We start from the raw sequence: 48022 nt of genomic DNA on the forward strand, positions 1-48022 counted from the left end.
CCGTTTGTGGGCGGTGTGGGCGGTGTTGATGCTGGGGGGGCTGGGGCTGGCTGTGAATTTGTTTTATTTGCAGGTGACGCGAGCTCCGGCGCTGCGTAAACAGGCCGAGCAGCAGCAAACTCTCAAAACGAAGCCCTTTGTACCGAGACGCCCGATAATTGACCGCGCAGGAAATGTTTTGGCGATCGACAGACAGGTGTACACGCTCTACGCTCACCCGAAGTTGTTTAACCACTCGAAGGAGGAAATTGCTGCTAAATTGGCTCCGATGCTGGCGATCGAACTGACTCCGGGCACTACGTCGGAAACTGAACTGATACGCAGGTTTAATCTTGCTGAAAGCGGTATTACAATTGCGGAGTCTCTACCTCAAGAGGTTGCCGATCGCGTCGCTGGGATGCAAATTAAAGAGAGTCTGGTCGATGGCTTGGAGTTGCTGCGGCAGCAGCAGCGTTTTTACCCCCAGCAGGAGTTGGCGGCGGATATCCTCGGTTATGTGGACGGGGAACGGAAGGGACAAGCCGGGGTGGAATACAGCCAGCAGAATTTGTTGGAACGATCGATGCCGTCGATTCAGTTTAGCAGGTCGAGCAATGGGAATTGGGTTCCCGATCGACTGACGGCGGGATTTGTGCAGCTTGATGACTTGAAATTGCAATTGACGATCGACAGTCGCTTGCAGCGGGCTGCCCGAAGTGCCCTCAAGGAAAAAATGAAGCAACACGATGCGAAGCGGGGCACAGTGATTGTGATGGATGCCCGTAACGGGGAATTGCTGTCAGTTGTGGCGGAACCTTCTTATGACCCGAATCAATATTTTAATTTCGATTTGTCGCGCTATAAAAATTGGGCTGTCACTGATGTTTATGAGCCTGGTTCGACTTTTAAAGCGATTAATGTGGCGATCGCTCTGGAAGCGGGTGCGGTGAAACCTAATACTGTGTTTAACGATGAAGGTCGGATTTATATGAATCCTTGGACTATCCAAAATTCCGATTACCAAAGAGCAGGCGCGCGCGGGCCTTCGACTGTTACTGAGATTTTGAAACATTCTAGTAATGTGGGGATGGTGCACATCATGAGAACCATGAAACCTTCTCTTTACTATCAAGCTTTAGAAAAACTCGGACTCGGACAAACTGCGGGAACTGATTTGCCTTTTGAAGTAAGCAGTCAACTTAAAAATCGAGAGCAATTTATTAACTCTCCGGTGGAAGTTGCTACTACGGCCTTTGGGCAAGGTTTTTCGATTACTCCGATGCAGTTGGTGCAGCTTAACGGCGCTTTGGCTAATGGTGGCAAGTTAGTGACTCCTCACGTTGTGCGGGGACTTTTTGATAGGGAAGGTGAAGCTTATTGGAAGCTTCCGAGGGCGGTTCCAAAGCAGGTTTTTTCGCCAGAAACTACTAAGCAAGTGTTAGAAATGATGGAAACTGTGGTTGATGGTGGTACGGGGAAAGCTGCACAAATTCCTGGGTATCGGATTGCTGGAAAAACAGGCACGGCTCAAAAAGCTAATGCTGGTGGGGGTTATTCTAAGAACGCGATTATTACTAGCTTTGTGGGGATAATGCCTGTGGAGGCTCCTCGGTATGTGGTGCTGGCGGTGATTGATGAGCCTAATCAGGGTTCTTCGGGGGGTACGGTGGCGGCGCCGATTGTGGAGTCGGTGATGGAGGCGCTGATTTCTATTGAGAAGATTGCGCCGAGTAAGAAGTAGTTGATTATATCTGAGATGTGGCGTCAGAAATTGACATCGAATATAGCTATCGACAACAAGGCGATGGAGGAGACGGCAATGCCGTTTCCCTACCCCCAACATAATTCATCGGGTGATCGGATGTAAGCATCGCCCAATTTGTAGGAAAACGGCACTGCCATGTCCAGATTTCGGGTAATATCGTTTTCCCTGACGCACCCTACATCAGTGACTCAGTAACAATATCTTTTGTTTTCGTTGGGTTTTGATTGTCGTTTGGAGGTGCGTTTATGTCCTAAAAGAGTGGAGATGATGATGCAGCGTTGGCTGTTTCTTAAGTTGGGATGATATAGCGTTAGGGTTCCTTTGGCTCTTATACTCGTTAGCGTGCAATCGTGGTCGCTTCGAGATACGGGGCAACCTCTGTGGTTGAACATGACGCGCCGGATTGTGCCGTTTGTTTTTTGCTCGTTGCTTTCATTTACTTGGAGCACTGTTGTTTCATCTGGATCTATATGAATTTGCGGTTCTAGGTTTTTCCATTGACTGTCTGGTATTTGGGCTGGGGGAATGTCGGCTGGGTGAACGGCTATTTGTACCTTTTCTCCTACTTGTTTGAAGCTGGCTTGCCATGACATTTTGGATCGTTTGGCGTTGCTGTGGGCAAGTTCCATTGCCCAATAAGCTCTATCGAGCGATAGCTTTAAACGGTGGTTGTTGATAAACATTAGCCAAGAGGGGGCGACGATCGCACAAAATATTCCTATGATTAAAAGAATTATCAATAGCTCAATCATTGTAAAACCTGCAGCAGGTGTAGTGGCTCTGCCTTTAAACGTTTTATTTATTGACACGTAGATGAACTCCCTGATATTTAGCTTGCCAAAAAAACAGCTAGGAAGAGCTATTTTTTTTATTGGCTATATTTTAACTTTGGGTTTGGGAAGTGTGTAGATCGGTATTTACTGAAAATTTATGCGACTTAAAAAAAACTGGGGGTAAGGAAACGGCAGTCAGGAAACGGTAGTGCGGTTTCCCTACAGCAATTTTGTCGATCGCCCGATCGCATCAGAACCCGAAGGTATGTAGGGAGAATCTCAATTTCTAGCTTGCCTACTTTCATTGAGATGCTCCCGACGTGCCGGGAGTCAAGGTGGAAATTTGTACTTAACTTGAGAGACAAATTTACTTTCGACGCTCGTATTTTAGCGTCAAGAATAGTTTGTCCTCACTGTGAGAATTATACAGAAGAATTCCATCAGAATCTTGCGGAGTCCAGGGCGATCGCGCGATCGGATATAACGATTCCCCGGTTAATGGTAGGAAAACGGCAGTGCGGTGTCCTAATTTCGGGTAAGGGGTAAAATCAACCGGATCGGATGTAACGATCGCCCAATTTGTAGGGAAACGGCACTGCCCTACCGCGATTTCGGGTAATATCGTTTTCCCTGACGCACCCTAGATCAGTGACTATTTGGTTTTTGATGGGGGCGATCGATCCTCCTGCACTAAATACTCCTATACCTAACGGTAAATTGTTATTAGCAAGGGGGCCTTTTTCTTTGGAAGACGAGCGTCAATTATTATTAGAATATCGGATTGATACAATTGTTAGTAAAAACAGCGGCGGCGGTGCTACTTATGCGAAAATTGTGGCGGCTAGGGAACTGGGAATTCCGGTGGTGATGGTGCAGCGGCCGCCGATTGCGGATGTTGAGCAGGCTGCTGATGTTGAAGGGGCGATTTATTGGCTCATTCAGCAGTTGAGTTCCCTAAAATGAGTGTCACTCAAACAAGCGACTGGTCGAAAATTTTCAAAATAGTTAAAGTAGATATAACTGATTAAGGGAGAGCGATCGCGCTCTGAGATTTTTCAATCCCACTTCGAGGGAAATTTCCCTCGCACGATTTACGCTGGCGACTAGCAATTTAAGGAACTACAACAATGCTTATCACTGGAACTGAAGCAGCAGACAGCTTGAAAGGCACCTCAGAATATGATGTCATATATGGCTTAGCAGGGGATGATTCTCTAGTAGGCTTGGGCGGAAACGACTTTCTGTACGGTGGCGAAGATGACGATACACTCTATGGCGGTTTTGGCAACGACCAACTATTTGGTGAAAATGGCGATGACTTCCTCGACGGTGGCTATGGATACGACCAATTAAATGGGGGTAGCGGTAATGACGAACTGCGGGGCGGGTATGCGGATGACATCCTAATTGGAGGTAGCGGAAACGATAAATTAGACGGCGAGTTTGGAGATGATTTTCTCATCGGTGGCACGGAAAATGATTCTCTTTACGGCGGCGATGGAAACGACATCCTAACTGATAGTGGCGTAGGCCGCGATGGCAGCGACTATTTAGATGGCGGTAGCGGAAATGACCGAATAATTGCTTACGGTTACGGGGCGGAAATTGATGCAGATACGCTGATTGGCGGGACAGGATTGGATACCTTCGTTCTCGGTGCGCCCGGTCAGGCTTTCTACAATGTTGGCGGCGATGCTGACTACGCATTAATTACTGATTATCTGCCCTTTGCAGACACAATTCAACTGCAAGGAAGTGCGTCTGACTACCTCTTAGATGGCTCTCCAATTCAGGGAATTTCTGGCACTGCTATTTACCGCGAAGAAAATTCAAATTACGAACTAATTGCTGTTTTGCAGGACAGGTTTTTAACTCAGAGCGCTCTAGGTTTATTCACTTACGTGTAGGCGACACTTCTCAAAAACAAGTGGTAGCTGATAGGTGGAAGAGACTAAGCATCCAACTAAAACCTAAAACCTAGATAGAGTGCTATCCCGTCCCCCCTGCTTAAGGGAGGGATTTCTTGTTATTTTGAGGTTTATTTAAAGAGTTAAGATGATTGTTCATATCCTGCAAATATTTTGATAAAATTGGATATTGCGAAGTTGCTAAGAGTGGATCTTTTTTACCGGTGACAGTTTTTGCTAGGGGCAAAACGCGGTAGTTGAATTTGTTGTTCAAGCTGTAGCGGTGCACCCAAGTAGGATGTGTTTTTACCTCTGTAATTTCTGTGGTTTTTTCGGGAAATTTTTTGCGAATATTTACTTGCAAAATTACCCCTAAGTCTGTATATTTTCTATTCTGACCGGAAATGAAGTTTCCCATTGAATAAATTGCTACAGCTTTGCGGGTTTTGCCATTTTTTCCGGGAAATTTAAAAATTTTGTAAGGTTGAACGACGTGGGGATGGCTGCCGAGAATGATGTCTGCACCAGCTTTTAATAGGTTTTCAACTAATTGTTTTTGTTGGGGGTTTGGCTGTCGCTGATATTCGTCGCCAAAATGCAGGGAAATTGCGATAATATCTGCTCCTTGTTTGCGGGCTTTGGCAATGTCTTTGACTATCTTTTTTTCGTCGATTAGGGAAACTAAGTAATCTTTGCCTTTGGGTATGGGAATGCCGTTTGTGCCGTAGGTGTAAGCTAGCTTGGCTAGTGAAATGTTGTTTTTGGTGCTGATTAAAGTGCGTGAAGCCTCGGCGGTAGATGTGGCTGTTCCTGTGGAAGCAATTTTGCGATCGCTCAGATTGGCGATCGTCCTAATTACCCCTTTTTCTCCACGGTCTAAAGCATGATTATTCGCGGTTGTCAAGATATTAAATCCGGCTTTTTTAGCCGCATCCGCTAATTGAGCCGGTGCGTTAAATAGCGGATATCCCGTATATCCGCCCGCATCTTCCCCCGCTAAAGGTGTTTCGAGATTTCCGATAACCCAATCGCCTGTTGATAAGATACTTTTAACGGGTGCGAAGAAAGTGTCAAAATTGTATGTTTTATTTTTTGCGTCGTAGCCCGATCGCGTTTGGGTACTGTGCATCATGATGTCGCCGACAGCAATTAGTTTTGCTTCTTTGATCTCAGACTTTGGTTGGGCGGGAACAGGGGCTGCAATTGGCGATGGCGTCCCGCCCCGCAAGCTACGACTTTCTGTAGGCTGTGTGTTGGTTTGTGGCGTTTGAATATTGCAGCCTGCGATCGAAAGCATAGCCATTAGCGAGAGCAACCGACGAAAATCCATAATTTTCAAGAGTGATTTGTCGGCTTACATGGTATCATAACTAATTTAGTTACGGCTAAATAGATGAAAAAAAACTATCTAATTATTGCCTTTATTGTTTTTGTATTAATTACGAGTTTTGGTGTTTTAACTTACGCTCAAACTTCCAGCAATAGACCTTTTGAATTTGCCTTGATTGGCGATTTGCCCTACAGTGCCGAACAGGAAGCACAATTTCCGAATTTGATTGCAGATATCAATCGATCGCCCGCAGCGTTTGTAGTCCACGACGGCGACATTAAAAACGGTTCTAGTGTCTGCGATGATGCAACTTTTGTCAGCCGCAAGCAGTTATTTGACAATTTTGAGATTCCGTTTATTCTTGCCTATGGCGATAATGAATGGACGGATTGCCACCGATCAAAAAACGGCAGTTACGATCCCGTAGAAAGACTCGCTAAACTGCGGGAAATTTTCAACCAGGGTAATCAAAGTTTGGGAAAGCGCACCTTAACTCTCACCCGTCAAAGCGAAAACCCGCAGTTTGCTAAATTCCGCGAAAATGTTCGCTGGATTTATCATGGAGTTGTGTTTTTGGCGATTAATATGCCGGGAAGCAACAACAATTTTGGCCGTACTCCCGAAGCAGATGCAGAATATGCCGATCGCAATTGGGCTAACTTAGCCTGGATCAAAGAATGTTTTGCTTTAGCCAAACGCAGCAACAGCAAAGGAATTGTGTTAGTTGCACAGGCAAATCCGGGATTTGAATTCGATCCGACGGACAAAAGAAGAAGCGGTTACAACGATTTTATCGCAACTCTGGAAACAGAAACAGGCAATTTCCCAGGGCAGGTTGTATTCGTCCACGGCGATACTCACTATTTCCGCATCGATAAACCTTTACCCCATTTTACCGATGAGACTCAACTACCGAGAATGAAAAATTTTACTAGAGTTGAAACTTTTGGTTCTCCCAACGTGCATTGGTTGCGGGCTTTTTATGACCCGGAAAATCCTAATTTGTTTGAGTTTAAGCAGCAGATTGTTCCGAAAAATTAGGCGAGGTAACACCATTGTTATGCAAAATAAATAATTTTTGAATTACACTGAAGATAGGTAGAATTGAGGAATTTATTTATGACGATCGCAACTAAGCGCCTTACTCTTGAACAATTTCTGAAACTGCCAGAAACTAAACCGGCTAGCGAATACATTGAGGGGGAAATTCTCCAAAAACCTATGCCGAAAATTAAACATTCTCGTTTCCAGGGGCAATTCCTGCGTGTCATTAATGAAGTGGTAGAGGAACTCAAGATAGCTTATGCTTTTCCAGAGTTGCGGTGTACCTTTGGCGGTCAATCGATTGTTCCAGATATTGCGGTACTATTATGGGAACAGATTCAATTTGATGACAGCGGCGAACCAGTAGATGATGTGCGAATTGCACCGTATTGGGTGATCGAAATTCTCTCGCCACAGCAAAGCTCAAATCGCGTAACTAGAAAAATTATTCACTGTCTGCAACATAATTGTCAGTTGGGGTGGCTAGTTGATCCAGACGATCGATCGATTTTAGCGTTTTTGCCCAACCAACAACCGCAATTCTGCGAAGGTAGCGATGTCCTTCCTGTATCCGAAATGATTCCCCTGAATATCACCGCCGAACAGGTGTTTAACAGGTTGAGAATGCAACAATGAATCAGGGCGATCGTCTTTTTTGTACCAATTAAAAAAATCTCCAGGTTGGGTTGCTAATGAGGACTTTCCTCTTTATTTAAACTCAGGAATGTAAGTCCTCACTACAAACCAAATTCCCTATTGTCGCCACCTGTCAAATTGGTCTTCGGAACAGCCATTAATAAATTGATTGTTCACCCAACCGTCGAGGATGGTCAAAGTTTCATTAGGAGGATTACCCGAAAATCTGGCCGCAATTTTCACCCAATTACCTTGTCTGCTGACAGCCCTAACTCCGTCTCCCCTTTTCAATTTAGCTACAACCGCGTACTTATTTCCTGGACCTTTGCGAATGTTAACAGCGCCACCTTCACCTGTAATAAACGAGCATTGAGTTTGCTTTTTTAAAGCTTCTGCTTTTGCGGGAGCCAGGCTTTGCTGCTTGCCGAAAACAGGAAAGCTGTAAAGCGAGAAGCTAAAACTTGCAACGACGGCTGCAATAAAAAAGGCTTTGGATTGAGTAAAAATTAGCATTATTTCATTTCCTTGGATTGGCAGAACTGAAGTCCCGATTATAATTTTTTGAGAATGACTTCAGTTCTTACTACTAACTATTATTTGACCGAGGCAAACCATTCGGTAACACCTTGGGCGATCGCCTCAGCTAATTTCTTTTGTTCTGTCGGATTCACAATCCATTCAAACTCTTCGGGATTGATCAGAAATCCCAATTCCATTAAAACAGATGGAGTAACGGCAGGACGAGTCATGGCTAAGTTATTCCAGAATACACCATAGCTCGGACGGTTCAACTTGGCAACTAAATAATTGTGCAAAAACATTGCCAAACTGTGCGCTTGCGGGTGAAACCAGAAAGCGCCGACGCCTTTAGTCTTAATGGCATCCCCGTTATCCGGCAAAGCATTGTAGTGAATTGAAATTGCGATCGCAGGTTCTTCTTTTTGAATCATTTCCACCCTCGGTGGCAAATCCAAATCGACATCTTCTACCCGCGTCATTACCACATTCGCGCCCCGATTTACCAATTCCTGTTGCACCAATTTCGACACTGTTAAAGCTACTGTTTTTTCCCTAATTCCCACTGGACTCACAGCACCTCCATCCTCCGGCCCGCCGTGTCCCGCATCGATGAGAATCTTAATTCCAGACAGCGGCTTTGCTTGCGACACAGGTATCATGCTTGTATTCGCCGGCGGGTTTTTTAAAGACAGCACTAAAGTTGTACCCTCGTATCTCAACTTGTAACCCCACTGCTGGGCAGATTTGAGATTAAAAGTATATTGTACTTGCAGTGGCGCGATTTGTTGCCATTCTAAACGTGAAATTACTGGGTCATCCGAGAGGCGAATAATGTCAGTTTGAGCGGTAGTATTGTACAGGGTTAAAGTGAAAGTGCGTTCTCCTTCCTGCACGGTGACTGGGACGGGTGTTTCTAAGGGAAATAACACCTCTGTCCAGCCGGAAACTTGACGCGAGCTGGCGCTGCGAATAATCGATCGCGGAGGCACTGTATCCTTGACAATTCGCACTTCCGATGCTTTTATCCAAGCACCGTAATCGAGTCTGATCCATTCTCCCTCGCGCCCAATAATTGTTGCTCGCGTTCCCTTCGGCAGCGGTGTCATCCGAGAAAAATCTGTACTCGCTCCGGTTCTAGCAACACCAGGATCTGCTGTTACTTCGGCTATTTCTAAGTCAACCGGAGAAAGAATAGAAATCTTGCCAGTACCCTGTTGGCTGATAGTTTTATCGTTCATTGTTAGTTCAAACGATGGCACGCCTAAATCAACTGTTTCTCCCTTAGATGAGAGGGCGTTGTCAGGGGTTTTACCGCAGCCTTGATACTGTTGGCTGCCGCCTTTATTGATCGGGGAATTTGCGTCTAAAAGTACAGATGCGTTGTCGGGTAGTTCCACTTGCGATCGCGCTTTTAAAGGAATAGTAACTCCCGCCAATTTTACCGAAACTTGAGCATTCGCAGGTGCGATCGCCCCAAAGCAAATATATTCCCCCGGCAAACTCGCGACATCGACTTTCGGCGTCAGGGAATCTTTAGCAAAAGCCAATCCTACAGGAGCTACTGGCTGATTCGACTCGCGCGTCACCTTAATTTTGACTTCCTGATTGTCGTAACGCAATGTAAAGACATTTTCGCCGAGTTGCAGCGGAAAAGTCGGGGCGAAATGCCCGGATGCGGTGCGCGAAATTTGGTTGCCATTTACTAACACTTGTCCCGGTGCGGGCGCTGTGCCGATTAAAAAGATGCGATCGGCTGTAGTTTTGTGGTTAACGGGAGGATAAGCGACGAACAAAGGTTGAGCGGCGACAGCTACAGAGGCGATCGCAATTATCAGACCAAACACACATAATGCTAAAAATTTTCTCATTCTATATCGCAACTAATTGAGAGTTTGTTGATTATTTATACTAGAACTTGCCCTAAGAAACCGGATTTCAGAGGATTAGTCGTAAGTCTTATTTACTAGACAGAGACCATTTTATCAGGTTTGTAGTTGCAATTGAGCGATCGGCAATATAAATTCCCGCGTCAAACCATTAAGTTTTAATTAGTTCAGAGGTCGTTCTCCACAGTTGCTCCAACCGATTCGCAGGCATCGTCAAATACAAAACATCCCCCGCACTCAGACAACAATTCAGCAAATCCCAGCCGTGAATAGTTTGACCCTTAGTTTCGGCATACAGAGGCACAAAATCCGCAGACTTAGCAGCATCTTGAATACGGTGGCCACAGAAAGGATGGTTTGGCGTAATCAATGTGGCCAAGCAAACCCATAGACTATCAGCAGTCATTCCGTTGCCCAAAATTCTGCCTCCAATCGCCGCCGCCGCGAAAGCAGGAGCCGCCAATTCCGTCGGGTTCAAAACTCCTTCAAACTCAAAAACTTGCTGCACCATTAAAGCAAAATGTGGATCTTGGTTGCGGACAATAACTGATAGTTTTGGTGCCAATCCTTTAGCGCTCAAGGCAATTTCGACATTAGACATATCGCTGCTAGTTACCGCTAAAAGTGCTGCCGCTTGCTTAACATTAGCAGCTTCCAAAGTTGCGGGCAAACTAGCACTTCCCTGAATGACCGGAATTTTCATTGAGCGAGCCGTGTTCAGAAACCGGCAGTTTGGATCTTGCTCGATCGCCACAATATCGTAACCGTTAGTGTGCAGTTCTTTAGCAATTTGGATGCCAATTCCTCCGAGTCCGCAGATAATGTAATGATGGCGCTGCGGAACTCGCGCCACATCCCAATATTCGGTAAAGCGAGTTCCCAATACATAATCGTTGAGCAGTGCGTAGCAGAGGCCGATGATGCCGGCTCCAACTAACATCATGACAATTGTAAATAGTTTAATGCTTTCGGGAGCTTGTTCGGCTACTTTTTCATGGCCTCCTGCTCCGGTAATCATCCCTACTGAAAAATAGAGAGAATCGACAATTGAGATATGCTCGTCAACACAAATATAGGTGGCAGTAGCAACGGCAATCATGGCCAGCAGTGCCAGTACCACAATTACCGCTGCTTGGCTGTGCTGCTGAAATCTGTGCAGCTTAGTTAATGTTTTGAGCAGTTTTTGAGCTAAAGTTTTTTGGGTGCTGCGGATAGTCGGCTGAGTGGCAACAATTAGCCGATCGCCCTGCTGACACTGCCGATCGGCAAGCACCGCCGATACTAAATCAGTTTTGTTAGCAGCCGGCAGATAATAAATCAACATTCGCGATCGATCGTCCCACAAATCGCTCAGTTTGCGATTTTTCCAAGGATGTGTTTCATCGATATATTCTTCGTGAATCGCCCAAGTGCGATCGAACAAACGCAACTGCCCGATCGCCTGATTTCCGAGAGCCGCAAAGGCAAAAACCGGAGCCGCCAACGATGAAACGCTCATGGAAGTGTGATCGGGCAAAGTGTGGTCAATTCTGTCGCCCAAGCTAGTATTGAACAATCTGTTGATGATGCGAATCTGAGGATTGAGAATCCTCGCTTGCATCAAAATTGCCAAATTTACAGCATCATCGTCTCCTGCAATTACTAAAGTGTGAGCGTTTTGAATGCCTGCAGCCAACAAGGTAGAAGCTGCTTGCAAATTGCCGACAACCACATCAGAAGTTTCGCCGCGAATTGGGCGATCGCTAATACCAACCACAATCGCTCCTTGCTGTCTCAACAAACAAAAAATCTTGTGTCCCGTGTGCCCCAACCCGCAAACAATGATTCGAGGTTTCATAAAAAGTTATTTGCCAGCCAATTTCGGAGCTGTCCTTGTAGTTTTACTTACCATTGTTGACTGTCCTGGCTTTACAGAATGTAGCTAAAAACACTATCTATGATACTTGTGCCACAGTCTCGAAGTGTTGGAAACAAAGCAAAAGCTGTGCCGTGTTCCTAAAGCCACCTTCCCAAGCGTTGAAATAAAGACACCACACTGCCATGTACCTACAGACATGAGATGCAACTAACCTGATTTAATATTTGAAAAATATCCGGGTGCGACAGCCAACCAGCAGAATTTGAATAGGTAGGGACAGCACACTGGCTATTAGTCACAACTTAACGTCAAACCGACCGTCTCTCTTGTTTGTATCGGAGTCTAGATCCCCCCTAACCCCCCTTAATAAGGGGGGGACAGGAGGCTTCTCAAAGTCCCCCTTATTAAGGGGGATTTAGGGGGATCGAGACTCGTCGGGTATAAACAAGAGATACATAAGGTTTTCAGTCTTAAATTGACACCAATAGATACTGCCCTGTTCCTACAACTATGACTTCCTACATAAATTTAACTGCCTTAGCGGCAGGAGTTATTATGAAATTGACTGCACCCTTATTAGCATCCGCTTTAGTGTTCGCCGGTACTGTCGCCTTTGCCAGCCAAGTACAAGCTGCTCCAACGAGCAACTGGAATAACACTAGAACAACATTTCAGTGCGTTACTTCCGGTCGTAATTTTGTCACAATTGCGCGGCGGGGAAATGTCACAACAGATCCAATGATTCTGTGGAAATCTACCGAGTTCGGCCGCGAATATACACCTTGGCAGCGCTGTCAAATTGTTTCCAATAGATTGACCAAAGCTGTTGCCCAGAGTGGCGGAAGATTGAGCAACTTGCAGTTAACGACAGGAATTGTTAATAACTTGCCCGTAGTTTGTTACGTGAACGGACAGGGGCGCTGCAACTCTCAAAATCTGCTGTTCACCCTAGACAAGCGAAATGCTAAAAATCCCGGTGATGCTTTAACGAGATTGATTAATTTTGCCCAAGACGGCAGCGGGCCCGTGACAACTTTCAGAACAGGAACTCAATCGTCTGCACCGCAGTTTGTTCCCTTTGGAGATATGGTCGATCGAGCTTTTAATTCTCCAAACAACAAACCGTCAGTTCCTGTAGCAAAACCGCAGGGCGATCGAGGTATTTAATAGTCGCGCCCCTAACTTGCACCTAAAAATTTTTGAAACTATTGTGGGGTGGGCTTCTAGCCCGCCCCTAACTATTTATATTAAAAACACTACACTGTCACCCCTTCAATTTTCTCATCTGTTAACTCGTACAACTCGCGCAACTGCTGCAACTTATCCGCATCCGGCAGCCAAAAACCTCGCCCGTTAGCCTCCAACATTCTGCCGACAATATTGCGAAAAGCTTCAGGATTTGCCTCCCGCAACTTCTTCGCCATCTCTTCATCCAAAGCATAAGTATCAGCCGCCTGATCGTAAACCCAACTATCAGTAAAATCAGCCGTTCCGCCCCAACCAATTAACGCCGTCATCCGCTGCGAAATTTCATAAGCGCCGCCCGAACCTTGATTAACCATCGCGTTAGCCCACTTAGGATTTAGCAACTTAGTTCGATATTCCAAGCGCAGCAAATCTTCTAAATTGCGCGGAGTTGTATCCTGAGAAAAACTTTCTACAAAACTCGTGTTAACCTTTTTACCGCGCTGCTTTTCTGCGGCTTTCTTCAAACCGCCAGTATTCGCATAATACTCTTGAATATCAGTCAAACCGTATTCAACAGAATCAATTTCTTGAATTATGCGATCGCACCCTTGCAACAACTGAGTCAAAACCTCCGGCCTCGCTTCCCCCTTATCCTTCCTCCCGTAACTAAAAACATTGCGACTTTCCCAAGTTTTCCCCAACTCATCCCCCGATTCCCAACTACCATCAACAACCCTATCGTTAACCAAAGAACCAAAATCCCCAGCCGGATTAGAAAACAACCTTGCCGAATAATTCTGCACACCTTTTGCCTGCAAAATTAAAGCGTGTTTGCGAATAAAATTCTCCGATTCCGGTTCATCAGCATCCGCCGCCCGCACGAACAAATCATCCAACAATTCAATAATATTCACAAAGCTATCTCGGAAAATCCCCGAAAGATTTCCCAACACATCAATCCGGGGATGACCGACATCAGCTAACGGTTTTAATTCATAGCGAACAATGCGGCCAGTACCTTCTTTAAGAGGTTCAGCCCCCACCAATTCTAGCAGAATTCCAATAGATTCGCCCCGCGTTTTAATCGCATCCAAACCCCACAACATTACCGCCACAGTCTCAGGATAATTCCCCTGTTCCTCAACGTGCTTCTCAATAATTTTCCGAGCAATTTCGCGCCCCCTTTCATAAGCCGCCGGAGAAGGCATCCGATAAGGATCTAAAGCGTGAATATTCCTGCCAGTTGGCAACACCCCAGCCCCATCCCGCAACAAATCCCCGCCCGGTGCAGGCAGAATATATTCCCCATTCAAACCCCGCAAAAGATTAGTCAACTCATCCGTCGTTTGCAACAACAAATCTCTAACTAACAAACCCTCCTCAAAAACCCCATCCCACCCCTCTTTCTCTTCCTCTCTGCGCCCTCTGCGCCTCTGCGGTTCATTTTCTTCAAAAACCAGTTCTTGCACCTGTTCCTGTGATAACCTATCCCCAAAATAAGCCTCAAGATAAGAGGTCATTTCCTCAGAATTAGGCGGTTCTCCGAGAACGTGCAAACCCGATGAAAATAAGCGAGATTCCACCACCTGTAAATACTCATAAAGCTTCACCAAATAGCGGTTAAAAGCATCAGGGCTGAACATTCCCACATTCTCAAAACTAAAAGCAATCCCTAACTTTCGAGCCTCATCAAACGGACAATCAGCCTCCAAACCGCTATCTAAAATTTTCTTACAAATAGCCTCTTTCAGCACATAATTCTTAGCCGTATCTTCCCGATATTCCGCAATCAAATCCCGCAAAGCTATCAATTCCTTGTACAATCCCGCGCGACCGTAGGGCGGCACGTTGTGAGAAATCAAAACACCGTAACCGCGCCGCTTTGCTAACATCGATTCCGAGGGATTGTTGGCGGCATAGATATAAAGATTCGGCAAACTTCCCAACAAAATATCCGACCAAGAATAGCCAGTATTTCCCAGAGGAGAACCGGGCAACCATTCAACAGTGCCGTGCATTCCGAAGTGAACCACAGCATCAGCTTGCAAATCATTTTGCAGCCACTTGTAAAAAGCAGCATATTGAGGGTGAGGCGTCAAATCGCGATCGAACATTAAGCGCATCGGATCGCCCGAAATTCCCAGCGGCGGCTGCAAACCTATCCAAACATTCCCCAGTTGAATGCCACCGATTTGGAACTCATCGCCGTCAGTCTTAATCCCAGTACCAGTCAAAGATTTCCACTGTTTTTCAATACGACTTATTGACAAATACCCCAGCCACTTCTCCAGAGTTTTAACATTAACAGTATGGCCAAACCCTCCCCTCCCATCTGCGTTCATCCCCGTTAATCCGCCTGTATCTGCGGTTGCAGCATCATCCGCCTCTTTCACCCTGCGAATTAACTCCTCCCCGTCAGCCGGAATTTCTCCAACTTTATAACCTGCTGCTTGAAGTTTGTGCAGGAAATTTAACAGGGATTTCGGTACATTTAATAAAGCAGCCGTACCCGCCGCACCGTAACCGGGAGGAAACCCGTAGAGAATAATCGCAATTTTCCTTTCCGAGGGCGGAGTTTGGCGTAGTTTCACCCAATTGTTAATTCTACTTGTCAGGCGTTTTGCGCGATCGGGCACCAGATAAATATCCTCACCCACCAAACCGCCCAGGGGAACAGGATCGATCGCGCCATCCAACTCAGGCAAAGCATACAATACCACACTTTGCAAACCTCCAATCCCCTGACGAGTCCAAGAATGGATATCCTGAATCAGCAGAGGTGCGGACACAAAATAAGGTACATTTTTAGCAGTTAAAATGCGCTTAGCAACTTCCACCTGCCTTCCACCCTCCATCGAACCAGCAGGCCCGCCAACCAAAGGAAAGCCAATAGTAGAAACAATCGCATCAACTTCCACAGCATCTTTGGCCAGCGAAAGAGTTTCTATATTGCCTTGTTTTCGGCGCGCAGTTTCATCAGCAGTCGTCATCCAATCCCGCACCGCCACATGGCCTTCAACGCCATTGATAAAAATCGGCAAAGGCACAATTCCTGCATCTTCAAAATAGCGAATTAATTGAGGAATATAAGGCTGCTTGGTGATAACGTGCTTGCGGTAAAGCAAGATGCCCACAACTGGGGATTTTACTTGATATGAATTTTGAGACCAATTGGTCTCAAATTTTGTGGAACGGGCATCTTGCCCGTTAAAAACCAGGTCTAAATTTTCAGACAAATTAGTCTCAAATTTTGTGGAACGGGCATCTTGCCCGTTATAAGCCTTTCTATCAAGATGTCTAGCCTCTTTTGTGGAACGGGCATCTTGCCCGCCCCTAGCACTTTGATTCCCGAGATACCAATCCAAATATTGCCGAGGCGATTCAAAATAACCATTATAATCAGGATGCAATAAACCCATATTGGGAGTTTCCACAGGCGGCGGAATTTCTGCAAGCTTCAGCCCCAAATACTTTTCGGAAATAATCCAAAACATCGAGACAACATTATCCGCACCACCCGCATTCCAGTAACCATAAATAATCAGCCAGTTTCGCAAATCCTGCACTTTTTGCACCGGCACATACTTTAATAACTTCGGCCCAACCTTCAAAAAGCTGATATAACCAGCCAGCTTATCTTCTTCTCGCCCATTGCTGAACTTATCTAGAATAAACTTAACAGGCTTCGGCATTCCCTTCGGTTTGTCGCCAATTTTAAAAGCACCAATTTGAGTAAGACTCATCAATTCCAAAGCCGACTCAAAAACCAGGCGAATCGGAATATTTTGCACCCTTTCTCGCAGCCACATTACCGCATCGTAATCAAACAGCAAACTCCCAAAAAACACATCAGCATTCGAGAGGGCGGCGGCTACAGCGTCGGGTTCGTCTGCGAGGGCGCGATCGCTAAAAACCCGTACTTCCAATCCCTGACACCCAGAAACAGCCAACTCCGCAGCTTTCCGGTACAAATCAGCATTAAAAGATTCAAACCCTGCAATTAAGACAATGCGTTTCACAGCCCAACCTCGAAATATTTGCTTCTTTTAATGATAAACTAATCCCAGAGATTCACAGACAAAATGCCTGTGCCACTAATAAAACAGAAAAACTTCTTGCTTCACTTCTTACTCTTCCTTCGCGCCCTTCGCGCCTTCGCGGTTCGTCAAATATTTATTCTGGAAGTAACAAAAAATTAAAATAATCAAACCACTCCAAACACACACATAATTAAAACCGTGAATCGAATACCTCCCGCAATAATTATCTTAGGTCAAAACAGCCAGCAGATCGCCAAAAAAATCTCCGCCCATTTCCCCGGTTCCCAGATTTACGGTTTAATCGATCGCACGAACGACACAGACATCAACTTTAGCAACTTCGGCGAAACATTGCGGGAATTGTTTGCAACAGAAACCCCAATTATCGCTATCTGCGCCGCTGGAATTATCATCCGCACTCTCGCCCCGCTGCTGTCAGACAAACGCGCCGAACCGCCAGTTTTAGCCGTCGCAGAAGACGGAAGCGCCGTCGTACCCCTGCTGGGCGGTTTGCACGGCGTTAATGATTTGGCCAGAGAGATTGCAGCAGCCCTCGGCGTACAACCTGCAATTACCACAACCGGAGATATCCGGTTTCGCACCGCGCTGCTGAGTCCTCCCCAAGGCTATTATTTGGCGAATCCAGAGGACGCGAAGACTTTTATTTCAAATTTGCTCGCCGGTGCAAAAGTACGCCTAGAAGGGGCTGCAGGCTGGCTTTCCGAGAGCAATTTGCCGATCACCCCCGATGCAAAATTGACCATCCGCGTCACCGAAAAAGCAATTGTGCCAACGCCCGATTGTTTAGTTTACCATCCGCAAATTGTGGCAGTTGCACTGACAAAGCTATCGAATATTGAGCCGGAAATAGCGGTTTCATTAGTGCAGCAAGTCTTGGAAAAATCAGGTTTAGCGCCAGCTTCCGTTGCGGGATTTTTTGCATTAAAAGAGGAGATGGGAAATCCGGCACTTGAAGCAGTTTCACAATATTTTAAAGTCCCCGTCCGCTTTTTTAATCTCTCCGAACTTGTCGAATTAGACTCAATTGAATTAATCGCAAATAAGGCCGTACAAATTGCCCTGACAGCAGCCGGTGCCAACAGTCACTTAATCGAGTCCGATCGCCCAAACGCAGTCAATTGCGCGATCGCCCTGGCCGCCGAACCCATAAATGCTAGCGCGATCGGAATTAGTCGCGGCAAACTGGCGATCGTCGGTACCGGCCCCGGAGGCGCGCCCTGGATGTCCCCGGAAGTTAAGGAAATCCTGCGCGAAGCCACGGATTGGGTGGGTTACAAATTTTATCTCGACTTAGCCGGAACCCTGCGAGAAGGACAAAAGCGGCACGATTCCGACAACCGCGAAGAGATCGATCGCGCGCGTTTTGCCCTAGATTTAGCAGCATCCGGCAAATCTGTCGCCGTGGTTTCGTCGGGAGATCCGGGTATTTTTGCGATGGCTGCAGCGGTGTTTGAGGCGATCGACTTTGATGCCAAACCCGAATGGCAGGGCATCGATATTCGGGTAGCACCGGGCATTTCAGCCATGCAGGCGGCCGCTGCTGCGATCGGAGCACCTCTGGGACACGATTTTTGCGTGATTTCGCTTTCGGATATTCTCAAGCCTTGGGAGGTCATAGAACAGCGGATTGCTGCTGCTGCTGCTGCCGATTTAGTTATGGCATTTTACAATCCCATCTCGAAACAGCGGATTTGGCAACTCGGAAGGGCGATCGAGATTTTGTTGCAAAGTCGCGATGCTAATACCCCCGTCATATTGGGGCGAAACCTCGGCCGGCCCGGTGAATCTGTGCGCGTTTGCACCCTCGGCGAATTCCAGCCGCAAGACGCTGACATGAGAACTTTAGTGATTGTCGGTTCGAGTCAAACTCGGATTATTCCCCGCAAATATGGAGATGTTTGGGTTTACACACCGCGCAAGTACGAAAAATAAGTAAAGCAGCAAAAACTTCGGAAATCAGCAATTGACTGAAAGCTAATTGACTTTGACAAGGAGATTTTTTGATCTCGCTGGGGGAAGTCTAGGTTAACAAATGGCGGCGAATCACTCGATCGCGATCGACCTCTTATTTCCTCTCAGGGTTTTCACTCTCGATTAATGAGTGATGGCCTTTGATTACAGGCATCCTCGGTACTGAGGGATCTCGGCTTCCTGAAGCCGAGTTTCTCTGGCAGATCTCGATCGAATTTAGATATCGACTCAACCGTAGTAAGGATTTCAGCTTCTTTTTTGGAGATATCTAATTTACATCTCAGGAAACAAAAAAAAATTATATAGCCACCATAAAATTAAGGGCGATCGAGGTCTGCTAAATTCCTTAATCCTAAGATAATCCTACGGTTACAACAAAAATAAGGCCTTCACCCAGATGAGTCTTCTGTGTCTTTGGGTAGACCGATTTTTTTTTGTCTGTTGATAAGATTCTCTTAAACAAAGCTTAAGAGAACGGTTAAAAGAACATGAAATTCCAAATCCCTTTAGCTCCTAGGGCTGTAACCCAATTTTTGCTTCGAGTGGTGACCTGTCTAGTTGTACTATCTTGTTTAAGTCACATCAATCTGCACTTCTTCCCGGATTCCCCGTTTGCAGCCTACTTTTCAAAGGCATTCAACGTTGATTATGAGCGGAACCTTCCAAGCTTCTACTCTGTTTTGGCATTGCTGTTTAGTTCTCTCTTGCTGGGTGTGATTGCCTATGCGAAAAATTTGGATAGCTGTCGTTACAAGTATCACTGGAAAATTTTATCATTCATATTTTTATATATATCTATAGACGAAGCTGCTCAATTTCACGAAAAATTGATTGACCCGATGCGAAGCCTGCTAAATGCCACAGGAATTCTTTACTTTACTTGGGTTGTGCCGTTCGGTTGTCTGGTAGCGATATTTCTATTATCCTATAGTAAGTTTGTGTTCCACCTTCCTGTTGCCACAAGAAAATTGTTTGTTGCAGCATCCGCTATTTATATTGGAGGAGCAATGGGGGTGGAACTGCTAGGGGGATACCTAGCTTCTACAACGGGGATGCAGGATTTATCCTACGCCATAGTAGTGACCCTTGAAGAGTCATTAGAAATGGTGGGAATCGTTGTATTTATCCACGCCTTGATTTCATATATCAAGACCTATCTAGGTGGAGTAAGTTGGAATATTTACATACCAGGAAAAAACGCACAAGTTACCGATGAGCAAAATCTCGGCATACCTGTCCTTAGCGAACCCGCAAACAGAAACCTATCAAGGTAAATTACTTGGAACCCGGTTTGATGGACGACAAAAATGCTGCATTATGGCCTTTGATCAGGATAAGAAACCCGCTTTCTTTGGTACTGAGGTGTCCTGGACTGGAGATTCTGTGATCGGCGGCGCACCAAACGACTAATATATAGGTTGCTTGCTGCACTAAACGACTAATTAGGGGTGAAATAGGTTAGTTCACAGATGACATCCTCACCTTTATCAGAAAATCGCTAAGAGCAACCTTTGCATGAGGATTTGATGGCAAATGACTTGTAAAACTTGCATCTTCTAATATATTAATTAGCCGATCGCGCTCTTGCTGATAAAATTCAATATCTGTATCTTCCAGCACAGATTTTTCCTCCCCAGCCAGCTTGCGATCGATCAAATCAGGAATATACGACAATTTGAATTTATCGTTAAGTTTCACCAAATTCGCCTCGACTTCCCCCGTTTGCATCAAGTGAATCCCAGCCAGCAACACCCGGTAAACGTACAGCAGCGGCTTAACCCGACGCGGGCGTTCTTTCTCAAACAATTTCCATTGAGTTTGAGCAAAACCGAGATAATGGTGGCTGTGGTGCTTGGTAATGCAGTTCGAGGCGATATCCTTTAATTCCTCGTGTTCCTTTGTACTGTAAACTATTAGCGGCGAATACAGTTGTTCCAACACGTAGCCGTTGCGCTTCAACAGCAACTCAAAAAATTTCTTAATGTCGTGAGTTACTAAATCGAGTTGCATTCCCTCCCGAACTTCAGAAACTTCGATTGTTTCTTCTCCAGAAATCAGTCCAATTACTTTCGGTAGCGGCAAAATGTGTACTCCCCGCAAGTCGAAGTCAGAATCTGCGGAAGGAAAGCCGTATAAGTGCGAACCGCTGACAGTCGCAAACAGCAGCGGGTAAGGTTGAACGGAGATAATTTGGGCGAGATTCGAGATGTATTCTGTCATATATTCCAGTCCATGCAGGCGGGCTTTGTTTCACAAGAAGCGATTTCAAGATCCGATTTCGATCGCACCTTTACGAGATTTAATCAAAAACAGGTTCGCTTTCTCGTAATTAGGACGTTCTGGTAAGGAAGTTGCAGCAAAAGCGCGATCGAACTCACCGTGCAAACTCAACCGCCAGCGATTCACCTCCTCCCAGGATATTTCTTGGTTGCGGATAGATAAAAGTTGCGATCGATAATCCTGCACGCGAACTGGTACAAACCCCTCCTTGAGCACCGTAATTCCTGACAGCAACAAGCGAATTAAGTGCATCGCGTGCTTCCAACGAATTTCCCCGGTATTGCGGAGGTCTTGCTCCATTTTTTTAAATTGAGACAAAACGTAGCTATTGTAAGTTTGATAAACCAATTGAGAAAGAAAGATTTCCCTAATTTCGAGCAATTCTTGTGCTACAGGAGAAACCGTTTCTACTAAAGGCGTGTACAAACATTCTAGCACATTTGGATTAGCTTTTAGTGCCAAAACTAAAAACTTTTGCAGTTCCCAATAGCATTCCTGATTTTCCTTATTTTCCAATTGTTCTGGAATGCCGTAAAGCGACCAATGAAGGATTGCAGGCGGCAGGTAAATCCCGCGTCTGTCTGTATCGGATTGCTCGTTATCAAGACCATAAGCTCTGGAACCAACAATGCAGCGGTAAATTACAGAATCATAGAGGTTGTATTCTGCAAGAAAATCTCCTCCTGACTGCAATCCTTCGCTCTGAAACTGCTTGCGGATACTGAGTTCGTGCCGCCGCAGACTAACTTGTGTTCCGTCTGGGAGTTTGACTAAATATGCGTGGGAATTGTCCGTAGGCGATTGAACGATGACGCCTACTAATCCGGGTTTCCAAGGTTGGTCGCTGGCGGGGTTCTTGACCTCGATTTTGGTGACAACTTGGGTTCCTGCGGGGATGATTAAGTTGAAATTTTGAGGAAGATTGGCATTTGCCATGAGGGAACCTCCTGCGGGGCACGAGTTACGATATTAGTGTAGCATAGATGTAGTATACAATGGGGTTTTGGGCGATCGCTGTTTTGGCTTTGTTGAACAATGTCTAATTCATGATCGATTCTGCAAAAAGAGAAACAGAAATAATTAACGTATTCTCTAAACTCTGAACTTCAGTAAAATCGCGATCGCCTGTAATTAAAAAATCAGCATGAGCAGAGAGTGCACAAGCAATAAACTTAGCATCTTTTTGATCTCTAGGAAAATCAATTTCTATAGATACATCAATGAGTTTGGTTGAACCTTGAATCAAATTCAACCATCTTTCTTTCTGAACATCTGTTAATTTTAGTTTTCGTCTACTTAATACCTCCTGATACTCTGCTAAAATTTCTTCGGAAACTACCCATTCATAATCAGGTTGATTGATAACCCAGCTAATAACAGAAGCTGGTTTTCTTCCAGCGATTGCCGCAGATACTAAAATATTAGTATCTATAACAACTCTCATTCTCCACTCCGATAAGCTGCAATTTCTTGGGCAATTTCTTCATCAGTTAAAGGATGATCGGCGTGTAAAACCTGGGTTTCTTCACATAATTTGCTAAAGTCTTCAGCTAAAGCTTGTCGGTGCGGATCGGGCTGATAACTCTTCTTAAGTTTCCGGCTAATTTTAATTTTTTCTGCGAGTAACTCTTGTGCAGGTTTTCCTGAAAGAATCGTTACTACTTGCCGAGGTTGATTAAGATGCTGTTTTTCTGACAAAGCTTTTAAAGCATCAGTAATTACCTGATCCGGGGTTGTATATTTCCCTGTTTCTAACTGTTGTTGCAATAACTTTTCTTGTTCTGAGTTCAGAATTATTTGGATCATACAGTTACCTCTCTAAATAATCTCACGCCGTTTGAGATCTGTAGGGGTGAAGCATTTGGACGACAATTTATGTTGAAAACCTGTAATTTTATCCCCGAATACTTTACGCTCCAACATGGATCGCGCGATCGCACTCCGACAGGATATTTTATTTTTTGGAGATTTCTAATGAGTCCCCATCAATTTTGAATGGGCAATACAGGATTTGAACCTGTGACCCCTTCCGTGTGAAGGAAGTGCGCTACCACTGTGCTAATTGCCCGCAGATAATTACCATACCATACCAAGTCCAAATTCGCAACTAAAATTTTCCTAAAAAATCAGCCGCTTGTTTCCGAGTTGAACTCGACACAATGCCAAGAATACAGGCATTTGTCGAGTCTGGCATCAGTTAACCTGCCACCAACCCGCCGAGGGGCCGACAAACCGCACTACAATCCACCAAGCCACCAAAAGACTAATCCCCATCCAGCTACCGCGACTTGTCCACTTCACAAAATCTTCGCTTTGGGTTTTCGTGATTGGCAGCCAGGGAACGATGCGCTCTTCTTTACCGTATTCGTCGCCGATCGACTCTTTGCGACGCTTAGCTTCACCCATAATCTTTGTCTACTAAATTATATTTCAACTAGATACCTAACCAAATTATAGGCCAACAGGTCATCTCAAGCCTGCGTCAGCCAAGTCGTATCCAAATAATCAATCCTCGCAAAAGGACTCAAAGCCGCTAAAACCTGCTGTCCATAACTGCGGTGAATCACCCTGCTGTCGAAAATCGCCACTACCCCTTGACGTTCTCGCACCGGCGCGATCGCCCGTTGCAACTCATTCAGCGCCGCCGGCAGCAAATACAACCGAAACCAATCCTTGCGCCGTTCCTTATAATAAGCCACACGCGCCGTCACCAAAGGATTCTCCAAAGAAGGTAGCGGCAAAGTTGCGATCGCCAGCAAGTGAGGCGCCCTCAATTCCCCCTGATGTTCTCGCCAAAACTCCCACCCCGTCACCAAAATCGCATTCTCCCCCACATCTGTTTTTTCAACCTGCACCCTAGAACCGAACTCAGAAGCCAAAATCGCCGCCAGCCTAGCCTTCAGCGGTACATCACCCACAATCAGCACCGTTAAACCCGCCACCGACGCGCTCATCAACAGCAAAGTCCGAATTTCTTCAATTAAAACACCCTGAAATTCCGGCGTATTTGGCAGCGGCAGCCAGTTGGGAATGTACAGTTGAATTAATTCACTTTGTCGATCGGGCGAAAACTTAACGCTCGTCAATTCTGGCAGTCCCAGCATTTGCCGGAAGATCGGAGCCTTCGGTTCCACATCCACCGCCCCCCCAATCAACACCACAGGCTGACAATCCCAAATTTTGCTCAAAACCTCAGCCACCTGCACCGGCGCGCAGTACAGAGAAAATGACCCAGCCTCCCGATGAATTTCCGCCCACCGCAGTTTTCCATTGGTTTCCCACCGCTGCCAAAAATTGCTCCAAGCAGCCGGAATTAGGGGGTTTGGCTCGATCGTTTCAAACAGCCCCTGCAAAATATTTTGCTCTGCCGTTTCCAGCAAATAGCACTCCTCTGGTTTCGCCGGATGCTTAAAGAAAGCCCGCGTTAGCATTACCCGCCCTTGGAGGATTGCATCGGCTTCCAAAGGCTGAGATTGCATTAAATCATTCCAATCAGCCGGTTGCAAACCCGCCGTCAATTGCTGGCGCGTCCAAACTTCCAAGTCATCCACACCGTCGATAATTGTCGGGATATTCCTGTGAAGTTCCGAATTCCCCGCCAAGCGAGCCGCCAGCCAAGACTCTGGATCTGCTAGCATCAATCCTCGCCCAGTGGCACGATCCGAATAAGTCTCGATCGACCCCTCTGTTTGCAGCCACTCTTGCAAACGTGGAATTTCCACTCCTCTCAAATGCTCGATCACCCGTGTCGGCGCTACTAAAATCACAGGTTCCGGCCACATCAAAATCGGCATCAAATAGCTGACTCGATACCGCTGTCGGTAAGCTCCAGCCGGAAGCCCCGTTTGGATCAGAGCGCTGCGCCCCAAGCGCAAAGCCCGCGCCACGAGCCGCGCCATCGTTAAATGGTGGGGCCAGTGCGGCTCGGAGTGCGATCGCAGGAAGCGGAGCAATGAGTTGTGGACTTCTACCTCAATCAATCGGTTTTAAAATTGACATTTCTCACTCAACATAATCAAAACTGGCCAGAAAATCAACTACTTTTTGACCGAGAGGCAAACTGAATTTACTCGGCTGATGATTTGCACCTCCCTTCCCAAAATTCCCGTGAGAATTCACCATCAAACTCTCCTGTCCCGAACTAATTAAAATAGTTTGGGTAGGCGACTCAAAAAACTTTGTGGGCTGACTCAATCGTGATATATTAGAGACCAAATTTATCAACTCATTTAATTTATTTGTAGCTGCACTCAATGCTTTACGCAATTGCAATATTCGTTCCTCCTCCAACTTTTGACTTTCAATATTTTTGCCGATAACCATAATATTTCTCTGAGTTTGTACGGCATCCTTAAAAGGAAGAATCGCTAAAAAAGCTGCTGGCAATAAATGCTCATCGCTCTCAAATCTAAAAGTTAGAGTTGTGCGGCGGTAGCCGACTTCAATATTAGGAGGAAAATTCATTGCCCGGTAATGCCGAGCTATTTCGCTGTAAGCTGTTGCTAAAGTGCTGTTTGCTGAGTAGTCTAAAAGTGAGTCAACCACAATTTGCACTAACCCAGGCGTGTGATTTAAAAATTTTCTCGATTCTGACGGCGAATTAAATTGTTGAATCTGAGTGTGATCGCCTGCGGGGCTGAGGTCAACCCACTGGCAAGTAATATCATCTGCAATGATGCCACACCGAGCAACCAAATACAGTTTTGCTCCTGTTAAAGTTGCTCCCCTCAAATCAGCGCCCACCCAATCTGCATTAATCAAATTTGTTTCTGTCAAATCAGCGTGAACGAAACTAGCACTTCCTAAATTAGTATTTCTTAAATCGGCTCCGTTAAGGTTAGCTCCGCTCAATTTAGCAAAGCTCAGATCCGCGCCGCTGAGGTTAGCTCCCGTCAAATCAGCCCATTTAAGGTTAGCTCCGCTCAAATTGGCACTGCTAAGATTCACCTGTTGCAATGAAGCTTGTCTCATATCGGCATTGCTCAAATTGGCGCCGCTAAGTTCTGCTTTCGTCAAATCTGCGCCGTGTAAGTTAGCTTCTTGAAAGTTAGCTGAAACAGCCGAAGCACCTCTGAGATTTGCACCGGACAGGTTAGCACCTGACAGGTTAGCTTCCGTCAGTTTTACCTCTCTTAAATCTGCTTCAGTCAGGTTAGCGCCGCTGAAGTTAGTTTTGCTGAGTTCGCAGCGGACTAATTCGCTTCTAATCAGGGATGCTCGGATTAATTGAGCTGCACTTAAATCGGCTCTCACTAAGTTTGCTACGTTGAGAGTAGCCCCGTTTAAGATTGCCCGCGAGAGGTTGGTACTGCTGAGTCTAGCCACATTCAGGTTCGCTTCGCTCAAGTTAACTTCGCTCAAGTTAGCACCGCTGAGGTTGGTAACAAATAAGCTAGCCCCCTTTAAAATTGATTGGCTGAGATTGATGCGGCTGAGATTAGCTTCATTCAGGTTGATTCCTGTGAAATCTCTGTCGCCTTCAGTATATCTTTTGACGATTGCAAATCGTTTGAGCAGTTCTTCAGCTTCCATTTGTTTACCTGAATAAAATGGCGATCGGCTAACTTTTATATGGCATAAATATAAATAATATCAAATTCATTTATAGTATTTACTCACCGAGCTGATAAAAGCTTTTGACAAACTCAATGACCGTATTTAGAGGGGGGGTGGTAAATCTTTGCGCTTTAATTGCAGGACTGATAGAGGTTTTGTTGACTCCCGGTAAATTTGTCAAGTTTCTGCCAAAATCTGGGTGATAGTGAATCATCAAAGTTTCGGCGCTGGAGTTAGCGAGTACAGTTTGGGTAGGTGATTGGAAAAAAGTTGACATCGGTTCGCGATCGAGGCGAATCGGCTGAATTTTCATTTCCCCTATTTTTCTCATTGTTTTGGTCAGGGCTACGTTTAATTGCACTACCATATTTGAAACTCGGACGCCCAGGTTATTACCACTTTGGGGTTGAATCATCTTGATCAAAGTAATCAAATTTTTCTGAGTAAATGCTGCATCACTAAAGGGAACAATCGCAACGAAAGCTGTGGGAAATAGTTGCTCGTCCTGCTCTATTTTAAATGATATGATTGTGCGTCTGGAATTAACTTCGATACTGGGAGGATGATTCAAAGCAGGGTATTGACGGGCTATTTGGCGGTAGGTAGCTGCCAGGACAAAGTTAGCATCGGGGTCGAGGGGTCGATCGACAATAATTTGAACTGTCGGCGGTGTAGCATTGAAAAACCTTTGAGATTCTTCTGGGGTAAAGCGCTGAATGTGGCTGCGATCGCCGTTAGGACTGAGGTCAACCCAATCGCAGGTAATGTCATCTGCTTTCACATCAAACCTAGACACAGCGTAAATTTTTGCCCCCGTCAGGGCCGCCCCCGTCAAATCTGCACCCACCCAATCAGCGTGAATCAAATTCGCTTGAGTCAAATCCGCGTGTACCAGAGTAGCGTTCAACAGATTGACATTGCTCAAATTTGCCCCGTACAAGTTGGCCCCGCTCAATCTCGCTTCATCCAAGTCAGCACCGGTCAGGTTCGCCCCGCTGAGGTCAGCCCACCGGAGATTAGCGCCTCGCAAGTCAGCGCCGCTAAGGTTTGCCTGAGACAGATTAGCTTGTCTGAGTTCGGCATTGCAGAGGTTTACTCCTCGCAAGTCTGCCCTGCTGAGGTCGGCTCTGTGCAAGTTGGCCCGTTCCAAGTTGGCCGCTGTTAGAAAAGCGCCTCTCAGGTGAGCCCCGCTGAGGTCGGCTTGCTCTAGATTGGCTTCTCTGAGGGTTGCTTCTCTCAAATCTGCTTCGCTGAGATTTGCACCGGTCAAGTTAGCACTGCTGAGGTTTGCTCGAATCAGTTCGGATCTGATCAGTGTAGCTTCAACGAGTTGGGCTTCGCTGAGGTCGGCTCTAATCAAGTTGGCTACGTTGAGGATAGCGCCGCTGAGGTTGGCTTTGTGGAGATTAGCACCGCTGAGTCTGGCAACATTAAGTTTGGCTTTTCTCATGTTGGCGTTTGACAAATTGGTGCCGCTCATGTTGGTGAGGCTCAAGATTGCCTCACTGAAATTAGCCCCGCTGAGATCGATCCTGCTGAGATTTGCCTCGCAAAGGAGGATGGCAGTAAAATCTCTTTCTCCTGCTGCATATTTGGTGATGAGTTCTTCGGCATCCATGCTTTTCAATTTCCCTGATGTCTTAGCTAGAACAAAGCTTTATTGTCCCAACCTTTAAACTAGAATAAGCATTTTTTGTAACTTGATGCAATATGCCTAGACATCTATATTGTGGAAGCCTTTTATAAAATCCAAAATGCTAGTGATATTAGCTTGAGCCAATTTTGTGCTTTCGGCTAACTTACCCGATGGTGAGTTACTTTGCTCGTATTTTTTAATCAGGCGTTTGCCGAAGGCAGGGTGGTGATATACGCTGAGTCTTTGATCGCGGGAATTAATTAAGCTCATCTGTGTTGGAATTTGAAAGAAATTGATGCTTTCACCGATTTTTGGAAAAGAACTGGAAATTTTGATTTGGTCTACTTTGCTGATAGCTTGGTTGAGAGCTTTGCTGCATAACTGGACGTGTTTAGATTCTTTGACGTTAAGTTTGCCTGCATCGTGGGATTGAATCATTTTCATCAAAGCTATTAGGTTTTTTTGAGTTATGGCAGCGTCGTTAAAAGGAATAATGGCAACGTAAGCGGTGGCAAATAATTTATCGTCGCTGTCCATTTTAAACGCGAGTACGGTGCGCCTGGAGCTGACTTCGATCGTGGGAGGCTGACTTAAACTTGGGTATTGTTGGGCAATTTGGTAATAAGTTGCAGCTAGTGCAAAATGAGCGCCTTGGTCTAAGGGCGAGTCAATCACAATCCGAACTGTGGGCAAGGTTTCATGAAAAAATTCCTGGGTTCCTCCCGAGTTCAACCAGTAAATTTGGCTGTGGTCGCCGTTGGGGCTAAGATCCACCCACTTGCAGGTCATGCCTTCGGTTTTGATGCCCAGCCGCGAAACTGCGTGAAGTTTTGCTCCGGTTAAGGTGGCTCCGGTTAAGTCGGCTCCAATCCAGTCGGCGCGGATCAGATAGGCATTTGTCAGGTCGGCGTGAACTAAGCTGGCATTCAGCAAGTTGGCGTGGCAGAGGTCGGCTCGGCTGAGGTCGGCACCGCTCAATTTGGCTTCGCTGAGGTCGGCCCAGCGGAGATTGCAGCCGCTGAGAATAGCCCAGCGCAAATTGACGCCGCTGAGGTCGGCGCCGCTGAGTACGGCTTGAGTGAGGTTGGCTTGTCTCAGTTCTGTGCCTCGCAAGTCGGCGCCGCTGAGGTCGGCTCGGCTAAGGTCGGCGCCTTGCAGGTTGGCTTGTTCGAGGTTGGCTTCTGTCAAGCACGCGCCGCTGAGGTGAGCGCCTCGAAGGTTGGCTTGAGCGAGGTTGGCTCCTCGAAGGGTGGCTTCGGTGAGGGTGGCGCCGCTGAGGTTTGCGCCGCTGAGGTTTGCGCCGCTGAGTTCGGCTCGAATGAGCTCGGCTCTGATCAGTTTGGCTCCTATGAGTATGGCTTTTTTGAGGTCAACTCGCACTAGATAAGCGACGTTGAGGTCGGCGTCGGTGAGGTCGGCGCCGCCTAGATGGGCGCCACTGAGTCTGGCGATGTTGAGTTTTGCACCTGTGAGGTTGGTTTTGCTGAGGTTTGCTCCGCTTAGGTTTGCTACACTCAGATTCGCACCCTTGAGGTTGGCTCCGCTCAAGTTGACGCCGCTGAGGTTGGCCTCAGTCAGGTTGATTCCGGCAAAATTTCTTTCTCCGGCGGCATATTTTTTCAGGAGTTCCTCGACTGTCATGGGGGCGGCACCGTATCAAATATCCCCATTTTATTGCTATGAATATCGGTATTGTAGGACTAGGTTTAATTGGCGGCTCGATCGGGCTGGATTTGCGATCGCGCGGGTTTAATGTTTTTGGGGTTTCGAGTCGGCAGCAGACTTGCGACCGGGCGCAAGCTCGCGGTGTTGTCAATGAAGCCAGCATAAACCTGTCTCTGATGGCAGCAGCGGATGTGGTTTTTATTTGCACGCCACTGGGGTCGATCGAGTCGATCGTCAGAGAGTTGGTGCCCTATCTTCCCCCTGATACTATTGTAACCGATGTCGGTTCCGTAAAAACACCCATAGTGCAGGCTGTGTCTCCTCTGTGGCCGAATTTTGTAGGGGGACACCCGATGGCGGGGACTGCTGAAAGCGGGATTGAGGCGGCGATACCGGATTTGTTTGTGGGCCGGCCTTACGTGGTGACGCCGACTGCCCAGACGCCGACGCTTGCGGTGGATAAGGTTGAGGAAATTGCGCGGTTGCTGGGTGCTAAAGTTTACCGATGTGAGCCGGAAGATCACGATCGAGCTGTGGCTTGGATTTCTCATTTGCCACTCATGGCGAGCGCGACGCTGGTTGCTGCCTGCGATCGAGAGGGCGATCGGGATATTGTTAATTTAGCCCAACATTTGGCGAGTTCTGGTTTTCGGGACACGAGCCGCGTTGGGGGCGGCAATCCCGAGCTGGGAGTCATGGTGGCAAAGTACAATCGAGAGGAATTATTGCGATCGCTCTCTATTTACCGCGACAGTCTTGACGAGTTCATCAGCGATATTGCAGCCGAAAATTGGCAAGCTCTCGAACAAAAGCTGAAGCTGACTCAACAAGCGAGAGAGAATTACCACTTGTGAGCCAAATATTACTTAAAACAGTCCTCGTCTAGATTATGATTTGTGGATGCCTATATATTGAGTTTCAATGTACAGTTATTCTCGACTCAAGCGATTTTTACTAGGTGAATCTCTCCCCACTAGCGCATTTATTCATGAACGGTTGAGCAACGCTACAGGACTAGCGGTTCTGGCTTCCGATGCACTTTCGTCTGTTGCCTACGCTACTCAAGAAACTCTGCTCGTGCTGTTACTAGCGGGGAGTAGCAGTTTGAGTTTATCGCTGCCTATTTCTGGAATTATTATTTTACTGTTGGCGATCGTGGCGCTGTCTTACCGACAGACAATTAAAGCGTACCCCAACGGCGGTGGCGCTTACATTGTGGCGCGAGAAAATTTAGGTATTTATCCTGGTTTGATCGCCGCAGCTTCGCTGATGATTGATTACATTTTAACTGTAACTGTCAGTATTTCGGCTGGGGTGGCGGCCTTGACTTCAGCAGTTCCCTCGCTGCACCCCTACACAGTTGAACTGTGCTTAGTTTTTATTGTCCTAATCATGTTTGCCAATCTCAGGGGATTGCGGGAATCGGGAAATATATTTATGGTTCCCACCTATGCGTTTCTCGTTGGCATTTTTGTTTTGATTGGCTGCGGTTTATTCCAACAGGCAACAGGTAATGTTATGCCGACATTACAAAATATTCCAGCTAAGGAACCTTTGGGATTATTTCTGCTGGCGCGGGCTTTTGCGGCGGGCTGTACAGCCCTGACTGGAGTTGAAGCCATATCAGACGGGGTGTTGGCTTTTAAGCCTCCTGAATGGAAGAATGCGCGCCTGACTTTGAGCTATATGGGGGGAATTCTGGGAGCGATGTTTTTGGGAATTAGTTACTTGGCTCATATTTATCAGGTGATTCCTAGCGAACATGAAACGCTCCTTTCTGTATTGGGAAAACAGATTTTTGGTGTGGGTATATTTTATTACTATTTGCAGGCAGCTACTCTGTTAATTTTGCTGTTGGCGGCGAATACGAGTTATGCTGATTTTCCACGACTTTGTTATTTTTTGGCGCGGGACGGGTTTTTGCCGAGGCAATTGTCGCTGTTGGGCGATCGCCTGGTTTATTCTAATGGCATTAATCTGCTCAGCTTCTGCGCTGCTCTTTTAATTATCATCTTTCGAGGCAATACGAGCTCGGTGCTTCCCCTGTATGCGGTTGGAGTTTTCACTTCTTTTACTCTCTCCCAATCGGGAATGGTAATTCACTGGTTTAAGGAGCGAGGTAAAGGTTGGCAAGTTAGTGCTGTGATGAACGGTATTGGTGCAGTGGCAACAACGGGAGTTTTAGCTGTAATTCTCGCTACAAAATTCCTTTTGGGAGCTTGGGTGGTCGTAGTAACTATTCCGATCGTAGTCAGTCTATTTTTAGCTATTCACCGACACTATCGGTATGTCGCGGCTCGCTTGAGCATCCAGGGAATAGAACCGAGGTCTTATCTTCGCAGACCTAGAGTTAAGACGGTGACACATCCGGCAGTGGTGTTAGTCGGGCAGTTGCACCGGGGAACTTTCGAGGCCCTCGATTACGCTCGTTTAATCGCTGATGAAGTTGTGGCAGTTCACGTAGATATTGGTTTGACCGATCGAGCAAAATTACAAGCGGCTTGGCAAGATTTGCAATCTGATATTCCTTTGGAAATTCTGGACTCGCCTTACCGTTCTGTTGGTTCGGCTTTGACACACTTTTTGACTTTGTTTGAAGAGCAGCGGCCTGGAGTGTTCTTGACTCTGATTATTCCGGCTTTTGTGACGCGGAATTGGTGGGAGGGACTGCTGCACAATCAAACTGCTTTCTTTTTGAAAGCTGCTTTGCGGGCGAAAAGAAGTCGGGTTGTAACAACGGTTAGATATTATCTTTAAGCAATCTCTAGTTAAAAGTTTGCCATTTTTCGCCTGTCAAACAAACTTATTGAGGACTTGTGCAGCAACCCGGTTTGTTTCTGGAGGTTTTGTTGGTCAACCTAAGATTTATCGTAGAAACCGGGTTCTTTGACCCCACAATTCTCGGTGTAGCAAGAGGGATATTGGTTAAAAAACGCGTTTTTTTAAGTTTCGGTGCGTAAGTGAGGTATTAACTCTACAAGTCCACAGACTAACTCATCGGCGCTGAAGAAATCGGGTTTTTTGGCCTCAGTCCTAGGTTAAAAAACCCCGTTTATCAGAGCCGGAGTGCATCGAGGGCTTTTGCTGTTACAAATATAATCAAACACACACTAAAGATATCAGTACTTTTACGGTAATGATGTTATTTGAAATTGACAACCATCTAAAATTTTAGTAACTTATAAGGGACAAGCAATTTTTTTTGAAAAAATAAATTATGAGCGATCAATTAAGCAAACTCAGTGAAGTGTCGATGGTCTCAGCCAATTTTGGCAATGGGTTAGCCTATAGAGAGATTCTCCTGGATTGGTTTAAGTTTTTAGGTGGCAAACCAGGGGAAGTTATTGTGGTTGACGGTGGCAGCGATAGCGACACTCAAAAAGTTTATTGGGAGCTGTATCAGGAGGGTTTAATTGATAAGCTGCAAATCATTGCATCGAACCATCCAGACAATGACAAAGAGAGATGTTTTATTCAGGAGTATACATCGGGAGCAATCGCTAGCAAGCCGTATGTATTGTGGTTCAAAATTGACACGTTACCTTACAGAGAAGGCCACGACGGTTGGTTAGAGGAAGCGATCGATTATCTCGACCGAGATGAAATTTTTGCAGTCGGCGGAGCTTTTAACAGAACGTTCCCACATCTCGACGCTTGGGCTGGGTGGTACTTCATTCGAGCCTGCACGATCAATTTTTCTTTGATGAAGCACAGTACCTTTGTTGCAGTCATGCAAGAATATGTGGGTGAATATATTGCTTCAAGATTTGAAGGAACACACCAGTTTGGCAGGTTTTTGCTGGAAGAAGCATTTAGCGCATATATGGAGGCTCACAACCAATATACTTTGTGTAAGGTTGAAGACCATAGCTGGACGGTATTTCACACGAATGCTCAAGACGAATATTTGCAGGAGGTTCGGGAGAAATATTTGGCTCGCGAAGATGTTCAAACTTTCATGAATGCAGGCCTTGCTAAAGACATCAATCAATTTCTTTACTACGGAAAGCCACCTGTAAGAAGCAGCATGATTCAGAAAATGCGCATGGCTTTGGGAGAAACAAAAGTGGGGGGTTATTGGCGGAAATTGAAAAAAAGTCTGGTTTTTGGGAAAACTGCGTCCAACCCTTAGTCAGCTCATTTATATTTAACAATAAAAGGGAGAAAACTAGCTTTGATGGGCGCTGACAGCGCAGAAAAACAGCATAACAGGGAAGAGATTCACAAATCTTGGCTCCCTCGCTATCGCAGATAGTATGGGTAAATTGACCCGGAAAAAATGAGGTGTCATACTTGTAGTGAGTCGAGAAGTTGCCTTCAACTTCTCTGTATAAAGATTGCGGCTGCTGAACCAAATTATTTTACTAAGTACAACATCTCTTCCATTTGTGGCGGTTGTACTGCAACCCGCAATAGACTATTTATGCAGCAGCCAAAAAACTTGAACAGGCTTTTGCGAGCTTTATCTCGGCAAGGTCTTGATGTTAGTTACGACAATAAAGTCTACTCGATTTGTCTCAATAGTTCTCTGAAAGAACAGTGGCAAGATGCCAGTGCCACAACAGCAGAAGTTTTGCTCCCAGAGGATTTTCCTGTGGAAGCAAAGGCGCTCAAACAGTTAGCAAATTTGGCAAATGTTCGACACCCTCAAGGCGGCTGCGTTTGCCACGCTTGCGCTACTCCAGCAGATTTCCATCCGGGGGATGCGGGGGTGGCGATCGGCTCTATTGTAGAAACAGCAGGAATGGTGATTCCGGCTGCTGTCGGTTCCGATATTAACTGCGGGATGCGGTTACACGTTGCGGATTTGTCGATCGAACAATTCCTCAGTCAGCGCGATCGATTTGTAGAATTGCTCAAAGGCGATTATTTCTTCGGTACTCGCGATGTCAGCATGACTGCAAAAACTGCTCGCGCGATGTTCCAACACGGGATTCCCGGATGGCTGGATGGTATGGCAGACGAGGCAACCGGCAGCGCGGCTAATTCGGATTTCCAGCAGTTGGCCGCAGAGTGCAATCGCACTTTCCTTGGCGGTTCCATGAATGGCGATGTCAGATGGGCTCCCGAAGAATTAGTCCCAAATGACGGCTTAGTCAGGGATGGCGGGTTAGCGACTATCGGCGGCGGCAATCACTTTGTCGAAATTCAAGTGGTTGAGGAAGTTGTGGACAAGGCTACGGCTTATACTTGGGGAGTTCGATCGGGACAAATCGCTTTCATGATTCATTCGGGTTCGCGGAATGTTGGCAAATATATCGGCGGAATGTGGCGCGATCGAGCTTGCGACGCCTGGCCGAAAACTCTGAAACATCCTGAATCCCGGCTTTTCCCGGTGTCTGTGGCAGCAAATCCCGAACTTGTGAACAGCTACCTGCAAGCGGAAGCAACCGCCGCTAACTACGGTTTTATCAACCGTTTGCTGCTAGCAGAACTTCTGCGCTGGCGTTTGCGGCAAGTTTTTGGCGATGTCGAAGCTCCCTTAGTATACGATGTGCCTCACAATATCACCTTAGCTGAAGGTGGCGGCTGGGTGACTCGCAAAGGTGCTTGTCCCGCACATTCCGGCCAGCCTGTAATTGTACCGGGTTCGATGGGCGCGCCGTCTTTTTTGCTGGTTGGGAAGGGGAACGATCGATTTTTGCGATCGGCCTCTCACGGTGCAGGAAGGGCGCGATCGCGGTTCGATATGAGTCGCAAAGGTGTTGACAAAACTGACTCCGCTTTGGGATTAATCGGCGTAGATTGCATTACCTTGCGCGAAGAACGCAGAATCGAAGAAGCACCGGCCGCTTACAAGCCAATTCAACCAGTAATTGACGTTCAGGTTGAGGCACAAATAGTTGGTGTAGTCGCTAAAATGAAGCCAGTGTTAACGTTTAAAGCCTAGGAACGGGGCATTTGAGAATTAAAAATTAAACCAGGGTAAGGTGCGCGCCGAGCACTCTACTAATTTTTAATTCTCGGCCCTATTTCCGATCCCCCATGCCCTATGAATGATTCTCAAGCATCACCAAATCCATCAAAACCTGTCCATCCCCTAAAGCGGCTGATGAAGTACGGGCGCCGCTACCGCCTGAAAGCTTGGCTGGCCAGTATCTGTTCGCTGCTGAATAAATTCTTTGATTTAGCGCCGCCAGCATTAATCGGTATTGCCGTTGATGTGGTGGTGAAACAGCAAGATTCTATCCTCGCTCAGTGGGGCATAAAAGATGTCTTTTGGCAACTGGCAATTATTACTTTTGTGAGTTTGATTGTTTGGACGTTGGAATCTGTTTTTGAATATGCCTATGATTATTTGTGGCGCAATTTGGCTCAGGATATTGAACACGATTTGCGTCTGGAAGCTTACGGGCATTTGCAAGAATTAGAGTTAGCTTATTTTGAAGAGCGCAGCACTGGCGGTTTGATTTCTATTCTCAATGATGATATCAATCAACTCGAACGTTTTTTGGACGACGGTGCTAATGAGGTGATTCAGGTAATTACCACTGTTGTTGTGATTGGCGCGGCTTTTTTTGCTGCCTCTCCTGGTGTTGCTGGGCTGTCAATGCTGCCGATACCTTTTATTATTTGGGGTTCGATCGCCTTTCAAAATCGCCTTGCTCCTTTCTATGCTGACGTGCGGGAAAAGGTGAGTTTTCTGAACGGACAACTGTCGAATAATTTGATGGGAATTACTACTATTAAAAGTTTTACTTCCGAAGATTATGAAATTCAGCGCATCGAAGCACAAAGCCAAGCTTACCGCCAAAGCAACCGACGGGCGATCGTACTTTCGGCTGCTTTTATTCCCCTGATTCGGGTTGTGATTTTCTTGGGGTTTATTGCAACACTATTTCTGGGCGGTTTGGAGGTGGTGGCGGGCCGGTTGTCTGTGGGAACTTACAGCGTTTTGGTATTTTTGACCCAGCGGTTGCTGTGGCCGCTGACTCGCCTGGGAAATACTCTGGATCAATACCAGCGCGCCATGGCTTCGACTAATCGGGTGATGAATTTGTTGGATACTCCGATCGCAATTCACACAGGTGATATTCGGCGGCCGGTTAGTTCGATCAAGGGTGAGTTGGAATTTAAAAATGTTACTTTTTCTTACAATCAAAGAAAGCCAATTTTGCAGTATTTTTCCTTGACTCTGCCTGCAGGCAAAACTACTGCTATTGTTGGCGCTACTGGTTCGGGAAAAAGTACCCTGGTGAAACTCATATTGAGGCTGTACGAGGTACAGTACGGCAATATTTATCTCGACGGTATAGAATTAAATAACCTGAATTTAAAAGATTTGCGAAGAGCGATCGGATTGGTGAGTCAAGATGTGTTTTTGTTTCACGGTACGGTGGCCGAAAATATTGCTTACGGCAGTTTTGAGGCTAACAATCGAGAGATAGTAAATGCTGCGAAAATTGCCGAGGCTCACGAGTTTATCGTACAATTGCCGGACGGTTACAACACTATTGTAGGGGAACGCGGTCAAAAATTGTCGGGGGGTCAGCGGCAGCGAATTGCAATTGCGAGGGCAGTTTTGAAGAATCCGCCGATTTTGATTCTTGACGAAGCTACTTCAGCGGTGGATAACGAGACTGAGGCGGCAATTCAGCGATCGCTCGAACGAATTACCAAGAATCGCACTACAATTGCGATCGCCCACCGTCTTTCTACTGTCCGCAATGCTGATTGCATTTGTGTCATGGAAGAGGGGCTGGTGGTAGAATCGGGGCAGCACGAACAACTGATCGAACAGGACGGAATTTATGCGGCGCTCTGGCGCGTGCAATCTGGTATAAGATAGAAACGCAGCGCTTTTGGGTAATTGGTAATTGCTAATTTGTAATTGGGGATGGGCCATTGGGCATGGGTAACTAATGACAACAGTCAACAGCCAACTGCCAACCGCCAACTGCCAACTGCTAACTGACTGTAAAATATTAGTTTATACAAACAAGAAGAGAAAATGTTTCTATTTGATAGCCCTGAGTCCAAACCCAACGAAAATAGCTGGAGTCGCAAGTTAGATAAATTTGTGAAAGCTAATCAAAATGAATTGGCTGCTTTGGCTTGGGGGCTATTTCTGGAAAGGGGAGAAGAAAGCGAGGAGATTTTAGCAATTGATATTGCAGAAACTGCGCGTTTTGTGTATTGTAAGAAAGAGGCGGTTGAGGAGTTGAACCGTCAAGTTAAAAGTCATATTCAGGAAGTTGTAGGTGTGTTGAACGCTCACAAACCTGAGAAAGAAGTGGCGATTTTGGCGATCGGGGAAGGTCAAATTAAGTTGATTCTTTTTGAACCTAAGCCTGAACCTCCTGTTTGTTTTGAGGAAGCTGCGACCGATGTGGATACATTGTTGGCTAAGCTAGAACAGCAGATGGTTGAATGTATGAAATAGGAGTTATATCAAATCCGGTGGTATCGGAATTGATACTCCCTATAGTCAGGAGACGAGGCGGTGAGGTTTCCCGAAAATTAATCGGGCGATGGTTATATCTCTTATCGAGGAAGATTGATTATCTTGAGGTAGGGAAATGGCAATGCCGTGTCCTGCGTTGCCCTATTGTCGATGGTTATATCCGATCGCACTCTGAGAGCAATTTTATCCCGCAGTCTCTTTCAATCCCTGGGTGATCTCAACATTGTATCAGTAACAGGCAAGATGCCTGTTCCACAAAGAGTAAACCCGGACTTATTATAAATATCAGAATAACCAGCAATCAAAATAACCAGCGGGCGGCGAATCGTCATGAAAAATTTGAGCTTTGTCTATATTAGGTATAGCTTCCGCCAATTCTCTACCTAATTTTACTTCCTGTGATCTGTCAGTTAATGGAAATGAAAATTGATAGCTATCTTGTAAATATTTTGCCTTAGCAACAATCTCATCTTTCTCCCAAATCTGGCTGTTGCTACCAATCAAAATGCTATTACTTTCCTGGCAAACACATAGGCATACCTGAGAAAACACACTTTGAAAAGTCGTAACTTTTTCGGCATAAAACTGATCTCTATGCAGCAGATTGGCTAGCACAACTCCCTCGGTTGACAAGTGTTTTTCGCAGATTTGATAAAACTCATTGGTGGATAGGCGGTGCGGAAAGTAGCCGTTGCCAAAAGCTACATCGATCATGATGATATCGTACTGAGTATCTGATTTTTGCTGCTCTAAATACTCTCTGCCGTCTTGAATTGTTACAGTTAGCAGATCGTCGAATTTTACCCCAAAACACTGTGTAGCTGCTTCGATCGCGATCGGATCGACATCCGTACATTCTATAACCGTTTCCGGCAAATAGTGGTGCAAAACTAAGGGAATTCTGCCGCCGCCAAATCCCGCTATGTAGATTCTTTGAGGTTGGCTTTGCCACACTAAACCCAACATCATCGCCTGAGTATATTCAGACACTAGATGTAAAGGATTGTTGAGATCGAAAATAGATTGCAGTAAATCTGTTTGCCGATTTACTTTTTCTACTAAAGATAGCTTAATGTGCGATCGCTCTTTTGTGACTGCAACATAGTGAACACCAGACTCTTTGCAAAAAATAACTTTGTCGGGCTGTTGCTGCAGCCAAGCCAGTCGCTGTCGAATAGCGGATAAATTAATAGATTGCCAAGTTTTGTGTTCCTCAATCATCTGATTTTAAATTTTATTTAAATTCCATATTCTCTAAGAATATAGCCTCATCAACCCGGTTTCTACAAAAATGGCTGAGTCGCCAGGTATCTGCGAAGAAACCGGGTTTCTACTCAAGGCTGGGGCAAGTCAGTCGATTTTAGATTTTAGATTTTAGATTTTAGATTTACCCCACAGATAAATCTGGGAGTTTGAACTTTGGTCTAAAATTTTTATCTTTCCACGACTTAAGTCGGGGGCTTGTATCCGTTTTTGGGCTGGGTCATGTCTCATTTTCCAGCATGGCGAAGAACGAGAAGACAACAGAAATTCACCCGATTACAGCCGCTTGTACGCCACCAATTCCAAACCTGAAACCGAAAGTTCCACTTTTTCCCAATCTTGCTTGTCACCTTCCAACTTTTCAAAGGCTGCTGAGGTGAGCAAAATCTCTCCCCGTTCCGCCAAATCCTCTCCCAGCTTGGATGCCAGATTAAATTCCGATCCGTACATATCTTCTCCTTCCAGCATCAAAACATCGCCACAGCCAATACCAATGCAGAGGTAAATATCCATCTCCGGCGGCAGTGTCGTGTTGACAGCCGCCGTTTGTTTCAAAGAGTCGATCGCAGCTTCCACAGCCGATTTTACATCGGGAAAAACTGCAAAAATATTGTCGGCTTCCTCCTTAACTACAGTGCCGCTGTATTCTGAAATTATCGGTTTGACAATTCCGTGCATCCGGTGAATCATTGCCAAAAAATGAATAATTCCGTAGCGGACTGTCGTGCGCGAAAATCCCGACATATCCATTACTAAAATTGCGTAATTTTGGCGAAAAGTTTCATTAATTTTCGCATCAATTTCAGCCATTCTTTCGGGATGTTCGTTTCTTTCTTGCAGCAGCTTTTCTAAGGTAGCGCGGTTATTTGTTTTCATCTTTGTTTAATTAAATTCCCAATCGCGACACAGTTCTTGAGGCCGGCCAGCAGGATGCACCGCACAATTGATGCCATCCTTACCGTAATAATAATCGCACACTTTGCAGGGTTTAGTGTGCTCTAATTTTTTCATCAAAATTGCCCGGATTGTCTGGACTCGGTTGCGATACTTGTTTGCATTGGAGTGACTCGGTTCAATTGCCAAAGCTTGCTCAAAAGCTGCTAAGCTGGAATCGTACAATTTAATAATTTGGGAACTGTATTTTGTCCAAGCATCGGCATGGCTTTGATACAGTTCGACTGTACTTAAGTTTAAAATTCCGTATTCTGTCCAAGCGTCCGCTGAAGCTCGATCGAACTTAATATTGGCATTGAGCAAAACTTTTTTGATCGTTGCCAAAAGTTCCCTCGGCTGCCAAGGTTTGCTAACATAAGCCTCGGCGCGATCGCCCTGGAACCTCGCAAATAAAGCTAACCGCTGTCCCTTGCCTGTTAAAAATACCACTGGTATGTTCCGAGTTTCGGGATTAGCTTTAATTAAACGACAAACCCCGTAGCCGTCTAGACGGGGCATTATGACATCTAATAATACTAAATCGGGGCAATTTTTCTCAATTTTATCCAGCGCTTCCACACCGTCCGATGCCTGAATTACATTCAATCCGCTGCATCTCAACTGATGTGAAATGCACTCCCGCTGGCTGCGGGAATCTTCCACCACTAAAACTGTACTCATCACTCCCCACCTGGTTTCTGAGGTAAACTTGTTCGCTGCTTCGAGTAACCCTTACTGAAATCAGTTTACCCACATTGGAAGAGTTTGTTATCACTGGCAAGCTAAACTTACTAAAATTGCAACAAATCTTAAACTGGGAAGCAAAGGTGATACTTATCAGAAAATGCTTGTTGCTAATACCCGAAAAATTATTAGATATTTGGGCGACAAATATTCGACTTTTAAGCCTTCATAACGCCAAATCTTACTGATGTCGGACGAAAACCTTGTTGAATTGCAACAGATAATCGGTTACTGTATACATTAAAGTTCTTAAAGACGACAAATGAATAGATTACTCCTCACTTTATTGGTAAGCCCCACGCTGTTTGGATCTGTGATGTCTTTGAGCGCGATCGCAAATCCCGCTCAAATTGGCGAAACACCAAGCCAATCGGCTGATTCGCCCCGCTGCGTGCGATCGCCCCACACTCAGCGTCTGACTTGCGTGCGCCTCCCCGCCAAAGCTGCTGCTAATTCTAAAGTAAAAATCAGTTGGCAGCAGCCTGATGATCAGCAGGTGGCGATGCTGGATTTTTCGGAAGAAGAAAGCGATGCGGCTGTGGCCCTGTTTGGCTGCGACTGTCAGATGTGTATCAACTCGCTGCGACAGTTGCGCGGTTTGCCACCTCTGGATTTAGCTTCTTGAGGGCGATCCGACACCATTGGGAGTCAGTCTCAAAAATCTGGTTTCCGATCGCTGCGGGCTTTGGAATGCCTTTAGCTTTCTCACTTTTAGAGAAACCAAAGCCAGCAAATTTATCGATCGCCCCAAAAAACATCCTAACAGCAAAGCAGCCAAAATATAAGGTGCAGCAACCTGCAAATTCGACCAACCGCGACCGTTTAAATTGCCTATTAACCAATTCAAAGCAGCTTGCAAACGGCTGTCTTCAGCTAACAGCAGCAGTGTAGTTTGTATTGCCCCAAAAAGAGAACTCACAGCCACACCAGCTAAAACCAAACGTTCGACAGAAATTCCCGTTTTAGTTTGTCCCAAAAAGTAGACCAGCATCGAAGTTAAAATAGCACCTATCCAAGCCGCCAAAGACACCCCAGTTTGAAATATTCCCAAAGTCAGCATGGTAATCGCAACTAACCCCGCACCAGCCGAAATTCCTAATACAAAAGGAGCGGCTAAACCGTTGCTGAGCGGCTCCTGCAGCCAAGCTCCCGACAATTCCTAACGCCGCACCAAATGTCAGCGCTGCCACCACTCTGTGCAAACGCACTTCCCAGAAAATAGTTTGATTTACAGCATCACCTCGGTGCAGAAATGCTTGTCACAATTGAGCTGAACTCATCGGCACCGCACCAAAAGAAAGTGAAAGGGCGATGGTTAACACCAAACCCAATCCTAAGAATACAACTGCCTGAAAAACTCGATATTTTAGCCAGATTTTTTTCACAATATATTATACCGCTTTGCCGTTAGATAAATAACCTTTTTTCAGAGTTATTCCTGCGCGATCGCCCAAACTCCTAAGAGACAATCTGGCTAGTTACTTACCATATATTCTCCTGTTTGTGGATAGATCGCGCTCGTTAACTACAGTAACCTATTCAGATTAAAGCCCGATCGGAGATATTGCACCGATCTGTAATTGTAGAGCTTGCGCGCCAACCGCATTTTCAGGTATTGTGAGAATGATTATCACATAAAAGTGCGCGAGATCGGCTCGATCGCCCGTATCTTAGCAGAGGCGATCGCACCGGGCTGTCAGCGATGAGGTGCGATCGGCTTTGGAAATTAACAGCAATGCCTTTACAACTAACCAATGAATAACAATGACTAATCTCACCGTACAAACCCCAAATTTAATTGCCGATCTTCCCAAAAAAGGGATGCCAGTAACTATAATTACCGGATTTCTCGGCAGCGGCAAAACCACTTTGCTCAATCAAATACTCAAAAATCGCCAAGATTTAAAAGTAGCAGTTTTAGTTAACGAATTTGGCGATATCAATATCGATTCGCAGCTTCTTGTTTCTACAGACGATGACATGGTAGAACTTAGCAACGGTTGCATCTGTTGCACTATTAACGAAGGCTTAGTCGATGCAGTTTACCGAGTTTTAGAACGAGAAGAACGCATCGACTGTATGGTGATTGAAACCACCGGAGTGGCCGACCCGCTGCCGATTATCCTGACATTTGTCGGCACCGAGTTGCGGGATTTGACCAATCTAGATTCTGTACTTACCGTAGTCGATAGCGAAACATTTACTACCGATCACTTTGACAGCGAAGCAGCTTTTAAACAAGTGGCATTTGCAGATATTGTGCTGCTGAACAAAACCGATCTAGCTCCTCAAGAAAAAGTAGAAGAGTTAGAATCTTACATTCGCACAGTTAAGGAAGGAGCGAGAATTTTACACTCTCGATACGGTGAAGTTCCTCTACCCTTAATTTTGGGTGTAGGTTTAACGCAGGCAGATATTTTCAACAGTCTGGAAATTGAGGAAAAACACGAACACCATCACGAACACCATCACGAACACGAACACCATCACGGACATCAATCTCATCACTTAGATAACGACGGATTTATTTCACTATCATTTGAGAGCGATCGACCTTTTGATGTTCACAAATTCCAAGAATTTCTCACCGAAAAAATGCCCTTGGATGTATTTCGGGCAAAAGGAATTCTCTGGTTTAACGACAGTCCGATGAGACACATCTTTCAACTCAGCGGCCCCAGATACGAATTAGATGCTTCCGAATGGTTTACCACACCTAACAATCAACTCGTAGTCATCGGCCGCAACTTAGATACCGCTCAAATTCGAGAACACCTGAACAGTTGCTTAGTTTAAGATCGTGTCTTAAAAACCCATGAGGACACGGCATTGCCGTGTCCCTACTATCTCATCCTTAAGTCCTAATCTCAAATCTCAAATCGATCGCCCTTACCTGCTACAATTGAAGGTATAATATTAACGCAGTAAACCGCTACGAGTGAATCATGTCCACAAACACCACACTACCCGCAGCCCTAGCTAAAATCGTCCAGCGCTTTCAGCGACATTCCGATCCGAAACAGCGCTACGAACAACTGCTGTGGTATGCCAAGCGACTTCCAGCATTTCCCGAAAGCGACAAACTGCCGGAAAACAAAGTTTCTGGCTGCGTGTCGCAAGTTTATATTACTGCAAATTTGGCAGACGGAAAAGTTCTGTATCAAGGTGATTCAGACGCTCAGTTAGTCAAAGGATTAGTTGGCTTACTGGTGGAAGGTTTGAGCGGATTAACACCTGCTGAAATTGTCACCATTACCCCAGATTTTATTCAAGACACGGGATTGAATGTAAGTCTGACACCTTCCCGCGCTAACGGATTTTACAACATTTTTCAAATGATGAAAAATAAGGCACTTGCTTGTGAATTAAGCAAGCAAGCCGAAGCAAATTAAAAGAATAAACAGTCATGACTCAAACTACAAATTTAACAAAATCAAATTCTGGTAACTATTCCGCCACAGTTCAAGAATATCTGTGGAATTGGCAAGAAACACAAATCAAAGTTATTTACGAAACTAGAGGACAGGGAAATCCTGTATTGTTGCTGCCTGCTTTCAGTACGGTTTCGACGCGAGAAGAAATGCGTCCTTTAGCAGAATTGTTAGCTCCCCAATTTCAAGTTGTGAGCTTAGATTGGCCGGGTTTTGGCGAATCCGATCGCCCGCGAACCGACTATCAACCGCAATTATACCATCAATTTATCAAGGATTTTGTTGAGGCAAATTTTAATAGTCCTGTTGCTGTAGTTGCAGCCGGTCATGCTGCGGGTTATGTGATGCAGTTAGCGCAATCAAAGCCCAATGTATGGTCAAAGATTGTGTTAGCTGCACCGACTTGGCGCGGGCCTTTGCCGACGATGAGCAAACAGCAAAGCGGATGGCATGGAATTGTGAGAGAATTAGTACGATCGCCCTTACTGGGACAATTCCTATACAAACTCAACACTGCGCCGTCATTCCTCAGCTTGATGTACCGCCGCCACGTCTATGTTGATGCAGCTAAAGTCACGCCCGATTTCATCCAAAGTAAATGGCAAGTGACGCAAAAACCCGGTGCTAGATACGGTTCCGCTGCCTTTGTGACTGGTGGTTTAGATCCGGCAAAAGTGCGATCGGAATTTACAGATAATTTTCAACAATTAGCAGTGCCGGTGATGGTTGTAATTGCTGAGGATGCGCCGCCCAAATCAAAGGCTGAAATGGAAGCATTAACGGAATTACCCGGTGTTGAATCGCGAGTTATTCCTGGTTCCTTGGGAATGCACGAAGAGAATGCAGCAGCTTTAGCAAATGCGGTTAAATCTTTTATTTGAGATAATTAAGAGGGAATGAAGCGCTCCAGCGCCAGAGAACGCAGAGGGGAGAAGGGAAGAGGGGATAAATGCAAGCTGTTTTTTTAACGTTAGTTTGGATGGTTTGCTATTGGTTTTGTCTGCCAGTTTATGCTGTCGGAGATTCGCCGATGGTCAATTTGCCAAAGAGTACGATCGAAGGTGCGATCGACTTTCACATTCATTCTTCTCCTGATGCGATTCCCCGCAGATTAGACGATTTTGAAGTAGCGAAATTAGCTGCTAGGGCGAAGATGAAAGCTGTGGTATTGAAAAATCATTATGCCAGCACAGCAGCGCGGGCAGTTCTGGTTAATAAAATAGTACCAGAAATCCAAGTTTTCGGAGGAGTTGTTCTCAATTATGCTGTCGGCGGCATTAATCCCGACGCTGTAGACGCAATGCACCGCATCGGCGGCAAATACGGTAAAGTAGTGTGGCTACCAACGGTTGATGCTGAGCATCACTTGCAGGTTTTTCAAAAATCGGGAAGGGGGATTAAAGTTGCGGAAAAGGGCAAAGTTTTACCGGAAACAGCAGCCGTGTTGAAGATGGTAGCCAAAGAAAATTTGGTATTGGAAACCGGTCATATTTCATCAGAAGAAGTGATGGCAGTTGTCGGTGCAGCCAACCTGCTCAACATTAAAAAAATCCTGATTACCCACGCAATGGCGGATGTACCCGGTTTATCCCTAGAAAATATGCAAACAGCCGCCCAGATGGGAGCTTTTCTAGAACTGGCATTTGTCAACGATTTGATGGGAGAAAATGCCGTTGATGACGGACACAAAAACTGGCATCAAGTTCCTATTAGTAAGATGGCAGCAGCGATTAAACTAATAGGAGCCGAGCATTTTGTTATGAGTACAGATTTGGGAAGAAAACCCGATCCTTTACCTGCGGAAGGTTACAAATTATTTGTGAAAAAATTGATAAATCAAGGAATTTCCCCGCACGAAATTGATTTAATGATGAAACACAATCCAGCTCGATTGTTAGGCATTTAGAACTGATAATTGGTAATTGGCAATCGGGGATTGGGAACCGCTAATTGGGAATTCTATTCCCTCTTTTCTCTTCCTTCTTCCCTCTGCCTTCTGCCTTCTGCCTTCTTCCTTCTGCCTTCTTCCTGACATCCGTTACATCCGTTACATCCGTTACATCCGTTACATAATCCGTTGCCGAACTTCCTTCTTCTATTCTTGATTGCCTTTACCGCGCAGGTATCCGTTATCTGCAACGCGCCAAGCACCCCCAGCATTGCCCGTTAAATCGCTATCTTCCACGGTAGCAATGCCATCTCTGTAAACGGCGATCGCCTCACCTTCATTACCATTAATCCGACACCGGCGCACGATCAATTTTCCTCCCAATCCGACACCTATTCCCAAACTGCCGTTGTCAAAAATACTGCAATCTTCCACCGTTGCTTTCCCATTATCCGATATAAAAATTCCGTTCCATACCCCATCATGAATTTGACTGCGGCGGAGGATAGAATTTGCATCGGGGCCGCAAATTCCCACCACAGAATAGTCCGCAGAAGTGATATCGCTGTCTTCTATGATTAACTCGCCTTTGCGAATATCTATAGTGTAATATTTCCCAGTTGCGTTCAGCGTTAAACCGCGCACTAAAGCACTGTCAGTTGCCATTTTAATGCAGTTTGAGTTGATACTTTCAACCACAATGCGATCGACATCTCCGCTGCCGATAATTTCTACCGATTTGTCGATAATTAGACTTTCGCGGTAAACGCCTGGATGCACGTCAATGCGCGTGCCCGGTGCTGCATTTTTCAGCGCTTCGCTAATAGTAGTATAATCGCCTTCACTCTGCTGAGAAACAACAAATCCTTGACTCTTCCCAACTTTGGTATCTGAAGTAGATACTTTAATTTGCCCTGACTTCGACTCAAAATGCTCAGATTGTCGATCGCCCGCTTCGGAAAGTTGCGATGTTAGCTGTAAGCGTTCTTGATAAACTGTCTCTAGCTGATGTTCTAACTCCCATACTTGAGATTGAAGTTGAGCTTGATTCTGGTTTGCTGTCTCGATTTGACTTTGAGTTTCCGAGAGTTGAGAATAAAGGTGCGATCGTTCTCTGTTAGCAGTTTCTAGCCCAGATTCCACTTCAGAGCGAGTTTGGCGAACACTTTCTAACTGGTGTTCTAACTCGGATACTTGAGATTGAAGTTGAGCTTGATTTTGATTAGCTGTTTCGATTTGACTTTGAGTTTCCGAGAGTTGAGAAGTGAGCTGAGATTCCAATTCAGAGCGACTTTGACGCACACT

At 45.8% G+C, this 48022-nt stretch carries 38 protein-coding genes, 1 tRNA gene and 1 pseudogene (1 of these 40 cut by a window edge); 19 read left to right on the forward strand and 21 right to left on the reverse strand.

Annotated elements, in window-relative coordinates; translation table 11 throughout:
- Positions 1-1720: the 3' portion of a penicillin-binding protein 2 gene (locus QT979_RS00685; RefSeq protein WP_333307545.1), read on the forward strand. 209 nt of this gene lie to the left of the window's left edge; 1720 of the gene's 1929 nt are visible here — the last part of the coding sequence; its start codon lies off the left edge, out of view; its stop codon occupies positions 1718-1720.
- 212 nt (positions 1721-1932) lie between these two features.
- Here QT979_RS00685 and QT979_RS00690 read toward each other — a convergent pair whose 3' ends face one another.
- Positions 1933-2553, reverse strand: coding sequence for a prepilin-type N-terminal cleavage/methylation domain-containing protein (locus tag QT979_RS00690; RefSeq protein WP_445304748.1), 621 nt, complete (start codon positions 2551-2553; stop codon positions 1933-1935).
- Positions 2554-3171: 618 nt separating this feature from the next.
- On the opposite strand from QT979_RS00690, the pseudogene QT979_RS00695 reads away from it, so the two are divergent.
- Together QT979_RS00695 and QT979_RS00700 are read left to right on the forward strand one after the other, a co-directional pair.
- Positions 3172-3480: pseudogene (locus QT979_RS00695) on the forward strand (precorrin-6A/cobalt-precorrin-6A reductase); the annotation flags it as partial.
- A 164-nt stretch (positions 3481-3644) separates the two neighbouring features.
- Complete coding sequence (locus tag QT979_RS00700; protein WP_333210450.1) at positions 3645-4424, forward strand: calcium-binding protein; 780 nt, start codon at positions 3645-3647, stop codon at positions 4422-4424.
- A gap of 100 nt (positions 4425-4524) precedes the next feature.
- On the opposite strand, the gene QT979_RS00705 is transcribed toward QT979_RS00700, so the two are convergent.
- Positions 4525-5754: a CapA family protein gene (locus tag QT979_RS00705; protein WP_333210449.1), complete on the reverse strand. Its 1230-nt coding sequence runs from the start codon at positions 5752-5754 to the stop codon at positions 4525-4527.
- Between the two features lie 63 nt (positions 5755-5817).
- Between QT979_RS00705 and QT979_RS00710 the strand changes: the two genes are divergently transcribed.
- Both QT979_RS00710 and QT979_RS00715 read left to right on the forward strand, forming a co-directional pair.
- Entirely contained in the window at positions 5818-6795 is a 978-nt protein-coding gene (locus tag QT979_RS00710) for a hypothetical protein (RefSeq protein WP_333307557.1), read from the forward strand.
- A gap of 78 nt (positions 6796-6873) precedes the next feature.
- On the forward strand, positions 6874-7434 hold the full coding sequence (locus QT979_RS00715) for a Uma2 family endonuclease (RefSeq protein ID WP_333307560.1): 561 nt from the start codon (positions 6874-6876) through the stop codon (positions 7432-7434).
- A 117-nt stretch (positions 7435-7551) separates the two neighbouring features.
- Here QT979_RS00715 and QT979_RS00720 read toward each other — a convergent pair whose 3' ends face one another.
- From QT979_RS00720 to QT979_RS00730, 3 genes are all read right to left on the reverse strand, one after another.
- Complete coding sequence (locus QT979_RS00720) at positions 7552-7947, reverse strand: SH3 domain-containing protein (RefSeq protein ID WP_333307562.1); 396 nt, start codon at positions 7945-7947, stop codon at positions 7552-7554.
- A gap of 80 nt (positions 7948-8027) precedes the next feature.
- Entirely contained in the window at positions 8028-9821 is a 1794-nt protein-coding gene (locus tag QT979_RS00725; RefSeq protein WP_333307564.1) for an N-acetylmuramoyl-L-alanine amidase, read from the reverse strand.
- 169 nt (positions 9822-9990) lie between these two features.
- Positions 9991-11676 (reverse strand): NAD-binding protein, encoded by a 1686-nt coding sequence (locus QT979_RS00730; RefSeq protein ID WP_333210442.1) that lies wholly within the window; start codon positions 11674-11676, stop codon positions 9991-9993.
- Positions 11677-12252: 576 nt separating this feature from the next.
- On the opposite strand from QT979_RS00730, the gene QT979_RS00735 reads away from it, so the two are divergent.
- Positions 12253-12864 carry a COP23 domain-containing protein gene (locus tag QT979_RS00735; RefSeq protein WP_333307566.1) on the forward strand — a complete coding sequence of 204 codons (612 nt, stop codon included), beginning with the start codon at positions 12253-12255 and terminating at the stop codon, positions 12862-12864.
- A gap of 89 nt (positions 12865-12953) precedes the next feature.
- Here QT979_RS00735 and QT979_RS00740 read toward each other — a convergent pair whose 3' ends face one another.
- Positions 12954-16904: a cobaltochelatase subunit CobN gene (locus tag QT979_RS00740; protein WP_333307569.1), complete on the reverse strand. Its 3951-nt coding sequence runs from the start codon at positions 16902-16904 to the stop codon at positions 12954-12956.
- 219 nt (positions 16905-17123) lie between these two features.
- On the opposite strand from QT979_RS00740, the gene cobJ reads away from it, so the two are divergent.
- On the forward strand, positions 17124-18878 hold the full coding sequence (gene cobJ, locus QT979_RS00745; RefSeq protein ID WP_333307572.1) for a precorrin-3B C(17)-methyltransferase: 1755 nt from the start codon (positions 17124-17126) through the stop codon (positions 18876-18878).
- Between the two features lie 527 nt (positions 18879-19405).
- On the forward strand, positions 19406-20191 hold the full coding sequence (locus QT979_RS00750) for a hypothetical protein (protein WP_333307575.1): 786 nt from the start codon (positions 19406-19408) through the stop codon (positions 20189-20191).
- A 184-nt stretch (positions 20192-20375) separates the two neighbouring features.
- Here the strand turns inward: QT979_RS00750 and QT979_RS00755 are convergent, their stop codons facing one another.
- The 10 genes from QT979_RS00755 to QT979_RS00800 form a co-directional block, all read right to left on the reverse strand.
- Positions 20376-21137 (reverse strand): nucleotidyltransferase domain-containing protein, encoded by a 762-nt coding sequence (locus QT979_RS00755; protein ID WP_333210433.1) that lies wholly within the window; start codon positions 21135-21137, stop codon positions 20376-20378.
- 45 nt (positions 21138-21182) lie between these two features.
- Positions 21183-22133, reverse strand: coding sequence for a DNA polymerase beta superfamily protein (locus tag QT979_RS00760; protein WP_333307578.1), 951 nt, complete (start codon positions 22131-22133; stop codon positions 21183-21185).
- 103 nt (positions 22134-22236) lie between these two features.
- Positions 22237-22641 (reverse strand): putative toxin-antitoxin system toxin component, PIN family, encoded by a 405-nt coding sequence (locus QT979_RS00765; RefSeq protein ID WP_333307581.1) that lies wholly within the window; start codon positions 22639-22641, stop codon positions 22237-22239.
- Positions 22638-23003: a hypothetical protein gene (locus tag QT979_RS00770; RefSeq protein WP_333307584.1), complete on the reverse strand. Its 366-nt coding sequence runs from the start codon at positions 23001-23003 to the stop codon at positions 22638-22640. Before QT979_RS00770 ends, QT979_RS00765 begins: the two co-directional genes overlap by 4 nt.
- 190 nt (positions 23004-23193) lie before the next feature.
- Positions 23194-23265, reverse strand: a tRNA-Val gene (locus QT979_RS00775).
- 125 nt (positions 23266-23390) lie between these two features.
- Positions 23391-23603, reverse strand: coding sequence for a DUF2839 domain-containing protein (locus tag QT979_RS00780; protein ID WP_333063857.1), 213 nt, complete (start codon positions 23601-23603; stop codon positions 23391-23393).
- Positions 23604-23668: 65 nt separating this feature from the next.
- Entirely contained in the window at positions 23669-25177 is a 1509-nt protein-coding gene (locus tag QT979_RS00785) for a helicase C-terminal domain-containing protein (RefSeq protein WP_333307587.1), read from the reverse strand.
- A gap of 22 nt (positions 25178-25199) precedes the next feature.
- Positions 25200-26729: a pentapeptide repeat-containing protein gene (locus QT979_RS00790; protein WP_333307590.1), complete on the reverse strand. Its 1530-nt coding sequence runs from the start codon at positions 26727-26729 to the stop codon at positions 25200-25202.
- A 79-nt stretch (positions 26730-26808) separates the two neighbouring features.
- On the reverse strand, positions 26809-28371 hold the full coding sequence (locus QT979_RS00795; RefSeq protein WP_333210420.1) for a pentapeptide repeat-containing protein: 1563 nt from the start codon (positions 28369-28371) through the stop codon (positions 26809-26811).
- Positions 28372-28467: 96 nt separating this feature from the next.
- Entirely contained in the window at positions 28468-30030 is a 1563-nt protein-coding gene (locus QT979_RS00800) for a pentapeptide repeat-containing protein (RefSeq protein ID WP_333210419.1), read from the reverse strand.
- A gap of 38 nt (positions 30031-30068) precedes the next feature.
- Here QT979_RS00800 and QT979_RS00805 point away from each other — a divergent pair, with 38 nt between their 5' ends.
- From QT979_RS00805 to ccmS, 6 genes are all read left to right on the forward strand, one after another.
- Positions 30069-30908 carry a prephenate/arogenate dehydrogenase gene (locus QT979_RS00805; RefSeq protein ID WP_333307593.1) on the forward strand — a complete coding sequence of 280 codons (840 nt, stop codon included), beginning with the start codon at positions 30069-30071 and terminating at the stop codon, positions 30906-30908.
- Between the two features lie 67 nt (positions 30909-30975).
- On the forward strand, positions 30976-32811 hold the full coding sequence (locus QT979_RS00810; protein WP_333307596.1) for an APC family permease: 1836 nt from the start codon (positions 30976-30978) through the stop codon (positions 32809-32811).
- Positions 32812-33271: 460 nt separating this feature from the next.
- Positions 33272-34186: a hypothetical protein gene (locus QT979_RS00815; RefSeq protein WP_333307599.1), complete on the forward strand. Its 915-nt coding sequence runs from the start codon at positions 33272-33274 to the stop codon at positions 34184-34186.
- A gap of 291 nt (positions 34187-34477) precedes the next feature.
- Complete coding sequence (locus tag QT979_RS00820) at positions 34478-35944, forward strand: RtcB family protein (RefSeq protein ID WP_333307601.1); 1467 nt, start codon at positions 34478-34480, stop codon at positions 35942-35944.
- A 102-nt stretch (positions 35945-36046) separates the two neighbouring features.
- Positions 36047-37843 (forward strand): ABC transporter ATP-binding protein, encoded by a 1797-nt coding sequence (locus tag QT979_RS00825; protein ID WP_333307604.1) that lies wholly within the window; start codon positions 36047-36049, stop codon positions 37841-37843.
- A 162-nt stretch (positions 37844-38005) separates the two neighbouring features.
- Complete coding sequence (gene ccmS, locus QT979_RS00830; protein ID WP_333055796.1) at positions 38006-38437, forward strand: beta-carboxysome assembly chaperone CcmS; 432 nt, start codon at positions 38006-38008, stop codon at positions 38435-38437.
- Positions 38438-38743: 306 nt separating this feature from the next.
- Here ccmS and QT979_RS00835 read toward each other — a convergent pair whose 3' ends face one another.
- From QT979_RS00835 to QT979_RS00845, 3 genes are all read right to left on the reverse strand, one after another.
- Complete coding sequence (locus QT979_RS00835; protein WP_333307608.1) at positions 38744-39679, reverse strand: fused MFS/spermidine synthase; 936 nt, start codon at positions 39677-39679, stop codon at positions 38744-38746.
- A 318-nt stretch (positions 39680-39997) separates the two neighbouring features.
- On the reverse strand, positions 39998-40597 hold the full coding sequence (locus QT979_RS00840) for an adenylate/guanylate cyclase domain-containing protein (RefSeq protein WP_333210406.1): 600 nt from the start codon (positions 40595-40597) through the stop codon (positions 39998-40000).
- Between the two features lie 6 nt (positions 40598-40603).
- A complete protein-coding gene (locus tag QT979_RS00845; RefSeq protein ID WP_333210405.1) occupies positions 40604-41335 on the reverse strand; it encodes a response regulator in 732 nt (243 codons plus the stop codon).
- 325 nt (positions 41336-41660) lie between these two features.
- Here QT979_RS00845 and QT979_RS00850 point away from each other — a divergent pair, with 325 nt between their 5' ends.
- Positions 41661-42023, forward strand: a complete 363-nt coding sequence (locus QT979_RS00850) for a hypothetical protein (protein ID WP_333210404.1) — start codon at positions 41661-41663, stop codon at positions 42021-42023.
- Here the strand turns inward: QT979_RS00850 and QT979_RS00855 are convergent.
- A complete protein-coding gene (locus tag QT979_RS00855; protein WP_333307612.1) occupies positions 42012-42554 on the reverse strand; it encodes an iron chelate uptake ABC transporter family permease subunit in 543 nt (180 codons plus the stop codon). The genes QT979_RS00850 and QT979_RS00855 overlap by 12 nt on opposite strands.
- A 608-nt stretch (positions 42555-43162) precedes the next feature.
- Here QT979_RS00855 and QT979_RS00860 point away from each other — a divergent pair.
- The 4 genes from QT979_RS00860 to QT979_RS00875 all read left to right on the forward strand — a co-directional run bounded on the left by QT979_RS00860 (position 43163) and on the right by QT979_RS00875 (position 46735).
- Complete coding sequence (locus QT979_RS00860) at positions 43163-44194, forward strand: GTP-binding protein (RefSeq protein ID WP_333210400.1); 1032 nt, start codon at positions 43163-43165, stop codon at positions 44192-44194.
- Between the two features lie 149 nt (positions 44195-44343).
- The gene (locus QT979_RS00865) at positions 44344-44790 is read left to right on the forward strand and encodes a SufE family protein (protein WP_333210399.1); all 447 of its coding nucleotides are present in this window, start codon (positions 44344-44346) and stop codon (positions 44788-44790) included.
- A gap of 14 nt (positions 44791-44804) precedes the next feature.
- A complete protein-coding gene (locus QT979_RS00870; protein WP_333210397.1) occupies positions 44805-45710 on the forward strand; it encodes an alpha/beta hydrolase in 906 nt (301 codons plus the stop codon).
- 68 nt (positions 45711-45778) lie between these two features.
- Positions 45779-46735 (forward strand): DUF6282 family protein, encoded by a 957-nt coding sequence (locus QT979_RS00875; RefSeq protein ID WP_333210396.1) that lies wholly within the window; start codon positions 45779-45781, stop codon positions 46733-46735.
- A gap of 189 nt (positions 46736-46924) precedes the next feature.
- Here the strand turns inward: QT979_RS00875 and QT979_RS00880 are convergent.
- Positions 46925-48022 (reverse strand): right-handed parallel beta-helix repeat-containing protein (locus QT979_RS00880; RefSeq protein WP_333307617.1); only part of this gene is annotated, 1098 nt, incomplete at its 5' end.

Source organism: Microcoleus sp. w2-18bC1 (assembly GCF_036700365.1).
Taxonomy (GTDB): Bacteria; Cyanobacteriota; Cyanobacteriia; order Cyanobacteriales; family Microcoleaceae; genus Microcoleus.

Coding starts and splice junctions, on each gene's coding strand:
- QT979_RS00700 (WP_333210450.1), top strand. CDS start 3,645: ATGCTTATCACTGGAACTGAAGCAGCAGACAGCTTGAAAGGCACCTCA.
- QT979_RS00705 (WP_333210449.1), bottom strand. CDS start 5,754: ATGGATTTTCGTCGGTTGCTCTCGCTAATGGCTATGCTTTCGATCGCA.
- QT979_RS00710 (WP_333307557.1), top strand. CDS start 5,818: ATGAAAAAAAACTATCTAATTATTGCCTTTATTGTTTTTGTATTAATT.
- QT979_RS00715 (WP_333307560.1), top strand. CDS start 6,874: ATGACGATCGCAACTAAGCGCCTTACTCTTGAACAATTTCTGAAACTG.
- QT979_RS00720 (WP_333307562.1), bottom strand. CDS start 7,947: ATGCTAATTTTTACTCAATCCAAAGCCTTTTTTATTGCAGCCGTCGTT.
- QT979_RS00725 (WP_333307564.1), bottom strand. CDS start 9,821: ATGAGAAAATTTTTAGCATTATGTGTGTTTGGTCTGATAATTGCGATC.
- QT979_RS00730 (WP_333210442.1), bottom strand. CDS start 11,676: ATGAAACCTCGAATCATTGTTTGCGGGTTGGGGCACACGGGACACAAG.
- QT979_RS00735 (WP_333307566.1), top strand. CDS start 12,253: ATGAAATTGACTGCACCCTTATTAGCATCCGCTTTAGTGTTCGCCGGT.
- QT979_RS00750 (WP_333307575.1), top strand. CDS start 19,406: ATGAAATTCCAAATCCCTTTAGCTCCTAGGGCTGTAACCCAATTTTTG.
- QT979_RS00755 (WP_333210433.1), bottom strand. CDS start 21,137: ATGACAGAATACATCTCGAATCTCGCCCAAATTATCTCCGTTCAACCT.
- QT979_RS00760 (WP_333307578.1), bottom strand. CDS start 22,133: ATGGCAAATGCCAATCTTCCTCAAAATTTCAACTTAATCATCCCCGCA.
- QT979_RS00765 (WP_333307581.1), bottom strand. CDS start 22,641: ATGAGAGTTGTTATAGATACTAATATTTTAGTATCTGCGGCAATCGCT.
- QT979_RS00770 (WP_333307584.1), bottom strand. CDS start 23,003: ATGATCCAAATAATTCTGAACTCAGAACAAGAAAAGTTATTGCAACAA.
- QT979_RS00780 (WP_333063857.1), bottom strand. CDS start 23,603: ATGGGTGAAGCTAAGCGTCGCAAAGAGTCGATCGGCGACGAATACGGT.
- QT979_RS00790 (WP_333307590.1), bottom strand. CDS start 26,729: ATGGAAGCTGAAGAACTGCTCAAACGATTTGCAATCGTCAAAAGATAT.
- QT979_RS00795 (WP_333210420.1), bottom strand. CDS start 28,371: ATGGATGCCGAAGAACTCATCACCAAATATGCAGCAGGAGAAAGAGAT.
- QT979_RS00800 (WP_333210419.1), bottom strand. CDS start 30,030: ATGACAGTCGAGGAACTCCTGAAAAAATATGCCGCCGGAGAAAGAAAT.
- QT979_RS00805 (WP_333307593.1), top strand. CDS start 30,069: ATGAATATCGGTATTGTAGGACTAGGTTTAATTGGCGGCTCGATCGGG.
- QT979_RS00810 (WP_333307596.1), top strand. CDS start 30,976: ATGTACAGTTATTCTCGACTCAAGCGATTTTTACTAGGTGAATCTCTC.
- QT979_RS00815 (WP_333307599.1), top strand. CDS start 33,272: ATGAGCGATCAATTAAGCAAACTCAGTGAAGTGTCGATGGTCTCAGCC.
- QT979_RS00820 (WP_333307601.1), top strand. CDS start 34,478: ATGCAGCAGCCAAAAAACTTGAACAGGCTTTTGCGAGCTTTATCTCGG.
- QT979_RS00825 (WP_333307604.1), top strand. CDS start 36,047: ATGAATGATTCTCAAGCATCACCAAATCCATCAAAACCTGTCCATCCC.
- ccmS (WP_333055796.1), top strand. CDS start 38,006: ATGTTTCTATTTGATAGCCCTGAGTCCAAACCCAACGAAAATAGCTGG.
- QT979_RS00835 (WP_333307608.1), bottom strand. CDS start 39,679: ATGATTGAGGAACACAAAACTTGGCAATCTATTAATTTATCCGCTATT.
- QT979_RS00840 (WP_333210406.1), bottom strand. CDS start 40,597: ATGAAAACAAATAACCGCGCTACCTTAGAAAAGCTGCTGCAAGAAAGA.
- QT979_RS00845 (WP_333210405.1), bottom strand. CDS start 41,335: ATGAGTACAGTTTTAGTGGTGGAAGATTCCCGCAGCCAGCGGGAGTGC.
- QT979_RS00850 (WP_333210404.1), top strand. CDS start 41,661: ATGAATAGATTACTCCTCACTTTATTGGTAAGCCCCACGCTGTTTGGA.
- QT979_RS00860 (WP_333210400.1), top strand. CDS start 43,163: ATGACTAATCTCACCGTACAAACCCCAAATTTAATTGCCGATCTTCCC.
- QT979_RS00865 (WP_333210399.1), top strand. CDS start 44,344: ATGTCCACAAACACCACACTACCCGCAGCCCTAGCTAAAATCGTCCAG.
- QT979_RS00870 (WP_333210397.1), top strand. CDS start 44,805: ATGACTCAAACTACAAATTTAACAAAATCAAATTCTGGTAACTATTCC.
- QT979_RS00875 (WP_333210396.1), top strand. CDS start 45,779: ATGCAAGCTGTTTTTTTAACGTTAGTTTGGATGGTTTGCTATTGGTTT.